The following is a 57,671-nucleotide window of genomic DNA, read 5'->3' as shown; positions in this document are numbered from 1 at the left end:
GAAAAGAGATAAGAAGACCTTCAGATGATCCTTTTAAGGTTGCAAGGAGTATGCAATTAAACAGAGATATAGGGGCTAATACTCAATACAATGAAAATATTAAAGATACAACCAATTGGCTAGAGACTACAGATACGGCATTAGAACAATTAGGAAACAGTCTTCAAAGATTTAGAGAACTTATGGTTTCAGCAGGAAATGCAGCATATGGTAGTGATGAAAAGAAAGCTATAAAAGACGAGATGAATGAAAAAGTAAATGAAATTTCACAAATTCTTAATTCTAGTTTTGATGGTAAGTATATATTTGGGGGAAGCAAGGTAAGCTCTAAGCCGGTAGGAAGTAGCAAGGATATAGAAACAGGGAATAATTATATAAATTTATCAGGAAAAGATGGAGAAGTACTAAAACTAGATAATTTAGATGAGAATGTACAAAATCAGATAAATATGATAAATCAGAAACTAAATGTAGAAGTTTCTCAAGGTGTTACTATGGAATATAGTGTATCAGCAACAGATATACTAATGTTTAAAGATAAGAATGGTGCAAGTGTAAATGCAATGGAGCTGTTAAAAGACATCACTGATAATGTAGACTCTTCAAATACTGATGAAAGTAGCAAAATAACGAATGAGTATTTAAAAACTATGGATGATACTATAACTAATCTTTTGAGAATAAGAGCGGAAGTAGGGGCAAAACAAAACAGAATGGAATCAGCAGAAAATCAGAATGATGAGCAAAATTTCAATTTAAAGGATATTCTATCACAAACAGAAGATATAGATTTTGCAGAAAAAATGATAGAAGCAACAGTAGCGCAAAGTGTATATTCGGCATCACTTCAAGTAAGTGCTAAAATTATTCAGCCTTCGCTATTAGACTTCCTAAGATAGGAGAATATAAATATGGAAATAATATCACCAATACACGGTAAAATTATATATGAAGAAAATGAAATTATTAACTTTAATAAGGGAATTCCAGGATTTCAAGATTTAAAGAAATTTGTAATAAAAGAAGTTGGAGAAGATAGTCCATTTAGTATTCTTCAATCACTAGAAGATAGAGAAATCGGCTTTGTATTAGTATCCCCTTTCCTAGTTTATGATGATTATGAAATAAATCTAAAGGATGAAATAATTAATAACTTAGGAATAAAATCATCAGAAGAGGTGTTACTGTATTCACTAGTTACATTAAACTCAACTGTAAAGGAAATAACAGCAAATTTAAAAGCACCATTAGTTATTAATATTAGAAATAAAAAAGGGCAACAATATATAATAGATAAGGATACATACAAAATAAAAGAAAAAATATTTAGTTAGTAAAACTTTGAAGTATAATTTATTATATAGAGTTGGTTTTAAAGAAAGAAACTCTGAAAGAGTTTCGACAAAAATTATGCATTACGCATTATTAATTATTAATTAAAAGAAGGGGTGTAACTTTGTTAGTTATAACAAGAAAAAAAGGAGAGTCAATTTTAATAGGCGATGATATAGAAATAACAGTATCAAAGGTGGAAGACGGAAGTGTTAAGCTAGCAATAAATGCTCCTAAAGAAATGACTATTCTAAGAAAAGAGCTTTTTGAAGAAGTTCAAAATGAAAATAAAGAAGCAACTAAAGTAAATATAGAATTATTAAAAATGTTAGAAAAAAATAAAGAGGAATGAAATAATGAAAAAATAAAAGAAATTCTTTCATTCTTTCATTTTTCCATTCTAAATAAGGTGGTGTTAAAAATGGATTTAAAGGTTATAAGTCAAGGAGGACAAGCTAACCTAAATACATCATTGGTAAATGACTTAAGGAAGGTTTCAGATAACAGGGACGTAGAAGAAACTGTAACCACTAAAGATAAAAAATATACTGAAGAAAAAATAGCTGAAGCAGTAGATAAATTAAACAAATTATTAAAGGATGAAAATGCTTATGCAGAATACTCTGTACATGAGAAATTTGGAGATATAATGATAAAAATTATCGACAGTAAGACCAAAGAGATTATTGTAGAATATCCTCCTAAGAAAATTCTTGATCTAATAGCTAGGATGTGTGAACTTTCTGGAATAGCTATAGATAAAAAGGCTTAATAGGAGGATGATATGAATTTCTTACTTAATAAAATAGATACGGACATTAGAAAAAAACTATTTGAACAAACTAAAGATGGTAAGATTCATAGAAAATCAGATACAAGAATAATTAAGGATAGTGAAAAGCAAAAGAAAAAATACTTTAATGAATATATAAAAGAGGAAAAAAGAAAAAAGTATAAAGGCAAAATTACTGTTAAAGCTACAAAAATTCAAAAACCAACTATCAGCCTTAAAGGTGAAAAGGAAGAAGATTTAAATTTAACAAGCTATGGAAACTTTTTAGATGTAAAAAAGTAGGAGGAAATAATTAATGTATGGGAATAATGCTTTAAATGTATATAAAAATAATAGCGTAAACTACGCATCAAAGGAACAATTACTATTAATGTTAGTAGATGGAGCAGTAAAATTTGCAAAGATAGCAAGAGAAGCTTTAACAGAAAAAGATATAAGAAAGAGTCATGAGAATTTGGTCAAAGTCCAAGATATCTTTACTGAATTAATGGTCAGCTTAGATCAAAATGCAGGAGATTGGGCAAGACAAATATATAAAGTTTATGATTTTATAAAAACAAGATTATTTGAAATAAACCTAAAAAAGGATGCTAATATGATGGACGAGCTTATGCCAGTTATAGAAAACGTAAGAGATACATGGCATGAAGCATACGAAATCTCTAAAAGAATGAAATAATTAGAAAATGAAAAAATGAAAGAATGATGGATATAATTCAGCTTGGCTGAATTAAAAGAAAATGTTCATTCTAAATTCATCTTTAAGATGAATTTTTACAATAATTCTTCATTCTACATTTTACATTCTTAATTTAAAACGGGGGTGTTTACATGAGAATTACAGGCTTAGCAAGTGGATTGGATATGGATGAAATAGTAAAGAATTCAATGAAGCCATATAGAATTAAGATAGATAAAAAAGGACAAGACAAGGAAATCATTGAAATAAAGCAAAAGCTTTATCGAGAAATTATAAAGGATTCAAGAGAATACTATAATAAGTATTTTGATGTCACGAAAAGTGATAGCTTATTATTAAGTAAAAATTGGTCTTCAGTAAAATTCGAATCTTCAAATAAAAATGTATTAACTGTAAGTGCTAGTAGTGATGCAATACCAGGAAATTATACTGTAACTGGAACTGTTGCAAAGGCGGCTACTCAAACTATAGATAATCTAGGGGATAGTATAATTATAAACGGAAAAACATTTAGAGTTGAAGGAGCTAATAATAAAGAAAAAGCTACTAATTTGAATAGGGCTTTAAGTGAAGCTGGCATTAAGGTTTCAGTTAGATATACTGAATTTGCGGGAGAAGGAAGTGCTAATGCTAGTGGTTTTATCTTTGAATCTAAGGTTTTAGGGAGTGACAGTGTATTTACAATTGGAGGCAGTGAATTTAAAATAATTAACCCTGTGAAGGGAGAAAATGCAATAGCAGCTACTATTACTGGATTTAAAATAGGTGATTTTAATATAAATTCTTTAAATACAATTAAGTTAACCGTAAATGGAGAAGAAAAAAGTATTAATATAGATTGGGATTCTATAAAGAATGATGATAATTCAGATATAGATAAAACAAAATTACAAGAAGTGCTAAACAGCAAATTGAAAGAGTATAACTTTTCAGCAACAATTACTGATACTAATATTGAATTTAAAAGTACAATACTAGGAAAAGATATAAAAGACCCCAAATTAATGGTAAATAATAAAGGCAGTAATAGTAATGAAGAAGATATAAAATTTAACCAAGGAAAAGATGCTACTTTTACTACGAATACTTTGGATTTAAATAGTACAGATATAAGTAGTAAAAAAATATCTGTCAATGGGAATATTATTGATTTGTCTAAAGCAACTCCTGGAAAAGAAAATGAATATGTAAATAAAGTATTAAAACAAAATAATATAAATATCACTGCTACTTTAAGTGGAGACAATTTAATATTAACTTCAAATATAGCAGGAGCAGATTACAATGTAGATTTAAGTATAGTATCAAATGATTCTGAAATCTCATCAAATGGAGCAGATTCAAATATTTTGATAAAAAATGAAAAAGGTGGAGTTTATAAACTTGAAGGGAATTCTAATACAGTAACTTTAGATGGAGTAACCTTTAAGTTGAATGGGGATATACCTATTGGCGAAACCGTTACTATAAATGGCAAGAAAGATGTTAGTGATATTAAAGATAATTTAGTTAAGTTTATTAATGATTATAATACTCTAATAGAAAAATTAAATAAATTAACTACAGAAAAAAGAAATAGAGAGTTTGATCCTTTGACAGCAGAGCAAAAGAAAGAAATGTCAGAAGATGAAATTAAGCTTTGGAATGAAAAAGTAGAAAAGGGACAATTAAGTAGAGATACTGATTTATCAAGAATATCAAATAGCTTAAAGCAAGCTATGAGAACATTAGTAGATGGAACAGGATTGAATTTAGAGAAAATTGGTATAAGCCCAGTTGCAGATTATGCAGGTACAAAAAATGGTACATTTACTATAGATGAAGAGAAACTAACTAAAGCATTAGAAGAGAATTCTCAAGGAGTTATGGATATGTTCATTAAATCAAAACCTAATGATAATAGTATGTCAGACTCTACTAAATATTCTAAAACTGGTATAATGCAGAGGATTAAAGACACTTTATATAATGAAACAGTAACGGTAGCTTCTTCTTTACTTAAGAAAGCTGGTATTGATGGTTCTTCAACAGCTTACAATAATGAATTAACTAAATCTATAGAAAAGTATGAACAGAAGATGAAAGATATGGAGACTGATTTTTCAAGAAGAGAACAAGCGTTATATTCTAAATATGCTAATTTAGAAACTATAATGAATAAATATAATTCTCAGCAAAGTTACTTAACACAACAATTAGGATTAGGTTAATATAATATGATAGACATTATTTTAGAAGAATATAAAAATATAACAGAAAAATTAATTAAATATATAAATAATGATGAAGAAATAATAAAGCTTATGGAAAAAAGACAAGAGTTAATTCAAAATCTTTTTAGTTATGAAAAAAATAGAGAAGAAATAAGAAAACTATACCTAGCTAAAGATTTATTAAGGTTAGATGAAGAATTAAAGTTTTCTATTGAAGAAGAAAGAAATAAGATAAAAGAAGAAATAAAAAATTTACATAAGGTAAAAAATGCAAATAATGCATACGAAAAAAATAGAAAAATAAATAATTTTTTTAATACAAAAATTTAAAAAACTTTATAAAAAGTGTAAAGTATATAAAAATTAAACGATAAATATAATATAAGCTTAAGCACTTAAATCTCTATATAGAGAATTTCTCCACCAAAATGGTAGGAGTTCTAAATAAAAATATAATGACAAGGATGTCAATTAAAATCAAGGAGGAATTTTATTATGATAATTAATCACAATATGAATGCATTAAATGCACACAGAAATATGGGTGTTAACAACACTGCAGCTGGGAAGTCAATGGAAAAGTTATCATCAGGCTTAAGAATAAATAGAGCTGGGGATGATGCAGCAGGACTTTCTATTTCTGAAAAAATGAGAGGACAAATAAGAGGATTAGATCAAGCTTCAAGAAACTCTCAAGATGGTATATCAATGATTCAAACTGCTGAAGGAGCATTACAAGAGACTCAAGCAATCCTTCAAAGAATGAGAGAATTAGCTGTACAAGCATCAAATGATACTAATGTTACAGCAGATAGAACTGCTATTGGAGTAGAATTAACTGAATTAGGTAAGGAAATAACTAGAATTAAAGACAATACTCAATTCAATGAACAAAATATTTTAGATGGTTCTGCTAAGACTGTTAATATTCAAGTTGGAGCTAATAATACACAAAACATGGAATTAGATTTTGCAACAGCTGGAATTGATTTAACAAATATAGAAAATGAAGTTGGAAGTTTAGAAGCTGCTGATATTGAAACTTATGCTAAAGCTACAGCATTAATTGAAACAATTAATGAGCAAGTTACATCAGTATCAACTGGAAGATCAACTTTAGGTGCTTACCAAAATAGATTAGAACATACAATTAAAAACCTTGATAATGCTTCAGAAAACTTAACTGCTGCGGAATCAAGAGTTAGAGATGTTGATATGGCTAAAGAAATGATGAACTTCTCAAAGAATAATATTTTACAACAAGCTGCTCAAGCAATGCTTGCTCAAGCTAATCAACAACCTCAAGGAGTTCTTCAATTATTAAGATAATTATTGAACTTTCTATTATTAAAAAAGTCAGATTTATTCTGGCTTTTTTGTTTTATAAAGTATTTGTTATAAATAACGATAAATAAATATATAAAGAAAAGCAAGATAATATATTTTAAAGGAGAAGTTCCGTGATAAGTTTATGCATGATTGTAAAAAATGAAGGTAAGAATTTAGAAAAAGCTCTTGATAGCATAGCAAAGTATATAGAAGACATAGTTATAGTAGATACAGGCTCAATAGATAATACTAAAGAAATAGCTAAAAAATACACGAATAAAGTTTATGATTTCAAATGGGGTAATGATTTTTCAAAAGCTAGGAATTTTTCTATTTCGAAAGCAACTAATGATTGGGTTTTAATTTTAGATGCTGATGAAGTTATATGCAAATTTGATAAAGAAAAAATAGAGAGTTTTATTAAAAATAATAATAAAACTGTTGGTAGAATTAAGAGAATTAATCCTTTTGAAGATGGAAAAGAAATAAAAAAATATATTGAAAGAGTAAATAGGTTATTTAATAAAAAGTACTTTTATTATGAAGGTACTATTCATGAACAAGTAGTATGTAAAGATAAGAACCAATACAAAATGAGACCTATAGAAATTGAGGCTTATCATATTGGATACTTAAATGAAGTTATGAATAAAACAAATAAATTGGAGAGAAATGTAAAGCTATTAATTGAGGCTATCAAAAATAGTCCAGATGATCCATATTTATATTATCAAATAGGAAAATCTTATTATACAAAAAAAGATTATAAAAAAGCATATGATAATTTTAAAAAGTCCATAGAAATATGTACTGATTTTAAATATGAATATACTGAAGATTTAGTTGAAAGTTATGGATATGCATTACTAAAATGTGGGAATTATAAAGAAGCAATGGAATTAATTAATTATAAAAATTATTATGGAAATTTACCAGATTTTAATTTTGTAATGGGATTAATATATATGAATAATGGAGAATTCCAAAAAGCAATAGAGAGTTTTGAAAAATGTATAGGAGAAAAAGAAGGGAAATTTGAGGGGATAAATTCATATCAGCCTAATTATAACATAGGAGTTATTTATGAAATTTTAGGTTTAAAAGAAATAGCTATTGAGTATTATCAAATATGTGGAGAATATATACCAGCAAAGAAAAGGATAGAAATAATGCTAGAAGAGAATAAGTATAATATTGAAGAAATAAAAAGTTCTATTTCAAGATGTATTCAAAGTCAAGATTTAGAAGGTGCGAAGAAATTAATAAAAGATTATTTTGAAATTACAGATAAAGACATAGAAGTATATTCAATGAAAGCTGTAGTTGAAATAATGGAAAATAGGTTAGAAGATGCAGAAATAACATTGAAAAATTCTTTAAAATTTGATGGTAAAAATTTTGATATATTATATAATTTAGGTTATTTATTTGAACTTAAAGAGGAATATAAATTCTCTGTAGATTTTTATACAAAAGCAATGATTTTAAGTGAAAGTACAGAGATGAAAAGTCAGCTTAAAGATTACATAAAAAATATTAAAATAAACAATTTTAAAACTAGTATTATAATACTAACATATAACAATTTGGATTATAACAAGATTTGTATTGAGAGTATAAAAAAATATACTAATAGTGACTATGAAATTATAGTAGTAGATAACAATTCTACAGATGGAACAGTAGAGTGGTTGGAATCACAAAAAGATATCAAGGTTATTTATAATAAAGAAAATCTTGGATTTCCCAAAGGATGTAATCAAGGCATAAGAATAGTAACTGGAGAAGAAATACTATTATTAAATAATGATACTATTGTCACCCCCAATTGGCTTGAAAACTTAAAAGAATGTTTATATAGTTCAGAAGAAATTGCAGCTGTAGGACCTGTTACAAATTCATGCCCTAATTATCAAACAGTTCCAATTGATTATACAAGTGTAGAGGAAATGATAATATTTGCAGAAGAGTATAATAAAAGTGAGCCTAAAAAATGGGAAGAAAAGTTACGCTTAATTGGATACTGTATGTTAACTAAAAAAGATGTTATAGATAAGATTGGTTTATTAGATGAGGAGTTTACCCCAGGAAATTTTGAAGATGATGATTATTCTTTTAGAATAAGGAACGCTGGGTATAAATTAATGCTATGTAAAAATAGTTTTATTCATCATTTTGGTAGTTTATCATTTGGAGAAGTTTCTACTAAGTATAGTGAGCTACTTAGAAGAAATAGAAGGAAATTCATAAATAAGTGGGGGATAGACCCATATGATATTATACATATTGAAAAAGAAATTTCAGATATTATTATTGAAAAGTCAAAATTAGATAACTTAGAACCTAATATACTTCACATAGGGTGTTTAGGTGGAGCTACATTATTGAAAATAAAAAATGAAATTCCTAAAGCTAGTCTTTATGGAATAGAAAAATCTAAAAAGGTAGCAATAGGTATAGAAAGTTATGCTAATGTATCATTTGGAGATTTTCAGGAGATTAAAGGTTATAATAAAAATTATTTTGATAATATTATTATAACTTTTAATAGTGACATGGATAGTGAGCTTAATAAAATAATATTAATGACCATTAAATATATTAAGAGCGAGGGATATATATATATTTCAATACCATATAGATATTATAATATAGATAATTTAATAAATAATCTTGATGGTATTATAGAAAAATTAAATCTAAAATATAAAATAATGAAAAATGATGACAAAATAATTTTAGTGTTAAATAATAAAGATATAAATATTAATTCAGAAAATCCTTTAGTTAGTATATTAATTCCAGCTTTTAATAGACCAAAATATTTAGAATTAGCTTTAAAAAGTGTGATAAATCAAACCTATGATAATATTGAAATAATAATTTGTGATGATAGTACTACAGATGATGTATACAAGATGATGCAAAAGTATATAACAAAATATGATAATATAAGATATTACAGAAATGAAGTTAATTTAGGACAGTTCGAGAATGATATTAAATTATTTAAATTAGCTAATGGAGAATATGTTAATTATTTAATGGATGATGATTTATTTGAAAAAACTAAAATAGAAAAAATGATGAGATATTATTTAAAAGATAAAAATAAAGAAATAAAACTAATTACATCATACAGAAAACTAATTGATGAAGAGGGTTTATTATTAGATGATAATGTAATTAATAGTTCTTTATTTAATGAAGATACAATAATAGATGGAATTACTCTTGGAAATTATATAATTAAGCTAAATCATAATATCATTGGAGAACCTACAACGGTACTTTTTAGAAAAGCTGATTTAACAGAAGCTTTTGGTAGCTTTGATAATAGAAAATATGGGTGTAATGTAGATATTGCATCATGGTTGCATCTTTTATCTAAAGGTAAAGCTATATATATTTCTGAACCTTTAAGTTATTTTAGAATTCATAGTGGACAACAACTTCAGTCAAAAAAGATGAGGTTTTTAGGAAGCATAGATTATGGATATGAAATACTTTCAGGATATAAACATGGATATTTAAAAGACAGAAATAGTTTAAATAAAGCAATAAAATATTTTTATAAGTATATATATAATATTTTAAAAGAAGCTAGAGAAGAGAAGGTTTATTATGAGTACTATAACGAGATTATATATTTAATTGATGAATTATATAAGCTATTTAATATGAATAACAAGAAAAATAATTGCAAAAACTTAAAGTTTTTACTAAGGCGAATTGAAGTTTTCAATGATATAGATTATTCCATGAAGAAAATAGAAAGGTGCATACTAAATAGTGAAATAGAGGATATAGATATAATTTTCAATATTATCAAGCATATATTCGAGACGGAAGATATAACGCAAATTGTTGCAGCGTGGTTATTACAGAATAATGAATATGATATGGCAATTGAATTATTTAGTTTTGCATTAGATATTGACCCTTATAATGTTAACAATATATATAATTACTTACAAGCTTTAGTAAAAGCAAATAAGAAGGAAGAGGCTGTAAATTTTTTGAATGATTCGAGTTATGATAAAGAGATAATTAAAGTATTAAAAAAAGAAATAATGGATGGTGAATAATGAATAATAAAAAGATATGTTTTATAACATGTGTGATGGATTTGGAAACTTATAGTGAAAATCTATTATATATTAATAATCTAATAGTGCCGGAAGGATATCAAATAGAGACTATTAATATTAGAGAAGTAGATTCTATTGCAAAAGCATATAATGAAGCAATGAAATTATCAGATGCTAGGTATAAAGTATATTTACAGGAAAATATTTTTATAATTAATAATACATTTATAAAAGATATAATAGAAGTTTTTGAGAGTAATGAAAAAATAGGCTTAATAGGTATGATTGGGACGAAAATCTTATCTAAAGACTTTGATTTATATAAATCTAATGATATATATGGAAAAATATACACAAATAAAAGTGGAATAATGGACTTAGAAGAATTTCAAAGAGTGGAAAATGCTTATGAAGAAGTGCAGTTAATTGATGGAATATTAATGGCTACTCAATATGATGTTACATGGAGAGAGGATATTTTTGATGGATTTGAATATTATGATCTATCTCAGAGTGTTGAGTTTCTAAAAAAACAATATAAGGTTGTTGTTTTAAATCAAAGTAAACCTTGGTGTATAGAGGATATAGAAAAAAAATCCTATTTAAAAAAAGAGATATATAAAGAAAGATTTATTGAAGAATATATAAATTTTTTATATCCATTAGTAAGTATTTTAATACCTACATATAATCAAACAGTATATTTAAAGGAAGCTTTAGAGAGTGCAATTAATCAAACATATCCAAATATTGAAATTATAATAGGAGATGACAGCACAACTGATGAAGTAAGAAATTTCCTAGAACCATATTTACATGAACATAATAATATTAGTTATTTTAAGAATGAAAGAGATTATATGGATTATGGATATAAAAACGTAAATGAATTGTTAAATAGAAGTAAAGGTGAATATATAAATTATTTAAATCATGATGATATTTTTCATCCTCAGAAAATTGAAAGAATGATGAGATTTTTCCTTGAAAATCCAAATTTAACTCTAGTTACATCATTAAGACAACCTATTGATGAAATGGGTAATGAGTTAAGATTAAATGGAGCTTTTAGGCAACTATTCAAACATAATAGACTTATTAGTGGACGTGAAATTAGTAAGTATGCAATCACTAATACTATTAATTGTATAGGGGAACCTACAACTGCACTATTTAAAAAGAAATATATCAGCAAGAATAGATACGGATATTTAAACAATGAAAGAATAAAGGGAGTATCGGATTTAGCTAATTGGATTAATATTCTACAATATGGAGACTTGGTTTATATACCAGATACATTAAGTTATTTTAGGTTTAATAGTAATCAGAATTCTAACAATATAAGTGTAATGATGATGTCAATAATAGGCTGGTTTAAACTAATAAAAAATAGCTATGAAATAGGTATTATTAATTATAAGGAATACAAATTAGCACTAAACAAATGCTGCACTATAGCTATAGGAGTAATGAATACATATATATATAGCGATAATAAAGTTGATAATAATATTAATGAAGAAATAATGACTGTATATAAAAATGCAATAGATATTATGTTATCTGAAGCTACAAATAAAGAGTGTAAATGTCCTGTCTGTAATAATGAAATTGAAAGATTTTTACCTTATCAATATAAAAAGCATGAACTAGATGAAATAAGTAAATACAATACTATTGGAAGTGATGTAGAGAACTTTTTATGTCCAGAGTGTTATTGCCATGATAGGGAAAGACATCTTATTAAATATTTTGATAAGTTAAAAATATGGGACAAGTATATAAGAGGCAAAAGAGTACTTCATATTGCTCCTGAAGATAATATATATAAAATTATACATAATTTGGACACAAAAGAATATGTTTGTGGAGATTTGTATCCTAAAAATAATAGTATTATTAATATAGATATTACAAATATGCAGTTTGAAAATAATTATTTTGACTTTATTATTTGCAATCATGTTTTAGAACATATTCATGATGACTTAATAGCAATGAAGGAGTTAAAAAGGGTTTTAAGGAATGGTGGATATGTGGTTTTACAAACACCATATTCAAATGAGATACATAAGTCCTTTGAAGATGAAAAAATAAATACTCCGGAAATGAGGAAAAAATATTATGGGCAATCTAATCATGTAAGGATATATGGAACAGATTTATTTGAAAGATTAGAAAACGCAGGATTTTCTTTAGAGATTATTAAAAATGATGATTTATTTACAAGAGAAGAATGTAAGAAGTATGGATTTAATTATAGAGAAGATTTAATTTTGGTTAGGAAGTAGTATTGAGATAAAGTGCAATAGGATTAAATAAGTTAGTTAAAGAATTAATATAATATATAAAATATACCATCTAAATATATAAAGGCTATAATTTAAAATAAAGCTGAAATAATAGCATAAATGTATGGATAAATTAACCTAGCAATAGCTTTGAAATTGTACAGGATGTATTAGATTGTACAAATATATTTATATAATAAGTATAAATATATAAAACGAAAAACTTATAGTTAAAAATGATAGGAGGATAAGTGCTAATATGATTGATACTGATAGAAAATGTATTATTGTTTTTTCAGGATTTAATCAAAGAGCTGTAATAGCCTTTCTAAGAACTTTAGAACTCAATAATATAAATTATGCAATTATTGCAAAATCGAGAAATGATGATATTTTTGCTACTGAATATAAAAACAAAGTAGTTGCAATACGTGAATCAGAAACTATTGTAGAAAATGATATACTTATATCAATTGAAAAAGTCAAGGAGTATTGCAAGGCGAAAGAATATCTTATTGCACCAACAACGGAAGCTTTAAATAGATTTTTAATAGATAAAAGAAGGGTGTTTGAAGAGCTTGGCTGTATAATTCCATTAGTAAAAAAAAATCTATATGAATTAATATCTGATAAATTAAGTTTTAGTCAATTATGTGAAAAAAACGAAATTATAGTACCTAAGAATTATGAATTTTCATTGGATATGAAATTACCGATAGTTGCTAAGCCTAAAAAATATTTTTCAATATCCAATAAAGAAATATTATCACCTATTATTTTAAAAGATTTAGAGGAACTTCAAGAGTTTTATAAAAAATATGAAATTAATGATTTCTATTATCAAGAGTTTATAAAGGGAATAAGTTATTATTTACTTTATTATTTCCATAGAAATGGAGATGTTTATAAATTTTCACAACAAAACTTAGTTCAACAACCACAAGGAAAATCTATGATAGCTGCAATTACAACTGATTTTCACAATTCACAAGAAAGTAATAAATATGAAAAATTATTTCGATCTATAGGATTTAATGGGTTAGTGATGGTGGAAGTAATAGAAAAGGATAATTTACATTATATGATAGAAGCAAATCCAAGATTTTGGGGTCCATCTCAACTTTTTGTTGATGCAGAAGCAAATCTTTTTGAAGTCTTTTTACATGACTATGGTTTTATAGAGTGGGCACCTGATTTCAATTATTCTAATTATTCAGCAAAGTATTTTTGGTTTGGTGGTATATTCCTATCTTTGAAAAATAAATTGAATTTAAATTTTTATAATACGTCAAAAAATGAGTTTTTAAATTTATTACCAGATTGGCTAGAGAGTGATGTATATAAAAGAGATGATACATTAGAAATTTTTAAAAAGGAGCTATTAAATGAATAACAATATTTTAAAACTTAAGAATATGTATTTAGAAAAAAGTAAACATTCAAATTATCAGATTATTCCTAAAAGATTAAGGGGAGAATTGGGAAATTTACATGCTAAAGTTAAAGAAACTTATGAAGAAGAACGTTTAAATTATATTTTAAGTAAAATTGACTTAAAATATAAAACTATTTTAGATATTGGTGGTAATATTGGTTTCTTTACTTTTGAAATGATTGATAATGGAGTAAAAACTGTCCATTACTTTGAAGGAAACAAAAATCATTCAGAATTTGTTAAATTAGCAACTAAAGTTGCAGAATTAGAAGACAAAATAAAAGTAACAAATAAATATTATTTATTTGATAACATACATAATATTAATGAAGAGAAATATGATATTACCTTGCTATTAAATGTAGTACATCATATTGGAGAAGATTATGGAGATAATAATATTTCAATAAATAATGCAAAGAAAAATATTTTGCAACAAATTAATAATCTTAGTTTAATAACAGAAACATTAATATTTCAACTTGGATTTAACTGGAAGGGGAATGTGGGGATGAATTTATTTTGTAATGGTACTAAAAAAGAAATGATTAATTATATAGTAGAAGGAACCAAAGATTATTGGGAAGTTATTCATATTGGAATACCTGAATTTATAGAAGAAAAAATTAAGTACTGTGATTTAAATAATAAGAATATTGAGCGTAATAATGAATTAGGAGAATTTTTAAATAGGCCAATATTTATAATGAAGTCAAGTAAATGCTTATAAATAAAAAATTTCATTATAAATAGTAAAAGTAAATGAAAGGCAAATATTATGGGGAAAAAAATTGAAGTAACACGCGCGGCAATGCCAGATTTTGAAGAATATGTAGAAGAAATTAAGCAATTATGGGAAAGCCATTGGATTACTAATATGGGGATTAAACATAAAAAATTAGAAAATGATTTATTAAACTACTTAAATGCTTATAACTTAACTCTTTTTACCAATGGACATTCTGCATTGGAATGTGCTATAGAAGCTTTAAAAATTACAGGGGAAGTTATAACTACTCCATATACTTTTGCATCTACAACACATGCTATAGTAAGGAAAGGACTAGAGCCTATATTTTGTGATATAAATGAAGATGACTATACAATTGATGGGAATAAGATAGAGGAACTTATAACAGATAAAACATCTGCAATTTTACCTGTTCATGTATATGGAAATGTTTGTGATGTTAAAAAAATTGAAAATATAGCAAAGAAATATAATCTAAAAGTAATTTATGATGCAGCTCATGCTTTTGGAGTTTCAATAAATGGAGAAGGGATTGCAAATTTTGGTGATATATCAATGTTTAGCTTCCATGCAACAAAAGTTTTTAATACTATTGAAGGGGGAGCATTAACATATAGAGATGAAGGAATAAGAAAGTATCTTAATGAGCTTAAAAATTTTGGAATAACAGGACCAGAATCTGTAGAATATGTTGGGGGAAATGCTAAAATGAATGAATTTCAAGCGGCTATGGGTATTTGTAATCTTCGACATATAGATAATGATATTATAAAAAGAAAGTTATTGACAGAACGATATATAGAAAATCTTGATAATATAAAAGGAATTAAATTATTAAAATCAAAAGATGGAATTAAAAGTAATTATGCATATTTTCCGATAGTATTTGATGGATATAAATTAAATAGAAATGAAGTACATCAATATTTACAAAAACACGGAATTGGGACAAGAAAATATTTCTATCCTTTAACAAATAACTTTGAATGTTATAAAAATAGATTTAATGTAGATAAAACACCAGTTGCAAAATATATATCAGATAGGGTTTTATGTTTGCCACTTTATTCTGATTTGGAATTAGAAGAGGTAGATAGAATCTGCAATATTATTTTGAATAGATACTTTGAAATATAAGATATTTTATAAGAATTTATAGTATATAAAAATTGATACGACTGTTTCAAGTTTATAGTAATAAAAAATATTTAATTTGTAGATTTGAATTTTTAAAAATTAAAATCTAGAAAAATAATAGCATAAATACATAAAGTTTTATTAATATTATATATTATTTTAAATTAGGAGAATGGATAATGAGTTTTTATGAATTAGAAATAGAGTTCTTAAATAGAGTTGCAGATAAATATAAAACAGAGAAACAGCATATTTCTAAATTTGCTATTGAGAGTTATATTGATATATTTAAAAGTTATTTATTAAATAATAAAAAAGCTCTTGAGTTAGGATGTTCAAGTGGGTATTCAACAAAATTAATATATAATTTAATTAAAGATTTAACCGTTGTAGACGGAAGTTATAAAATGATAGAGAAAGCTAAGAAAACTTTGGGGAATAAAGAAATTGTTTTTAGATGTGAGCTTTTTGAAAATATGGACGAAAATATAAAATATGATTACGTTTTTGCAAATTATATTTTTGAACCTATTAAAGAGCCAGAAGTATTAATTAATAAAATATATAATATCCTAAAAAATGATGGATTATGTTTTATAACTGTGCCAAATGCAAAAGCATTATCAAGACAGATGGCGAAAGAAATGGGTTTAATAAATGATATTTACAGTTTAACAGAGAATGATATAAATCACGGTCATAGAAGAGTTTATGATATGGAACTGTTAATTAATTCCTTTAAAAGCAGTAGATTTGAAGCTGTAGATAAAGGAGGAGTATTTATAAAACAATTTGCTGATTTTCAATTAGAGAAAATGATAGAGCAACAGATTATAGGTGATGAGCAGTTAATAGCTATGAGAAAGATAGCTAAAATATATCCTGAAATTTCAGGATCAATATATATTATTTTAAAAAAGATTTAAGTTTTGGTAATATAGCATCATATATTAATAAGACAGATATTGAAGTGTTGATATATTATTAATAGAAAATATCATTTTTAATATAAGCTTAAATGTAAAGAAAATATTAAACAATCGATAATAAGAATATATTAAATAAATTAATTTAGCTTTAGGAGAGAATATTATGAGATTAAATCAAAATATGCAATCTTTAAATGTATATAGAAACTACAAAAAGAACTTAGGTACTCAATCGGTTGCCTTAGATAGAATTACTACTGGTTCAAAAATTAATTCTGCAAAAGATAATCCTAATAAGCTGGGGGTTAGTGAAGGTCTTAGATTACAAATTAGAAGTCTTCAAATGGCGGAAAGAAATATTCAAGATGGTGTTTCTATGATGCAAACAGTGGATGGAGCTTTATCAGGTATTAGTGAATCTTTAAATAGAATTAAAGAATTAACTGTACAAGCAGGTGGCGTAAATAATGATGATGACTTAAAAGTTATTCAAGGTGAAATTAATCAGTTAAAACAACATATTGATTATACAGTTAATAACTCAGAGTTTAATGGTGTAAAATTATTGAATTCAGAAAAAGTTACTAACAATGATTATCCGAAGTATTTAAATCATGTAGTAGGAGCTAATGTAAAAGAAGAAATAAATATACCTGTAGTTAATGTTACAACGGATATGCTTATTGATTCAGAAGGTAATTCATTGAAAAGTATAGATGTAACTAAACCAAATGAATTAGATAGAAATTTAGAAATTGTTGATTCAGCAATAGAAACTATAAATTCTGTTAGAAGCAGATATGGAGCAATTCAAAATAGGATGGATACTTCAGCTCAAAATTTAAGTGGAAGTTCTTTAAATTTAGAAAATGCGGAAAGTAGAATAAGAGATTCGGATTTAGCTTTAGAGATGGCAGAGTATGCAAGAACATCGATATTAAATGAAACATCAATGGCTTTAATGCAACAAACTAACAAATTTCCACAGGAAATTTTAAGAATATTAGAAAATATAAAATAATTTATCGACAGGGAAGCTTTAAAAGCTTCTTTTTTTTATGTATTTTTTTAATATAATATAAAATGATTTAATATTTATAGAAAAATTATGTAGCAAAATATATAATTGGATAAAAATGTTAAGAATGTTAAAGAATTTGCGAGAATTGTTGAATTAGGATAAATATTTACAGAAAAATTATTATAGAAAAATAATTTATATTAAATTATAATATAAACATAAGATATTTTTATTATATGTGTATAGGATTATTATCCTTTTTTTAGTGCTTTTAAAAATATGCATGTAAAATAAGGTTATAAATTGTTGGTTAGGGGAGAATGGTATGAATGTTAATAATGATAGTGCAATGCAACTAATTAAATATGGATTAGATGCTTCAGCATTACGAGGAAAAGTAATAGCTAATAATATGGCAAATATTAATACTGAAAATTTTAAAAAATCTTATGTGTCTTTTGAAGAAAACTTAGCTAAAGCGACTAATGAATTTTCTTTAAAAAGAACAAAAAATGTGCATTTAAATGGAGAATTAAATGATTCCTTAATATCAATTAAGGAAGATAATAGTACAAGCATGAGGACAGATGGTAATAATGTAGATATGGATTTGGAAAAGGTTAATCAAGCGTCAAACACATTGATGTATAATGCACTAATAACTCAAGCAAATTCAAAACTAAGTATGACTAAAAATGTTATATCGGGAGGCAATGCTTAATTATGGGATTATTTAATACGATGAGAATAAGTGCTAGTGGTTTGTCTGCTGAAAGGCTTAGGATGGATACAATAACATCAAACATAACAAATGCAACTACTACTAGAGGGGAAGATGGTAAGCCTTATGTAAGAAAAATTGCTGTTTTCCAAGAAAATTTGGACAAGGAAAAAGGATTAAATGGAGTAAAAGCTGTTGGGGTAGTAAATGATAAGTCAGAGTTAAAGAAAGTTTATGATCCAACTCACCCAGATGCAGATGATAATGGATATGTGGATATGCCAAATGTAAATTTATTAAATGAAATGGCAGATATGATTTCAGCATCTAGGTCTTATGAAGCTAATATTGATACATTGAATGCAACAAAAAGTATGTTTACAAAAACATTAGAATTGGGGAGGTAGATCATAATGATAATTAACAATTTTGTTCCTTCTGAAAAGATTTTTGAAAATAGTAATATATCTAATATTAGTAATAGTAAGACTTCAAATACATTTCAAAACGTTTTAAGGGAAAGCTTGGATAAATTAAATGAAAAGCAAGTAGCAGCAGATAGTATAACTAGTGATTTTATAGCTGGGAAAGATGTAGAAGTTCATGAAATGGTTCTTGGAATGGAAGAAGCAAAGATGTCACTTCAGCTAGCTATTCAAGTTAGAAATAAAGTTGTGGAGGCGGTTCAAGAACTATCAAGAATGCAATTGTAATATGAAGGAGTGCTATTATTAATGGATAAACTTAAAGAGAACCTTAGTAAGTTATGGGTGAGGTTTAAGACCTTTAATAAGGGGATAAGAATAGCGATAATTGCAGCTATAATTACATTTATTATTGCGGTTGGATCATTATTTTTTTATAACTCAGCTACTAAGTATAAAGTTTTATTTTCAAGCTTAGAGGCAACAGATGCACAAGTTGTTATTACTAAGTTAAATGAAAAGAAAGTTGATATGAAAATAGAAGGAGATACGATACTAGTACCTAAAGATCAAGTTGATCAGTTAAGATTAGAATTAGCTCCAGAACTTACTGATGGAAGTAGTGGATATGAACTTATGGATTCGGGAAGCTCTTTTGGAATGACTGATGAAGAATTTAAACTTAAAAAATTAAGAATGCAGCAAGGGGAATTAGAAAAGACTATTAAGTTTTTTCCTCAAGTAGAAACTGCAAGAGTACATATAACTCCATCCAAGGATTCAGTTTTTGTAGAAGACAAGGAACCAGGAAAGGCAGCTGTTTATTTAAAATTAGTTGCAGGAAATGAACTAAATAAAGAACAAGTTAAGTCAATCGTAGCTCTTGTTTCTAGAAGTACAGAAAATGTACCAGAAGAAAATATTGAAGTAGTAGATGATAAAATGAATCTATTAACAGAAGGATTGTTTGAGGAAAATAGTTCTGTAGTGAGCTCTGATGCTATAGAGCAACAGCTTTCATTAAAGAAAAAATATGAAGAAGAGTTGCAAAAATCAATTGTGGCATTATTAGAGCCTGTTGTGGGAAGGGATAAGGTCGAAAGCTCAGTAAATGTTGATTTGGATTTTGATTCAAAGCAAAAAACTGAAACTATAGTAGATCCTAATAAGGTAATAGTAAGTCAACAAGTAACTAAAGAAACAAATGGAAGCAATGATGGTGAAAATAGCGGGAGTCCTGTTGATAATAATATGGGGAACACAATAGATGATGAGACAAGTAATAATACATCTTATAGGGAAGAAGTAAATACAAATTATGAAGTTGGCAAGACTGAAACTACTACAATAAGCGCACCAGGTGAAGTAAAAAGATTAACAGCTTCAGTATTTGTAGATGGTAATATTGATGGAAATGTTCAAGCTGCTATAGAAAAATCAGTTGCCAATGCTATTGGAATTAACACAGAAAGAGGAGATAGTATTTCTGTTGTTGGAATGACTTTTGATCCAATAACAAAGGAAGAAGCTCAAAATGAATTTGATGCAATTAATGAAGATTTAGCTAAAGAAAGTAGAAATAAGATTATTTTATATTCTGTATTGGGACTAATAGGAATTATTTTAGTTATAGTAATTTTAATAATAATTAGAAGAAAGAATAAAAATGAAGAAGAAGCTAAAAATTTATTAGATGTAGTAATTGATGATAGAACAGCTAAAGAAGAAGCTGTAGAAATGCCTAGTATTAATTTTGAAAGTATTAATCCTAAGGCACATATTGAAAATGAAATAAAAAAATATGCTAGTGACAAACCAGATCAAGTAGTAGATATAATTAAATCTTGGTTGGTTGAAAATGAGAGGTGATAATATGGCAAGAGATTTAGGAAAGTTAAGTGGAGTGAAAAAAGCTGCTATATTATTTATAACTCTAGGTCCTGAGGCGTCCTCTGGAATTTTGAAAAAACTACCAGAATCTGAGATTCAAAAAATTACTTATGAAATAGCAAATATTTCAACGGTATCACCAGAGCAAAGAGAAGCAATTTTAGATGAATTTTTGGAAATTAATAAAGCTAGAGATTATATTATTGAAGGTGGTATTGATTATGCTAGAACCTTATTATCAAAAGCTTTAGGAACTCAAAGAGCAAATGAAATATTAAGTAAGGTTACTGAAGCAACTCAGCAGTATAGGCCTTTTTCTATTGCACGAAAAGCAGATGCACATCAATTATTAAATGTTATAAGTTATGAGCATCCACAAACAATTGCATTAATTCTTTGTTATCTACAGGCTGATAAAGCAGCACAAGTTCTTGCAGAACTTCCAGAAGATACTCAAAGTGAAGTGGCATATAGAATAGCAACTATGAGCAATACTTCTCCTATGGTAATTAAAGAAATAGAAAAGGTGCTTGAAAGTAAACTAAGTTCAGTTGTTAGAAGTGAAATGACTTCATTGGGTGGTGTTGAAGCATTAGTCGATATTTTAAATCAAGTAGATAGAACTACTGAGAAAAATATTACAGAAAGCTTAGAAAGAGAAGATGCAGAACTTGCAGATATTGTTAAGAGTTCAATGTTTGTATTTGAAGATGTTATCACTCTTGATGATGTATCTATTCAAAGAATTCTTAGAGAAGTTGATGGTAAAGAGCTTGCTCTTGCACTTAAAGGAAGTTCTGATGAAGTTGCTACAGCAATTTATAGAAATCAATCTAAGAGAGCAGCTGCATCACTAAAGGAAGATATAGAATTCTTAGGACCTGTAAGGCTTATGGATGTTGAAAAAGCTCAACAAAAAATTGTTGCTATCATTAGAAGGTTAGATGATGCTCAAGAAATTATAATTTCAAGAGGTGGAGAAGATGCAATCATCATGTAATTTAATTAAAAATTCTTCAGCTTTAAAATCTTCTAAAAAAATTATAGAAACAAATTATAGGACTAATAGTGAAGTAGAAGAAATAGAAGATGAACAGTGTCGAATTGAATATGAGATTAAGAAAAATTATGAAACTTTAGGAGCTAATATAATAAAAAAGGCTAAGTTAGAAGCAGAAGAGATTATGATTAAATCTAGGAAAATGGCATCTGAAGTAGAAAAAATAGCCTATGAAGAAGGATATAAGCAGGGAAAATCAAATGGCTTTGAAGATGGATATAATGAAGGTCTTGAAAAAGTAAGGCGAGATACTGAACAAGAGATAAGAATAAATATAGAAAAATCCGAAGAGATTTTGAAAAAAGCAAATGAAGAATACAAGGAATATTTGCTTACTAAAGAAAAAGAAATTATTAAGCTTGCATTTAATATGGCAAGTATAATTGCTAAAAGAGAATTAGAAGCTTCTGAAGGTATAATTACATTAATAGAAAATATTCTAGAAGAGGCTAAAGGAGAAGAAAATATAATTATTAGATGCAATAATGTGCATGTAAAAGATATAAATGAAAAAATAAATTATTATAAAAAAGCTTATGCAATAAAGGGAGAGATCTTTATATTAGAAGATACTTTAATGGAACCTGGAAATGCAGTGATTGATAAGGGGACAGGTAAAGCCTTTGTTGGCTTAGATGTAGCCTTAGAAAAACTTGAAAATGAATTATTTAAGTAATAGGTGTTGATATGATGAAGATGGATTTTGACTTAGTTAACAAAAGAATAAGAGAGGTTAACACTTATCATTTAGAAGGGTCTGTTAAAGAAGTAATAGGTTTGACTATAGAAGTACAAGGTGTTAAAGCATTTGTTGGAGAATTATGTACTATTTATAATCAAGATGGAAATCCAATAAAATGTGAAGTAGTTGGATTCAGGGAAGATGCTGTACTATTAATGCCTTTAGGAGAACTTGTTGGGATAGCACCTGGCTGCAGAGTTGTTCCAGAAAGAAGACCTCTTGAAGTTAAGTGTTCTGAAGATTTGTTAGGGAAGATTTTAGATGGACTTGGAAATCCCTTAGATGAAGATGTTCTAATTAAAGGAGAAAGCTATCCTATAGAAAATCAACCACCAGACCCTCTTAAGAGAAAGAGAATTACAGAAATATTACCTACTGGAGTAAGAGCTATAGATGGTTTTTTAACAGTTGGTGAAGGGCAAAGAATTGGAATATTCGCAGGTTCAGGAGTAGGAAAAAGTACCACTTTAGGAATGATAGCAAGAGAAGCAGAAGCAGATATTAATGTTATTTCTCTTATTGGAGAAAGAGGAAGAGAAGTTTTAGAGTTCATTGAAAAGGACTTAGGACCAGAAGGAATGAAAAGGTCAGTAGTAGTTTGCGCTACTTCTGATAAACCTGCATTAATAAGAATAAAAGGAGCATTGACTGCAACTGCAATAGCGGAATACTTTAGAGATAAAGGCAAAAAAGTTATTTTGATGATGGATTCTGTAACTAGGTTTGCTATGGCACAGAGAGAAGTTGGATTAGCTATTGGTGAGCCACCTGCTCAGAAAGGTTATACACCTTCAGTTTTTGCAAAACTGCCTAAACTTATGGAAAGATCAGGGACTTCAGATAGAGGATCTATCACTGCTTTTTATACTGTTTTGGTAGATGGAGATGACTTCAATGAGCCTATAGCAGATGCTGTTAGGGGTATCCTAGATGGACATATTGTCTTATCTAGGCAATTGGCCCATAAAAATCATTACCCAGCAATAGATATTTTAAATAGTATTAGTAGACTTATGCCTAATATTGCAACAGATAATCACAAGGAAGTCGCTTCTTTTGCCAGAGATTTAATAGCTACATATAAGGATGCAGAAGATTTAATTAATTTAGGTGCATACGTTAAAGGTAGTAATAAAAAAATAGATTTATCTATTCAATATAATGACAGACTAAATGGTTATCTAAAGCAGTCTATTAATGAAAAATCAGATTTTAATACAGCTTTAAATGGATTGTTATCTATGTTTAGAGGTTAAAGGATGAGTAAGTATGGCAACAAAATTTAAATTTGGTTTAGAGAAGCTTCTAGAAATTAGAATAGAAAAAGAAGATGAAAGTAAAAGGAATTTTACAAGGACCCAGAGAGAAAAACAAGAAACTGAAAGAAAACTTATAGGACTTAAAGAAAATTATGAGAAGTATAGTGGAATTAAAGAAGGAGAATCTGTAGTATATCAAAAAATTAAACGTAATTATTTATTTGCTTTAGATAAGGGGATTTCTGAGACGGAAAAAAATCTAGCAATTAAAAAAAAGGAGTTAGAAATACGAAGAGAAGATCTTATAAAAAAGCAAATAGATAGAAAGACAGTAGATATATTAAAGGAAAGAAAACATATAGAATACATTAAAGAGGAAGATAGAAAAGAACAAATTTTACTTGATGAACTTGCCTTGTATTCATATATTAGAAGTCATTGAGGGGAGGTGATATAGGTGAATGATATATCTACAGTTATTAATTTAAGTAATAAGCTTAATGATTTAAATTCTAAAAATAAAGCTAATAATGACAAAACTGATGATAAATCTGATTTTAAAAGTTATTTATCTAAGGAAGTAAAAAATAATAAATCTGAAACAAAGGCAAACAGTACTAAGAATATTGCTGAAGATGATGTCGACAAAGCTAATTGTGAAGAAATTAAGGTTATAAATGAAGAGATAATTTCTGAAATTTCGGAAAAGATTGAAAAAATCATAAGCAGTGAGTTTTTAAATACTAGTGAAGATTTAAAGTCTGAGTCTATTGATGAAGAATTACAAGAAATAATTTTTTTGTTGGTAAATCTTATTGAAGTAAATTTTAATAATTTTAGTATAAGTCCTTCAGAAAAATTAGATTCTAGTAAGTCAGAAGGGTTAGAAGAAGTAATGAATTTAAATTTTCAGGATGATAGTAAAATTACGCTATTTAATGAAGATATTAATGTAATTGATCAGCTTAGTGATAACAATGTTTTGCCAGATACTAAAGAATTATTTAATAGTATAAATACTTTATTAGTAGATAATTTGGAGAATATAAATTCTAATAAATCTAGTTCAGATATCTCTTTTAATAATCTAGAAACTGATTTATTAGAAGCTGTTAAAGATTTGGTTAGCATTCTTCCAGAAAAGGTTATTAAAGAAGTAGAGAATAATTTAGATACTGATATTAGTAAAGAAATCTTTAATTCATTAATATTGAAAATAAAAAATGAAAATAACGAGATTGAATTAAATGATGAAAATCAAGATAGTTTAATTGATATTGATACTGGTATAAATAATAATAAGGCTGATGTTAAGTTAATTGATGACTTTAAAGGAAATAATTTTATTGGTAACAATACTTTAAAGAATAATTCTACTAATAAGGAAGAAGAAGTACTTTTAAAAATCATAGGTGATGATAGTAATCAAAGTTATGCTAATAATTTTAATTACTATGATAAGTTAAATAAAGAAAATCCCTTTGTAGAAGTAATAAAGGAACCAGTATTTATTAATAAAGATAATATAAACTTAGATTTTATTAAGAATATTAAATATATGGTTAAAAATTCAGTAGAAGAATTAAAGGTTAAGATATATCCAAAAGAACTTGGTGAAATGACTATAAAACTTATTTCTGAAGAAGGAATAATGAAGGCTGATATAAAGGCAACATCTAAAGAAACATACAATTTATTAAATTCTAATTTAAATGAAATAAAGAAGACATTAGAAAATCAAAATATTAGAATTCAAGAGGTTAATATAGGAATATATAATGAAGATACTACTTTCTTTAGTGGAAGGGATAGCTCAAAGGAATCTTTTGAAAATCAAAAAATAGATAAAATAAAGACTATGTCTATAGAGGAAGAAGAAAAAATTGAAGCTTTACTTAATGAAAGCAATGTAAATTTATTAGCTTAGGAGGTGTATAAATGGCAAATGCAATAAATACTTATACTGGAGCTAGAGCAACTGATAGAGGAACCCGAATTGTAAAATCAGGAGAAGATATGGATAAAAATGCTTTTTTAACAATATTATCAGCAGAATTATCTAATATGGATCCAATGGGTAATAATGATTCAACTCAATATGTTACTCAAATGGCACAATTTGCTTCTATGGAGCAAATGACTAATTTAAATAATACAATGAGTGGGTATGCAAATAATTCAATGGTAGGAAAGGGAGTAACCTTAAAGAGCGTTAATAGCGAAGGAGTAAATTATACAGGTATAGTAAAATCTGTAACGACAAATTCATCTAAAACTACTATTTCAGTAGAGATTAATGAGAATGGAACAAATACTTACAAGGATTTCGATTTAAAGGATGTTCTTACTGTCTTAGATGTACCTGATTACTCAATACCTGCTATAAATAATATTAATGGAAATATGTCATTCCTAGTTGCATCATCATTTATAGGCAAACATATTGAATTAAATCAAAAGGATGCAACTGATAAAAATATTACTGGTGAAGTTCTAGGTGTAGTTAAGGATCAAGGCATAGTAAAAGTAAGGGTTAAATTACATGATAGTGATGAGATACAAGAATTTACTTATGATAAGATTATTAAAGCTTCTAATAGCAAAGAAGAAATAAAGCCTGAACAAACTGATGTTTAATAGTTAAAGAAGGTGATATTTTGGGCTTTAGAGTAGTAAATGGACAGGCTTATCCAATAGGCAATTTTCAATTACCTAATGAAAGCATAAGTGAAAGGTCTACCAATAATAAAATCAATTTTAATGATGTATTAAAAGATGAAATTAAAAAAGGTAATAATCAGTACACCTTATCTAAACATGCTGCAGATAGGCTAAGAGATATAGATTTTACTGAAGCAGATATGAAGGAAATTGGAAAGGGCTTTAAAATAGCAGAAGAAAAAGGTTCGAAAAATTCTGTAATGATTTATAAGGACGTAGCTTTAATTGCTAGTATTGAGAATAAAACTGTAATTACAGCTATAGAGAAAGATAGAGCAAAGGATAATATTTATACAAATATTGATAGTGTAGTAATTTTATAAGCTGGACCTAATATAGGAGGCTTAATTCTTGTTGAATGATAGATACAAGAAAATAATGGATTGGAGGTCAATTAATGTTAAGATCAATGTATTCCGGTATAAGCGGTATGAAAGTAAATCAAACAAAATTAGATGTTATAGGTAATAATATTTCCAATGTAGGAACAACATCTTTTAAATCATCTAGAGCAAGATTCAGCGATATGCTTAGTCAAAATGTTTCAGATGCAATGGCACCATCTAATAACCAAGGAGGAGTTAATGCTAGTCAAGTTGGATTAGGAGTACAACTAGCGAGTATCGATTCTGTTATGACTCAAGGTATGATGCAACCTACAGGAAGACAATTGGATGTTGCAATAGATGGGGATGGATTCTTTATGGTAAGTAAAGGTCCTGCAATATATGATGGAGTATTAGAAGTGAATCATAGAGCAGGGGCGCATAATATTACAGAACAATCACTTAGTAATTCTGGAAGTGAAATAATGTATAGTAGAGATGGTTCATTTATACTGGATGAACAAGGGAATTTATTAACTGGTGATGGATTTAGGGTTATGGGATATTCATTAACTAATGATGATAGTGCACAAGATGCTACAGGAAAATCTTCCAATGCAGTTAGTACAGCAGGATTAGATTTTAGATTTGGGCCTGGCTCTCAATTAAACGGATTTAAAGTTGTTCTTGGAGCTATTGGACCAGGAACAGTAACATCAGCAGAAGTTAATAAATCAGAAAAGCAAATTATAGTAAACGGTGATTTTTCTAGTACAGGGGCATTAACTCCTGCACAGGTGGAATCAGCTATAAATAAAGGATTATCTTCAGCAGGTATATCTCAACAAATATTTGTAAGCGGAAAACCTATAAGTTTTGATGGTTTAGCTTCATCATCTGTTATAGGTGGTACAGATGCATTAGCACCTAAAGCTATATCTATAGCTGGATTTACTATTCAACTTAATGAAGGTAGCGATTTAAATGGATATAGCTTTGAAATTGGGGAAATATCAGCAGATCCATTAGAAGTAAATGTAGAAAAAGGTAGGAAGAAGATTGTTATTAATGCAGATTTCTTAAATAAAACATTTAATGCATCAGATTTACAAGATGAGATAAATGGTAAGCTTGAAGAGGCTGGAATTACACAAGAAGCAAAGGTTACAGGAGCTCCTGCCACATTTAGTAATATAAGTGGTGCATCAGATGATTCAGGTAAAGAAAATGCTGAAGCGAGAATTGTAGATGCAAAGGATGGAAGTGCGGCTAAAGCTGTTGGTGGATTTACTTTTTCTGTGCCAGCTAATGGAGAACTTAATGATTATACAATATCAATTGGAGAAAGTTCAGTTGGTACTCCATTAACAGTTGTTGTTGAAAATGGAAATATAATTATTAATGGAGATTTTAATTCAACTCCAGCAAAGTTTACTGATGCAGAATTGGAAACTAAATTAAATAGTGCATTAAAGGCAAATGGACTTAAAACTCAATTAGAGGTTGACGGAGGGATAGATTCAATACAAATAACTAATAAAGTTAAATTCCAAGAAGGTGTTACTGAATCTTCACCAAAGCCATTAAATATAGGAGGATTAGTTGTAGAACTACCGCCAGGAATATTATTAAATAATTTAGAATTTGAAATTACAGATATTAATGAGCCAGGGTTAAATGTAGCTTACACAGAGTCAACAGGAACAAATCCACCTAAATTAGTTATAATAGGTGATTTTACTAAGAAATTAGCTGCAAGAGATTTAGAAGATAAAATAAATCAAGCTTTAGCTGATGCTCACGGAGCTAATTCACCTGAAGTAAAAGTATCTGGAACATCTAAACCTTATACAGGATTAACTTCAGATAATATTGAAGGTGGGGATTCATATAAAGCACCAGGAAAGATTATAGTTGGAGGAGTTGAAATAACTTTTGATGCTGGTGCAGCACTTAATGGGTACAAATTCCAATTAGGAACTATAACTCCTGGAACTAAAACTTCAGCTAATGTTGATGAAAAAAGCAAAACTATAACTATTAATGGTGATTTTGTTACTCCAAATGCTATTACAGCTAAGAATATACAGGATGCTTTAACTAGGGCATTAGAAGGAAAAGGAATAGACCAAGGTGTAAGTGCAACAGGAAAACCAATGGAAATTGGAGGAGTAGTTTCAGAAGAAACATATGGGGGAACTCCTGTAGAAAGTATGAATACTGATGGTAGTATCAACTTTGTAGATGGGACAAAAGATTTAAAGTCATATGATGGAGAGTTAAAAACTCTTAAGATTCCAGATAAGGTTAAGATACCTGGAACAGATACAGAATTAAGAGTTAAGACATATACAATAGATAAAAACGGAATTATCAATGGGGTATTGGAAGATGGTAGAGTAGCTGCACTTGGACAAATTGCTATGGCTAGCTTTAAAAATCCTGAAGGCTTAACGAAACTTGGTGGAAATCTTTATAGTTCTTCAGTTAACTCAGGAGATGCAGTTATTAAGAGTGGTGTTGGAACATTGAATGATGATAACTCTAATGGATATGGGGATAACCTTCAAGGTATGCTTGAAATGTCTAATGTAGATTTATCAGAACAATTTACTGATATGATAGTTTCAAGTAGGGCATTTCAAGCTGCAGGAAAGATGATTACAACTGGCGATGAAATACTACAAGATATTATTAATCTAAAAAGATAATATGCTATTTTAAATTAGGAGCTGCTTAGATAGCTCCTAATATTAAATAACTTATAGTCTTTATTTTAAATATTATAAAAAAGTGGGTAGAGATAATGATAGATTTAATAGCTATGAATAATAAAGAGTTTATTTTAAACGCAGATCATATAGAAAAAATTGAAGAAGTTCCTGAAACCTTGATAACATTAACTAATGGTAAAAAGTATATAGTTCTTGAAAGTGTAGAAGAGGTAGTAGAAAAAGTAATTAAATATAAAAATAAGATTTTTACTTATAGATTGTAATGGGAGGCAATATTATATGAAAAAGTCAGACATATTAACCTCAATTGGTTTGGTATTAAGCATAGTACTTATGATTTATGGGATGTTAATTGGAAGTAGTCTTATAATATTTTGGGACGTAGCATCTGTAATAATAACAGTTGGAGGGTCATTATCAGCTTTATTAATTACATATTCATTAGATGAAGTTAAAAATATGGGAAAGCTTTTTATGCAAGCTTTTAAGGAAAATAGTTCATCTGGAAGAGATATAATTGAAAAGTTTGGCAACCTTTCAAAAAAGGCTAGAAGAGAAGGACTATTATCTTTAGAAGATGATATTTCTGAAATGGAAGATCCTTTTATGAAGAAAGGTCTACAAATGGTCGTTGATGGTATTGAACCAGAAACTATAAGGGAAATATTAGAACTTGAAATTGGAGAAATGGAAAATAGACATGAAAGGGGAGCAGGTATTTACGCAGCCTGGGGAGCTTATGCACCTGCATTTGGTATGCTTGGTACATTAATTGGACTAATTCAAATGCTTGCAAATTTAACAGATGTAGCTAATATTGCATCTGGTATGGGTAAGGCTTTGATAACTACATTTTATGGATCACTTTTAGCTAATATTTTCTGTAATCCTATCGCTTCTAATTTAAGGCAAAAGAGCGCTAAGGAAGCTAGTGAAAGGGAAATGATTTTAGAAGGAATACTTGCAATACAATCAGGTGTAAATCCAAGAATTGTAGAAGAAAAGCTAATAACATATTTACCTCCTAAGGAGAAATTAGAATATTTGAATAACAGCATTGAGAATGGTGAAGGAGTTATTATTTAATGGCTAGAAAGAAAAAGAATAAAAGTGAGGGCTTAAGAGGCGATGAGTGGATGGCAACTTATGCTGATACTGTAACTTTACTACTTACTTTTTTTGTTTTGTTATATTCTATGGCTACTGTTGATTCAGAAAAAACAAAGAGCATATCTAATGCTTTCACATCTATGATGAGTGGAGATAGTGGAGATAGTATAATGCAATATAATTTATATAACGGTGAAGTTCCATTAATAGGTGGAGAAAATGAGGAAGCTATTGATGGTGGAAAGGAATTAACTGAAGGAGAAAAATTATATAATAGCATTAAAAGTTTTGTAGTTCAAAATGATTTACAAGATGTAGTGGAAATTATAGATGATGAAAGAGGAGTTGCAATGCAATTAAGAGACAATATATTATTTGAAACTTCAAGTTCAGATCTAAGAGAAGAAAGCAAAGACATACTAAGAAAATTATCAACTATAATTTCAAAAATGGATAACCCTGTATTAATAGAGGGACATACAGATAATAGAGCTATAAAAACTTCAAGGTTCCCTTCAAATTGGGAATTATCAGCTGACAGAGCTGTTAATGTAGTAAGATATTTTGTTGAAATCATGGGACAAGATCCTAGAAGATTTTCTGCTATAGGTTATGGAGAGTTCAAGCCTGTAGCATCTAATGATACTTATGAAGATATGGCTAAGAATAGAAGAGTTGATATATTGATAGTTACAGCTGATAAGGAGGAAAACTAAAATGGCTGCAGAAAATAAAAAAAATAAAAAACCAATCTTAATTATTTTAATTTTACTAATTTTTATAGGAGCAGGTGCCTTTGGAGGATTTTATTTTTATCTCAGTAAGAATAATGCTTCAGCACCAATAATTATGCAAGAAGGCTTTGTTGAAATTGGAGAAATTTTCGTGAATTTAAGTGATGAAGGTTCTAAGAGGTATGTGAAGCTTAATATGTCTGTAAGCTATGATAAAGCAAATGAAGATATAGCTAGTGAAATCGAAGATAAAAAAATAGTTATTAGGGATGTAGCTAATTTTTATATAAAATCTTGCAAGGCTAAAGATTTTGAGCCTGCAAATGAAGTGGTTTTAAAGGGAGATTTAATTTCTAGAATAAATCAAAAGCTTACTAGTGGACTATTAAAAGATATATACATAAGTGAAATAATAGTACAGTAATGAGAAGGTCGGTTAAGAGATGGAGTTATTAGTTTTAATTTTTAAATTAATATTTGCTTTAGCTACTGTTTTAGGCCTTATGTATCTAACATTTAAGCTAAGTGGAGATAGGCTTAATAAGATGAATAATGGTAAGTATATTAAAGTTTTAGAAAGTACTCAAATATCAAAGGAATCATCTATAACAGTAGTTAAAGTTGGAACTAAGGGATATGTACTAGGTATATGCAATAGTAATATTGAAAAGTTAGAGGAATTATCTGATAAAGATATATTAATGATAGAAGAAAATAAACTTAAAGAAAAAGAAAAATTGAATCAGCAATATTATAAAGCTGTATCAGAATTTAAATCAAAAATTAATAGATTTAAGAGGAAAAATAACTTAAAGGAAGATTTTCATGAAGAAGAATAAATATTTATTCATAATGTTTTTAGTAATAGGACTAATATTTACAATTAGAACAAGCGTAAATGCTGAGCCTATTAATATACCAGATGTTAACATATCAGTAGGCGGAGAAAGTACATCACCTCAAAATTATGTAGATAATATAAAGTTATTAATTGTATTAACAATATTAACTCTACTACCATCTATCATAATTATGATGACCTCTTTTACAAGGATAATAGTAGTATTTTCATTTTTAAAAAATGCATTAGGAGCACAACAATCAATTCCTAACCAGATTCTTATTGGACTTGCTTTATTTTTAACTATTTTTATAATGCAACCAGTATATTCAGAAATAAATGATAATGCTTTTAAACCATTTATGAATAATGAAATCACTCAAGAAGAGGCGATGGCATCTGGGAGTAAGCCCATAAGAGAATTTATGTTAAGGCAAACTAGACAGAAAGACTTAGAATTGTTTATTGAAGCTTCAAAAATGGATGCACAGGAAATAACTAAAGAGAATATTCCACTAACTGTTGTAATACCTGCTTTTGCAATTAGTGAATTAAAGACAGCATTTCAAATAGGTTTCTTACTTTTCCTACCATTCCTAATAATAGATATGGTAGTAGCAAGTATACTTATGGCTATGGGTATGTTTATGGTACCTCCTGCTATGGTATCATTGCCATTTAAACTTCTTCTATTTGTTATGGTAGATGGATGGTACCTAATGGTGAAATCCTTAATTATGAGCTTTGGAGGTTAAGTTGAAAAATGAGTGAGAATTTAGTAGTGGGAATAGTAAAAGATTCTTTATTTACAGCTTTAAAGGTAGCAGGACCAATACTAATTGTGTCCATAGTTATTGGACTAATAATTAGTATATTCCAGGCAACTACTCAAATCCAGGAACAGACACTAACATTTGTTCCAAAGCTTATTGGTATAGCAGCAGTAGGATTATTATTAGGGAGTTTTATGCTACATACATTAGTAAGCTTTACTGAAAGAATATTTGAATTAATTATAAAAATATCTACTTAGGGAGGTAGGTAAAGTATGATAAATACAGCCTACTTTTTGGCACTATTTTTAATATTTTTAAGAGTAACTTCATTTTTTGCCATAACTAATGTATTTTTTCCAAGTGGAACTCCAAAAACATTAAAAGCCATGTTTTCTTTAATTTTTTCCTTTTCTTTGTTAGGAGGAATAGATTATTCAAGTATTGGAGAAATAACTAGCAATTATTATTTGATAATTTATATGTTCTTTGAAGTTACAAATGGACTAATACTTGGATTGATTTCTAATATAGCTTTTCAAGTATTACTTATGGCAGGAAGTTTAATAGATGTAAATATAGGTCTTAGTATGTTAAATACTATTGATCCTAATAGTAAAGCAAATACAACTATAACAGGAAACTTACTTCATTATATATCACTAGTAATTTTCTTTATAGTAGATGGTCATCATATGTTGATTAAATGTCTTATAGAGAATTTTGTAATATTACCTATGGGTAATGGGTTACTATATGGAGATACAATGACGACTATGATTGAGATTATCGCAAATTATTTTGTAATAGGATTGAAAATAGCAATACCAATAGTATTGATAATAATATTAGTAGATTTTTCTATGGGATTGATATCAAGGGCAGTACCTCAAATAAATGTAATGATATTAGGAATGCCAGTAAAGATGTTAATTGGAATTATAGCAATTTCAGTATCTTTACCAATCATAATTAAGCTATTTGTAAATAACATTAGTTATTTACCAGATATATTTAGAAAAATTATATCTACAGTTCCTTTAATATTTTTAATTGGGGCAGATGAAAAGACAGAAGAAGCAACGCCCAAGAAGAAAAGTGATTCAAGGAAAAAAGGTCAAGTTCCTAGAAGTAAAGATGTAGGATTAGCTATAACTTTGGTAGCTACTACTCTTGTAATAGTTGTTTTGAGTGGTTTTATTGTATCTACATTAAGAGATGGGGTAATTTATTTCCTGGGTGATATGGGAACTATGGAGATTACAGAAAAAAGTTTAAATAAAATAAGTATATTAGTATTGAGTAGGGCAGCCATGGCTATGATGCCTGTAATACTCCCAATTATGATTGCTGGAGTTGCAGCAAGTTTAGTTCAATCAGGCTTTTTGATTGTCAAAGATGCTATAAAACCTTCTTTCGGAAAGTTGAATCCAATTAATGGATTTAAGAATATGTTTTCAAAAAAATCTTTAGTAGAATTAGTGAAAAATTTAATTTTAATATCCATTATTTTTTTCATGGCTTATAACTATATAAAAGATAATTTTAATAAGATAATGCAAATTAGTAATATTTATTTACCTTCACTAGGTGGAGAAGTTAAATCCTTATTGGTAGGGATATTTGTTAAGATATGTGTATTACTAGTAGTTGTGGCTATATTAGATTATGTAATTCAATATATACTTTTCCAAAAAGAGATAAGAATGAGTAAACAAGAAATTAAAGAAGAATACAAACAAATGGAGGGAGATCCTCAAATTAAATCTAAGATAAAACAAAGACAAAGAGAAATGTCACAACGAAGGATGATGCAATCAGTTGGCGAGGCCACTGTAGTAATCACTAACCCGACTCATTTAGCTGTTGCTATTAAATATGAGGAAGGAAAGATGGGAGCACCTATGCTTGTAGCTAAGGGAGCAGATGCTATAGCTATTAAGATTAAAGAAAAAGCTATTGAATCTAAAGTTCCTATAATAGAAAATAAGCCATTAGCAAGAATGATATATCAATCAGTAGAAATTGATAAAGAGATTCCACAAGATATGTATCAAGCGGTAGCAGAAGTCTTAGCCATGGTATATAAATTAGATAAGAAAAAAAGAAGTACTAGATAATAAAGGATGGGATAAGGTTGCTTATAAATAATAAGTTTGATTTAAAGAAAAATACAGATGTATTAGTAGCCTTCGGTGTATTAGGTATTGTACTTATGATAATAATACCTCTGCCACCACTAATATTAGATATTTTATTAGCATTTAATATTACACTTTCAGCTGTAATCATAATGATAACTATGTTTACTACAAATGTATTACAATTATCAGTTTTTCCAACACTTTTACTTGTAACTACACTATTAAGACTAGGCCTTAATATATCATCTACAAGACTTATATTAAGCGAAGGTGATGCAGGAAGTATAATTGAAGCTTTTGGAGAATTTGTTATAGGCGGAAATTATGTTGTTGGAATAATAATATTCTTAATTATAATAATTATACAATTTGTCGTAATTACAAACGGGGCAGGAAGAGTTTCAGAAGTATCAGCAAGATTTACTTTAGATGCTATGCCAGGTAAACAAATGAGTATAGATGCTGATTTGAATGCTGGCATAATCGACGAAGTAACTGCAAGAAAAAGAAGACAAGATTTACAATCAGAAGCAGATTTTTATGGTTCTATGGATGGAGCATCTAAATTCGTAAAAGGAGATGCTATAGCTGGAATTATAATAACTATAATAAATATAATAGCAGGTATAATTATTGGGGTAATGGGAGGAATGAGCATTGCACAAGCTGGAGAGTTATATGTAAAACTTACTATTGGTGATGGATTAGTTAGCCAAATACCAGCCTTATTAATATCTACAGCATCAGGTATTTTAGTAACTAGATCAGGCTCAGCCGATAACTTTGGTAAGACATTTAGCAAGCAGCTTACTAATTTTCCTATTGCTTTAGGTATTGTATCTGCAGTAATGTTCTTTTTAGCTTTAATACCAGGTATGCCTAAATTTCCATTTTTATTAGCTGCAGTAACAGGAAGTATTGCTACATATCTTTTAATAAAAGAAGAACAAAAAACTCAAGAGCAAGAAATTGCAAGAGAAGAAGAAGAATATACAGAAATGGAAAGAAAAGAACCAGAGAATGTTATGAGCCTGATTTCTGTAGAGCCGATGGAAGTAGAGATAGGCTATGGGCTAATACCATTAGCAGACGAATCTACAGGTGGAGATTTACTACAAAGAATTGCTTCTGTCAGAAGGCAATGTGCAATTGAAATGGGGATAGTTGTTCAACCTATTAGAATTAGGGATAATCTTCAATTAAAAACAAATGAATATGTAATAAAGATAAGAGGAACTGTTATTGCATCAGCGGAGCTTATGGCAAATATGTTACTATGTATGGATCCATCTGGTGATAATTCACAAATAGCAGGAATAAGGACTATTGAGCCTACATTTAACCTACCAGCAGTATGGATAAATAAAGATCAAAGGGAAGAAGCTGAAATTAAAGGACTAACAGTTGTAGATCCAACTACAGTTATGGTAACTCATTTAACTGAAACAATAAAAGCACATTCCTATGAATTATTAGGAAGGCAAGAGGTTCAGTTAATAGTTGAAAATACTAAGGAAAAGTATAGTGCTGTTGTAGAGGAATTAATTCCTGATCTTATTACAATAGGTGAGCTTCAAAAAGTATTACAAAATTTATTAAGGGAAAAGGTTCCTATAAAAGATATGGTTACTATTCTTGAATCACTAGCAGACAATTCAAGGTTGACAAAGGATTTAGAATTACTGACAGAATATGTGAGATTTTCACTTGCTAGAACGATATGCAATCAAATTGTAGATGAAGATAGAAGAATAACAGTAGTTACTTTATCATCACAAATTGAAGAAATAGTAGCTACAAATACACAAAAATCAATACAAGGTTCATTCCCAGCAGTAGATCCAGATACAACTACTAAGATATTTAATTGTGTAAGAGATACGTTAGATAGAGTTTATTTCTATAATAATCAACCTATAATACTAGTATCTCCAAATATAAGACCAGTATTTAGAAAGCTAATAGAAATGGTATTCCAACATGTTATGGTAATATCATTAAATGAAATTCCTAATGATGTAGAAATAAGGACAGAAGGAGTAATATCACTATAATGGTTATAAAGAAGTATGTTGTAAAAAATATGAATGAGGCGTTGACTAGAATTAGATATGAACTTGGAAAGGACGCTATAATAATTAGTCAAAGAAAAATAAGAGATTCTGGATTTATGGGTTATTTTAAGCCAAAGCTGATTGAAGTAACAGCTGCATTAGAAAATACTAAATTAGAAAGAAAAAATAAAAGTATTAGCATTAATAAAGATAATGATATTGATGACTTCAAATCTTCTCTAAATGATATAAAGAACATTATGGAAAAGGATGATAATAAGTCTAAGGAACCTAAAGATAATTTAAATGAAGAAGTAAGGGAAATCAAAGATTTATTAAATAAGGTTATTAAAAATACTAACAAAGAAAAAGAAGATAATTTAGTAGAGAATTATTTAAATGAAATAGATGTAGATAAATTTTTAATAGATGGATTAGATTTTGACTCTTATGATAAAATAGAAGATTTTAAAGACGATTTCTATAAACAAATATATAAGGATATTAATGTTTATGATAAGAATTTAAGTGGAAAGATAGCATTAATTGGTCCAACAGGGGTAGGAAAGACCACAACTATAGCAAAACTTGCAGGAAGACTTTCTTTAATTGAAAAAAAGAAGGTCGGATTAATAACTATAGATACATATAGAATAGGTGCAGTAGAACAATTAAAAACCTATGCAGAAATTATGAATATTCCTTTTAAAGTAGTAATTACTTTAAAGGAAATGGAACAGGCTATTAAAGAACTACATGCTTGTGAAGTGATATTAATTGATACTACAGGTAGAAGTAGTAAAAATACAATGCAAATATCAGAATTAAGAGCGTTTATTCAGAAAATAGATGCAGATAATATTTCCTTGGTAATAAGTGGAACTACTAAAAATAAAGATATAGAGACAATCTTAAATGGGTATGGGGAAATAAATTATGAAAATATAATAATTACCAAGTTAGATGAAACAAATTCTTATGGATGTATCTACAATATTATAAAAAAATCAAAGAAAGATATAGCATTTATATCAACTGGGCAAAATGTTCCAGACGATATAAAAACTCCATCTAAAGAAGAGTTATGTAAACTAATCCTTGGGGAGGATAGTATATGTTAGATCAAGCAGAAAGTTTAAGGATGCTAGCTAATAGAGGAGATTTTGGAAGTAAAAAGAGTAAAATTATAACTATTACATCTGGTAAAGGTGGGGTAGGAAAAAGTAATTTTGTAGTTAACATAGCAATTAATTTGGTTAAAAAGGGAAAAAAGGTTTTGATATTTGATGCTGACATAGGCATGGGTAACGATGATGTATTGATGGGGATATATCCAAAGAATAGTGTATTGGATTTAATTAACGGAAGTCTTGAAATAGACGATATTATCGTAGATGGACCAGAAGGAGTTAAATTACTTCCAGGAGGAAGTGGACTTAATAATATAGAAGATTTACAGCAAAATCAAAGGGATTTATTTTTAAAAAAAATTGAAATGCTTGAAGGTTTTGATTATATATTTATTGACACAGGTGCAGGAATAAGCAGAAGTGTATTAGCCTTTATTGCATGTTCTGATGAAGTTATTTTAGTAACAACTCCAGAGCCCACTTCTTTAACAGATGGATATAGCCTTCTAAAAGCAGTGAATCATTTTAAAATAAAGAGTAAAGCTAGTATTGTAGTCAATAAAGTTTTAGAAAAAAAAGAGGGAGAGAGGACTTTCTTTAAATTGAGAAGTGTAGTTGAGAAATACCTATCTCTAGATATAAATTATTTAGGATATATTTTTGATGATAGAAAAATTACTATGTCAGTTAGAAATCAATTGCCTTTTATTTTAGGTTACCCTTATTCAGATGCATCAAAATGTATTGAAGAAATAACCATGAAAATATTAGGAAATAATCAAAAAGTTGATGGGAGTGGAGCTCAAGGATTGTTTAAAAGGATATTTAGTATTTTTTCTTAGGGGGTAAATATGGTGGATTTAAATATAACAATTAACTCTAGGGTTACTATTTTATGGGAAGAAAGTATGTATAAATCAAATATTCAGGATATTAATGAGAAGGAAATTTTAATTACTATTCCTGTTTATGACGGAATTTACTTAACTTTAAGTAAAGGGGATGAAATAGAGCAAATTTTTTATGATAAAAAGGGTAATTTATTTACATATAAAACCAAGGTATTAGGAAGATATATAGAAAAAAAAATACCTTTTTATAGATTAAATAAGCCTTATGATATTAAAAGAGTTCAAAGAAGAGATTATGTCAGAGTAAATATAGTACAAATTATTAGTTATTTAAAGGAAACAGATTTAGAAATAGACATTAAAGGAAAAGATAACTGTGAGAATGCTTTGCTTTTAGATCTAAGTGGTGGGGGAATGAAAATCAAAGTTAAGGAAGAGTTATCGGTTAATGATACTATTATTTCTAATTTAACATATGATAGTGAAAAAATATCTGTTAAGGGCAGAGTTGTAAGAATTGAAAAGACTGAAGATAGAAAATATATTTATGGAATAAATTTTGATGATATAGATAATTCAACTAGAGAAAAAATAATAAAAACTGTTTTTAAAATAATGCGTAAGCAAAGGGAACTAGTTTAGGAGGTATAGTAAATGGAATGTGAAAGCCCTGTAATTCATAAGGAAAAAATAGTTGAAAAGTACATACCATTAGTTAAATATTTAGCCTCAAGAATACTGCTAGGTAAAACTAAGTATATAGAATATGAAGATCTAGTCAGTTACGGGGTTGTTGGGCTTTTAGATGCAATCAATAGATATGATTCGTCTAAAGGAATGAAATTTTCATCCTATGCAACTCTAAGAATAAAGGGAGCTATGATAGATGAAATAAGAAAAAATAGACCAATATCTAAGGGCGCTATGGATAAGTTAGCTAAGTACAATGAATCAGTTGAGAGGTTGCAAAATACATTTATGAGAGAACCATCTCTAAGAGAAATTGCTATAGATTTAAATGTAACAGAATCCGAAGTATCCAAAGTAGAAAATTATATTAATTATATGTCCATAATTTCTTTAGAATCAGTAATTTACTCTGATGATGATGATGTAACTATAATAGAAACTATAGAAGATAAGGCTCTAATTTCTCCTGAAGAATCATTAGAGTATAAGGAACAAATTGAAATTTTATCAGGAGCTATAGAAAAGCTAAAGGAAAAAGACAAATTAATATTAAAGTTATATTATTATGAAAGATTCACCTTAAAAGAAATTGGACAAGTTTTAGAAGTATCAGAGTCAAGAGTATGTCAATTACATAGTAGAGCTATAAGAAATTTAAGAGAAATTATGCAAAGAAATCATTATATGTAGTAAAAAGAGGGATGAGAATGCTTCCTATATTTATTTTTATATTAGGAATTTTATTAATATTATTGAATTTTAGAGCCATAAAAAAAGAGGATAAATCTTTTGAAAAAACACTAGAGCGGGAAGAAAATAATAATAGCAGAGATTACGATGTTGAAATTATTACGATAAGGAAGGATATGGCTGAAACTGTGTTAGAGCTTCAAAGAGAAATTGAAGATTTAAGATTATCAGTAAATTCCCTAAAGAAAAGCTATATTGAAGTCGATAATAAGAATTGTATAAATGATTTTAACGGAAACCAAATAAATGTAAAAGAAGATGTTATATCTAGTATAAATTTTTCAAATAAAATAGAGGGTTCTAAAGAAGACGCAACACAAAGTGAAAAACAAAAGAAGGTTAAAAAACTTTTAGATAAAGGTTTATCAGATGATGAAATATGTAAAAAACTATCTATTGGTAAGGGGGAGATCTTATTAATAAAAAGTTTATTGAGAAAATAATCAATTTATTTAACTTCCTGGCAGATAGAAAAATACTTTTAGGAATAGGAATTGGATTGGTTATAAGTACTATAATTATGTTTAGCTATAGTTATAATATTCAATTATCAAACGATAAAATAGAAGAAAAAGCAAGAGGTCTTGGGATGCATTATAACGATGAATGTAAAGCATTATTTGGAGAGGATGATATAAGTGATTAGGAGTTTATATACTGCTGTATCAGGTTTAGTAACTTTAGAAAATAGACAAAATACTATAACTAATAATATGACTAATGCAAATACTACAGGTTTTAAAGGTGATAATTTATCAGTGAAGAGCTTTGATGAGGTTATGTTACAAAATAAAGATAAGATAGTGAATGGAAGAAATGTAACTCAAAAATTAGGAGCTATTAGTTTAGGTTCTGAGATTGATACAGTAGAAACTACATTTACTCAAGGTGTATTAAAGAATACTGATAAGAAGACAGATTTTGCTATTGATGGAAGAGGTTTTTTTGCTATAGAAAGACAAGGGAATAATGGGAGTGAAGTTATTTATACTAGAGATGGGAACTTCAAAGTAGGGAACAATGGGTATTTAATGACTACAAATGGTGATAGAGTATTAGGAATAAATAAAAATACCGGAAGCCTAGAACCTATATTTGTGGGAGCAGATAATATTCTTCTTGATAAAAATAATAATCTTTTTGTTGGTGATGTAGCCACTTATACAATAGCAACAGCGGATTTTCAAGATTATAGTTCAATAGAAAAAATAGGGGATAACTCTTATCGTGGAGACAATCCTATTTTTAATGCTGAAGTATATATTGCACAAGGGGCTTTAGAAAGTTCTAATGTAAGTATTAGTAATGAGATGGTAAATATGATTACAACAATGAGAAGTTTTGAAACTAATCAAAAAATTGTGCAGACCATTGATGAAACTTTAGGAAAAGCCGCAAATGAAATAGGATCAGTTAGGTAATAGGAGGAAGGATCTATGTTAAGAACTATATGGACAGCAAAGACTGGTATGAATGCTAATCAAGATAAATTAGATGCTATATCAAATAATATTGCAAATTCTAATACCATGGGATATAAAAAGATTGAAGTAGGATTTAAGGATCTTTTATCTGAGTCTTTAGATAGAGCTGGAAATCCTATTAATGATAAAGATTCTGTTATAGGAACTGGTACAAAAACTTCAGAATGGTATAGGGATAATACTCAAGGTTCTCTGCAAGAGACTATGTTAAGCACCGATTTATCAATAGATGGGCAAGGTTATTTTAAAATAACTACTTCAGATGGAAATGAATTATATACAAGGGACGGTTCTTTTGCAATAGATGGTAGTGGGAAGTTAGTTGATAAAAGAGGTAATAAAGTAGAATTAAAATATTTAAATGGATACTCTGAAAATAATGTTGTTTTTAATAAAAATAACTTTTTAGTTGATAAAAAAGGACAAATATATATAAAAGATGGTGGAAATTTTACTCAGGTTGCTGAAATTCCAATATATTCAGCAGTAGGTGATAGAGCTTTTATTTCAGTTGGAGATAATTTATTTAGCCCAGCTACTGGAGTTCAGGTTCAGAGAACTAATAACTTTGATATATATCAAGGTGCACTAGAAGGTTCTAATGTAGATATAGCTACAGAGTTTTCAGATATGATACTAACGCAAAGAGCGTTTGAATTAAGCTCAAGAGGAATATCAACAGCTGATGAAATGTGGGGAATGATTAATAATATGAGAGCTAGATAGAAACGGGAAGAATGAAAAAATGAAAAAATGAAAGAATGAAAAAATGAAAAAATGAAAGAATGAAGGAATTAATGTGATAATTCAGATAAACTGAATTATTCAATGAATAAAGTCTGAGCTCACACTCAGCCTTTTTTAATTTAGAAATTCCTTAGGAATTTTATCTATAATTTTTTCATTATTTCATTTGAATCTGTGATAACAGATTCTTTTCATTTTTTCATTCTTTAATTAATAATTTAGATACTAAATTATTATCCTTCTATGGCTGCAGTTATTGGTGGTACTACTTGTTTCTTTCTTGAAAGTACACCATCTAAGAATGCAGTACTATCTTTTAAAGTAACATTAAATGCTTTTTCAGCTATTTCTGGCTTATCTCCAGCTACTAATATTTGAGATCCTTCATTAAGAATATCAGTTAATAATAGTAATGTCATATCTAAACCAGCTTCTTTAGCTTTAGTACTCATATATGTAAGCATTTCATCCTTTAAAGGCATAAATCCTTCTATATCCATTGTATTAACTTGAGCTATACCAACTTTAGTATCTCCAATTGCAAATGGTTTAAAATCTTGATTAAATATTTCTTCAACTGTTTTTCCTTTTAGTGAAGTTCCAGCTTTAAACATTTCTTTAGCAAATTCTTCAACATTTATTCCAGCAATTTCAGCAAGTCTTAAGCAAGTATGCTTATCTACTGGAGTACAAGTTGGACTTCTAAATAATAATGTGTCAGAAATAATTGCCCCACATAAAAGTCCAGCCGCTTGTCTTGATGGTCTTATTCCATTTTCAAAGAAGCATTTACCAACTATAGTAGAAGTACTTCCAATAGGTTCGCTTCTAAAGTATAGTGGACCGCTAGTTTGAATATCAGCAACTCTATGATGGTCAATGATTTCTAGAATATCAGCATCTTCTAATCCATCTACTGATTGACTTCTTTCATTATGGTCTACTTGTATTATTTTCTTTCTATAGTCTGAAATTAAATGATATCTTGACATAGTACCAAGAACTTTTCCATTTTCATCTATAACAGGATAGCTTCTGTATCTAGTTTCAACCATTACAGGTTTAATGTCATCAACTAAATCTTCTGTTGAGAATGTAACTAATTTATCCTTTATCATAACATATCCTACAGGGATACTTTGAATTATAAGTCTAGATGCTGTAAAGGAATCATGAGGTGTACTAATAACACTTACATTAGCCTTTTTAGCCTTTTCAATTATATTTGCAGTTGGAGTATGAGATCCAGTTATTATCATAAGAGAAATATTTAAGTCTAAAAGAGCATTTTGAACTTCTTCTCTATCTCCAACTATTGCAATATCTCCTTCTTCAATATGATCCTTCATGCTTTCAGGTTTCATAGCAGTTACTACTATTTTACCAGGGAAGTGATTTGTATTAGGGTTTGCAAATATTTCTTTTGCAGATAAAGTATCTACTATATTTTCAAAAGTAGTATTACTCTTTGCTAAAATTCTATTATCCCATATATCCATATAGCAAGAAGTTAAGTTTGATATTGCTAAAACACCTAATAAATGATTATTCTCATCGGCTACAGGAAGAGTTTTTATATTTTTATTTCTCATTATGTTCCAAGCCATTTTTAAAGATATTTCAGGTGATACAGGAGTAATTCTATCAAAATTAAGGTCTCCTACAGTTAACTTTACTGTTTTTAATAATTGAGGAGCTTCAACTCCAAAATAATCTAAAATATATTGAGTTTCTCTATTTACATTTCCAAGTCTAACTGGAATTGCAGGTAGATTGCCTGTCTTATTTTTAAATTCAGCATATGCATAGGCTGCACATATCGAATCTGAATCTGGATTTTTATGTCCAGTTACGTATACTACATCTTTCAAGTTATTACCCTCCTTAGTTTATAAATCATCTATTCATATTCTATATTTATATTTTAATTTTGTAAAGATACCTAATAAAAGTATATGTAGAATTTCACTTGTCTAAACTATACATTTTTAAAAGCACTAATAAAATATTAGCTAAAATTTATAAAAAAATCATATCTATAGATTTACTAAATATAATATATAGAAACTATTATAAGGAGGACACCGGTGATACAGGAACGAGAAATATCAATGGGCCTATCTACAAAAGAAGCAGAGAGAAGACAAAAAAACTATGGGTTAAATGAGATATCCCATAAGAAAAAGTCATCACCTATAGTAATATTTTTATCTCAATTTAATGACTTTATAGTTTGGGTATTAATAGCAGCAACTGCTATATCTGCACTAATGGGAGATACAGCAGATGCCATAACAATACTTATTATAGTTGTAGTAAATGCAATTATGGGCTTTGTACAAGAGTACAGAACAGAAAAATCCCTTGAAGCGTTAAAAGAGCTTGCAGCACCTACATGTAAGGTTATTAGAGATGGAGTTTTAAAAGTAATAAATTCAGTAGAAGTTACTTTAGGTGATTTAATAATTTTAGAGGCTGGAGATAGAATACCAGCTGACGGCACTTTTATTGAATCATCAGGAATGATGGTAGATGAATCGCTTTTAACAGGTGAATCGGTCGGAGTTTCAAAAGATTCAAAAAAAGGGAAAAACCAAGGATTTATGGGAACTACTATATTAAAAGGAAGAGGAGCCTTACTTATTGATAGTATTGGAATGAATACTGAAATGGGCAAAATTGCTAATCTTTTAGATAATATTGAAGAAGAGAAGTCTCCATTAAGAGAAAGACTAGATTCATTAGGAAAAATTCTTGTAGCACTTTGTTTAGCAATATGTGCTGTTGTAACTGTTCTTGGAATAATTAGAGGTAATGAAATTACCGAAATGTTTTTACTTGGAGTTTCGTTAGCAGTTGCAGCTATACCAGAAGGACTCGCAGCTATAGTAACAGTTGCACTTGCATTAGGTGTATCTAGAATGCTAAAGAAGAATGCTTTAGTTAGGAAATTACCAGCTGTAGAGACTTTGGGGTGTACATCTGTAATATGTTCTGATAAAACAGGTACTTTAACACAAAATAAAATGACTGTAAAGGAAGTTTACATCAATGGAAGAATATATAACTTAGATAATGAAGAACTTAAGGATAATATTAACTTAGTAAAGGCATTTGTTTATTGTAATGATTGTAATTATGATTTTACTAAGAAAAGTATAGATAAGGCTCTTATGGGAGATCCGACTGAAACAGCTTTAGTAAAAGCCTTTTTTAATGATAAAAATGTTTTAAAAGATTTTATATCAAAAGCTAATAGAATTTTTGATATTCCTTTTGATTCAAATAGAAAGATGATGAGCGTTATAGTAAGAGAAGGCAACAAAGAAGTATGTTACATGAAAGGGGCTCCAGAAAGAGTAATAGAAAGATGTACACATATATTAGAAAATGGAATTATTAAACCATTAACGGCTCAGAAGAAAAGACAAGTTGCTTCATATATAGAAGCTATGTCAAATAGAGCACTTAGATGTATTGCAGCTGCTTATAAAGAAACAGGATTGGTAAAAAGTGATGAATTAGAAAGAAATTTAATTTTCTTAGGTGTTGCAGGTAGTATTGACCCTCCGAGGATTGAAGTTAGGGATGCAGTATTAAAATGTAAACTTGCAGGAATACAGCCTGTAATGATAACAGGAGATCATAAAAATACAGCATTAGCAATTGCTAAGTCAATAAATATTTGCAATACAGATGATCAAGCAGTTACTGGTGAAGAAATAGAAAGAATGAGTGATGAGGATTTAAATAAAAAAGTAAAGAATATTAGAGTTTTTGCTAGAGTATCTCCACATCATAAGCTTAGAATTGTCAAGGCTTTTAAAAATCAAAATAATATAGTTGCAATGACTGGGGATGGTGTAAATGATGCACCTGCAATTAAGGAAGCTGATATTGGAATAGCTATGGGAATATCAGGTACAGATGTAACAAAAGAAGCTGCATCAATGGTATTAATGGATGATAATTTTGCAACTATAGTATCAGCTGTAGAAGAAGGAAGAATAATATATGATAATATAAGAAAGTTTATTAGATACTTATTATCTTGTAATTTAGGTGAAGTTCTAACTATGTTTTTAGCTTCTATTTTTTACTTACCAAATCCATTAACTCCAATTCAAATATTATTTGTAAATTTAGCTACAGATGGCCTTCCAGCTATAGCACTTGGTGTAGATCCACCTGATAAAGATATAATGATGCAACAGCCAAGAGAAAAAGGAGAAAGTATATTTGCAAGAGGATTATGGTGGAAAATAGTAGTTAGAGGATGTTTAATTGGGATATGTACATTAATGGCATTTATGACTGGAAGACTTTATGGAATGGATCTAGCTACATGTAGAACTCTTGCTTTAATTACATTAGTTATGTCTCAACTTTTACATGTTTTTGAATGTAGATCTGAAAGACATTCTATTTTTGAAATAAAAGTGTTTAGCAATCCATATTTATTAGGTGCTGTTTTAGTTTCAATATCTATGGTACTTTCGATTTTATACTTACCATTCCTATCTGATGTATTTAATACTGTACCATTAAATCTTGGTCAATGGGGTATAGTGTTATTTTATTCAGGGGTAATTTTCTTAATAAATAGTATATATTTATTTATTAAGTCAAGATAGAAAATAGTATTTAATGGTGCTAGAGCACAATGTAAAATGAATAATTCTATATTTTTAATTAAGGAGCTGCAAAGGTAGCTCCTTTATTTTTATGTATTCTATACATAAACACTTGTACATCTATAAAAAACATGGTAATATAAAAAAAGGGTAGTAATCCAATATTTGGGGGTGGAATCATGAGGTTTATTAGTACAAGGGGTGGAGAAATAGATATATTATCTGCTCAAGCAACTATAAATGGTATTGCTAGTGATGGTGGACTATATGTTCCTAAAAGTTTTCCAAATTTGTATAGGAAAATTAAAGATGAATTAAATATAAGTTATGAAAAATTAGCCTTAGAAATAATAAAGGAATATTTCACTGATTTTACAGAAAATGAACTAAAACAAGCTATAAGTAATGCTTATAAAGACCGCTTTAAAGTAGTTGAAAGAAATAATTTCTTAGAATTATACCATGGGCCAACTTCAGCTTTTAAAGATGCAGCATTATTATTTCTTCCTCAAATTATGAGTTTAGCAAAGAAAAAGCTTAATGTGGATGAAGAAATAATTATATTAGCTGCAACATCTGGAGATACAGGAAAAGCTGCATTAGAAGGTTTTAAAAATGTTGGGGGCTTTAAAGTAATTGTATATTATCCTAAAGAGGGAGTAAGTCCTATACAAGAGATGCAAATGATAACACAAGAAGGAAATAATGTTAGGGTAGTAAGAATAAAGGGAAATTTTGATGATGCTCAAAGGGGCGTAAAAGAATTATTTGGGGATAATGGGTTTAAAGAAGAATTAAGTAAAAAGAATTATATACTATCTTCTGCTAATTCAATAAATATTGGAAGATTAATACCTCAAATTGTGTATTATTTTTATGGGTATCAACAATTAGTAAATAAGCAAAAAATAAAACAAGGGGATAAAATAAATATAGTAGTGCCTACTGGGAATTTCGGAAATATACTTGCTGCATATTATGCAAGGGAAATGGGGCTTCCTATTGCAAAGTTCATATGTGCATCTAATGAAAATAATGTACTTTCTGATTTCTTTAGAGATGGAGTTTATGATAAAAGAAGAGAGCTTATTTTGACAGAATCTCCTTCTATGGATATATTAGTTTCATCAAATTTAGAAAGATTATTATTTGAAGCAAGTGGTAGGGACTATAATGAAATAAAGAATTTAATGGAAGAATTAAATTCTAATGGCATATATACTATTAATGAAAAGCTAAAAGACAATTTAAAAGATTTCTATGGCAATTATGCAAGTAGTGATGAAGTATGTGAAGCAATAAATAATTTATATAATAAAGAGGGCTATTTGATAGATACACATACTGCAGTTGCATATGTAGTTTTAAATAAGTATGTAAGTGATACTAAGGATAAAACTCCATATTTAATTGTTTCAACGGCAAGTCCATATAAATTTCCAAGAAGCATAGCAAATTCATTGGGATTAGAAATTGAAGAGTGTGATGATTTTAAAGTAATAGATAAGATATATGATTATTCAAAGGTTGATGTTCCAAATAATTTAGAGGGACTAGATAAAAAAGAAATTATTCATAAATACTCTTCAGAAATCAATGAATTAAAAGCTACTCTCTTAAATTTCTTAGGAGTTAATAATGATTAGGGTTAGGGTCCCAGCTACATCAGCGAATATTGGACCAGGATTTGATACATTAGGAATAGCTTTTAATCTATATAACGAATTTGAATTTTCAGAAGAGCATGAAGGAAAGAAATTTTATGGATTTAAAGAAGAATATTCTAATGAAGAAAATATGGTATATAAAGCAATGATGATTTGTTTTCAAAAGTGTAATTATATTCCTTCAGGATTAAAAATAAGTTTAGTAAAAGAAGATATTCCTATATCTAGGGGGCTTGGTTCAAGCTCTACCTGTATAGTAGCTGGACTTTTAGGTGCTAATTATATTATGGGAAATCCATTAAGCATTGATGAATTATTCAAAATTGGAGTTAATATAGAGGGACATCCAGACAACATAGCACCAGCTTTCTTTGGGGGAATGGTTGTATCGGTATTAGAAGATGAAGAGGTTTTATATAACAAAATAGAGGTAAAAGATGGAGTTAAGTTTATATCTATAATTCCTGCTTTTGAATTATCTACAGCTATTTCAAGAAAGGTATTGCCTAAAGAGGTTAGTTTTAGAGATGCTGTATATAATATAAGTAGAGTATCTTTGATGATTTCAGCCTTTGCAAATGGTAAATATGATTTATTGAAATATGGGTGTAAAGATGTTATTCATGAAAAATATAGAAGTCCATTAATAAAAAACTATGATTTAGTTTATAATAAGTGTATATCTTTAGGTGCTTTAAGTTGTTTTTTAAGTGGGGCAGGACCAACTATAATGGTTATTATAAAAGACAATGAAAAGGAATTTGTTAATAGCATAAAAAACTTTTTAAAATGCGAAGATATTTTATGGAAGGTTCAAGAACTTGAAATAGATAATTTGGGGGCAATTGTATATAAAGGTGGTACTAATGAAGAGTAAATTTTTAATTGTTGATAAAAGAGCCTTACCAGATGTTTACGAAAAAGTAGTAGATGCTAAAAGATTACTTAAAGAAGGCAAAGCAAAAGATGTTACTGAAGCTACTAAGACTGTTAATATTAGTAGGAGTGTATATTATAAGTATAAGGATACAGTTTTCGAACTAGTAGAAACAGATCAAGGTCAAAAGGTAACAATAAATTTAATTATTAATGATAATAAGGGTGTACTATCAGGAATATTAAATTATATTTCTGAAGAGGGTGGTAGTATAATAACTATCAATCAAGGTATACCAATGAATAAAAAAGCTAATTTAAGCTTGACTATTAATATTTCAACTATTAAAGGTGATTTGGCTACATTAATGGAAGGCTTATCTAAAATTAATGATGTTGAAAAAGTTGAGTTTATAGCAATGGAGTAAATCTCCTTAAAAATTTTAATATCGCGCGCAAAAAAAGGCTATTGAAAAATAGCCTTTTTTTACTCTTAAGCTTTATTTATTATTAGAAATTTGTTATATTAAGTGTAAATCTATTGTAAAATTCTAAAGGAGGGATAAAGTTTGGAAATTTATTTTGACAATAGTTCAACTACGAAACCTTTTAAAGAAGTTATAGCAGAAACAGCAAAAGCCATGGAGGAATATTTCGGCAATCCATCATCTCTCCATAAAATAGGAATAAAAGCTGAAAAAAGAATAACTGAAGCAAGGGAATTTATAGGTAAAAGTTTAAATGCATCAAAAGATGAAATATTATTTACATCTGGAGGAAGTGAAGGGAATAATCTAATAATAAAAGGGTTAGTAAAGCCTGGACATCATGTTATTACTACTGCTTTTGAACATCACTCAGTATTAACAACTTATGGAGAACTTGAAAAGAATGGTGTAAGAGTTACATATTTAAATGTCGATAAAGATGGGAAAATATCACTAGAGGAATTAGTGAATTCCATTTCAAAGGATACTGTTTTAGTTTCCATAATGCATGTAAATAACGAAATGGGATCTATACAGGATATTGAGAACATAGGTAAGCTAATAAAAGAAAAGAGTTCTAGAGCAAGATTTCATGTAGATGCAGTTCAGTCTTATGGAAAACTAAATATTGATGTGAAAAAAATGAATATTGATTTATTAACAGCAGCAGGACATAAGATACATGGGCCTAAGGGAGTTGGGTTTACTTTTATTAAAAAAGGTATAGTATTAAATCCGTTAATAAGTGGTGGAAGTCAAGAAAGTGGAATAAGAGGTGGAACACATAATGTGCCAGGAATAATTGGCTTACATAAAGCTGCTGAGATAACTATGGAGAATATAAATTCAAGTTTTCAATATGTGAAAAGTCTTAAAGAGTATATGATAGATAGACTTGGAGGAATCAATAATATAAGAATAAATAGTCCATTGAGGAATGATTTTACACCGTATATCTTAAATGTATCTTTCATTGGGATTAGGGCAGAGGTATTACTACATTTATTAGAAGAAAATGATATTTATGTTGCAACAGGTTCTGCTTGCACTTCTAAAACAAGTGCAATTCAGGGAAGTTATGTAATAAAGGCTTTAGGACTAAATAAAGAAGAAGTTGAAAGTGCAATTAGATTTTCATTTTCTAAAAATAATACCAAGGAAGAAGTAGATAAAGTTATAGAAGTACTAAAAAATTCACTAACATTTTTGAGGAGAGTAAAAAGATGAATAAGTTAATATTAGTAAAATATGCATCAGAAATATTTTTAAAAGGCTTAAATAGAAATAAGTTTGAAAAGAAATTAAGAGATAATATAAAGAAAAAGTTAAAGGGAATAGAATATTCTTTAATTTCAGACCAAGGAAGATATTTCATTAAGGCAGATAATATTGAAGAAGCTGCTGAAAGAGTTAGAAAAGTATTCGGAGTAGCAGAAGTATGTATCGTTACTGAAGTTCCTAGAGATATGGATGCAATAAAAGAAGAAGCACTAAGAAAAGTTAAAGAAGCGAATCCAAAGAATTTTAAGATTGAAACAAATAGAGCTAATAAAGCATTTCCTAAGAATTCTTTAGAGACTTCAAAAGAAGTAGGTGCTTATGTAGTTTATAACATGAATGGACTAGAAGTTAAAGTTAAAAATCCAGATTGTTTAGTTAATATTGAAATTAGAGAAAATGCATATATCTATACAACAAAAGACAAGATTAAAGGTGCTGGAGGTCTTCCATATGGAATGAATGGAAGTACTATGCTTATGTTATCTGGAGGTATAGATTCACCAGTTGCTGGTTATTTAATGGCTAGAAGAGGGGTTGAGTTGCATTGTGTATATTATCATAGTCACCCATACACTTCTGAGAGAGCAAAAGATAAGGTTAAGGATTTAGCTAAGATATTATCTAATTACACCGAGAGAGTTAATTTGCATATAGTTCCTTTTACAGAAATACAAGTGGCTATAATAAATGGTTGTAGAGAAGATGAATTGACTATAATAATGAGAAGATTTATGATGAGAGTGGCTTGCTCATTAGCTGAAAAGTATGGAATTCAATCAGTAGCTACAGGAGAAAGTATTGGTCAAGTTGCGAGTCAAACTATGGAAGGTTTAATTGTAAGTAATGATTGTGCTGATAGACCTGTATTTAGACCTTTAATAGCTATGGATAAGACAGATATTATGGATATAGCAAGAGATATAGATACTTATGAAACATCAATATTACCATATGAAGATTGCTGTACAATATTTGTTCCAAAACATCCAAAAACTAAACCAAGACTAGAATTAATAAGAAAGTCAGAAGAAGTTCTAAATATTGAAGAATTAGTTAATAAGGCAATTGAAGAAACAGAAGTTGTAGTGTTTAGCTAATATTTTTTAAAATAATGCTTGTTGATTTTTAAAAATTTAAATTGAATAATAAAAAATAAAAGGGCGTTTTTATACGCCCTTATTAATTACTTTAAATTATATTAATTCTTTTATTATCTTGTTCTCATTCTTGTAGCTTGTTGTCTAGCTTTCTTTAATTGACCATGATCAAATGGTTGTAAATCTTTTTTAGTAGTTAAATTAGCTATATTAGAAATAGTAATTACTTCTGAATCAGCTTTTCCTTTTTCACCTTCGATTCCCATTATTATTACCTTATGACCTTGCTTAACATCAATAAAAGTAGGCTTTTTAAACCATTTTCTAACTTTGTATTGAGTTTTAACTACACCTTTACCCATATCTGGCTTAATTAAAATATGAGCAGTCAACTTTCTTATAATTCCTAATATGTTTTTTTCTTCGATTTTTACAGATAATACAGTTCCTGCTACGCTAGTCATCCTATCACCGTATTTTTCCATATATGCATCTGTAAAATATTTACTCATTTTATCTTTAAAACCCATAATTAAAACTCCTTTTTATTTAAGAAATATTGTTAAATAAACAAATATAATATCAAGGTCATTATAACATAATTAATCTATTAATAAAACAAAAAATTAAATTAAATCTTATTAGATTTCATTTTTGTAAATAATATTAAATGTTTTAATGTGAAGTTCTTCATCTAATATTATTCTATTAAGAATAGTAATTATGTTTTCATTATCTATTATAGAGGTAATATTTCTATATTCTTTTATTATAGCCATCTCATTATTTATGTTATTTATAAGGATATTCTTTAATGAAGTGTCATTGTGTATATATTTAGTACTCCAATTGAAAATTTTATTCCTCTTTGTAATTGAAAAAGAAGGATCTCCTCCTAAAGCAATAATTAAATTTCCAAGTATATTTAAATGTTCTTCTTCTACCATTGCAATTTTTTTAAATATTTCTTTTAAATAGGAATTCATTAATAATTGCTGATATGTGTATTGATTTACTAAAGTTAACTCTGAGCATAGTCCACAATAGCACTTTTTTATCAGCTTTGCATATTCTAAATTTTTTTCTTTTATATCAATTTCAGGATAAGGTAGCATTATAGAATAGCTTCCATGGATATCTAGATAATCTCCTTTCAACATATCATCTCCTTAAAATAATAATTACGATATTATATGAAAGACTATATTCTAGTGATATAATTTTAGAATAATATGAATTAGTTTTAGAAAGGAAGATAAAATTGAATATATTATTTAGCGAAGAAACGAAATCAGCTTTATTAGAAATATTAGAAAAAAGTGAAAATAATAATATAAGAGTAAAAGTAGCTCGAATAGGATGTGGAAAGCCTGCATATGATATTTATGCAGATTATGCATCTAATGAAGATATTCAATTAGTAATAAATGATATAAGCTTTGTTATTGCAAAAAAAGATGAGAAGTTTTGTAATGGAATTGAAATTAAATATGATAAAGAAATTTATAATAACGGTTTTTATATAAGAAGTTTATAAAAGAGTATTTAACAATGTCATATTAACGAATATTAAAAATGTATATATTCCAATTTGGAGCTGCCTAAGCAGCTCCTTTTCATAATATTAAGAGGATACTAATGATCGTATCCTTTTAAATTTTTAACAAGTTTAGTTAATATTATTCAAATAAAATTTATTTTAGTGAAACAATAGGTTTCTTAGACATATTATGTACTATCTATACAATAAGATAAAAGGAGATAATATACAAATGAAAATATGTTTAAAGAAGACTAATAATATGCTGTCAAGTAACGAATACAATCTAATTATTTGTGCAGATGGAGGCACTGGAAGAGAAATAAGAAGAAATTTGCCCAAATGTATATGTGGTGATGGAATAAAAATAAATATTATAGTAACTGGATGCGACGGAGTTTTAGAAGCACGAGCAATACCATGCAATAATTTATTCACTATTTCAAGTCCTATTAAGATTATAAGAAGAAATCCTTGTTGTAGAAATCAATCTAAATCTTGCTGTGATGATTTTGACAGTAATAATTTGAATTTTGAAATAGAGGATAATTATATTGATAATTGCAAAGCAGATAAAGAGAGATTCATTGAAAGTGTTAATCAACAAGAGTATGCAATAATAGTTAGATCATTTAATCCTGTTATATCAAAATGTCTATGTAAATTCCCTCAAATATATATAGAGGATTGTGAGAAGACTGTAAAATTAATAATAATATTTGATAAGAAAGGCAGCGTATTTGAAGAAGAGTCTTCAAATAATTGTGCTTGTGGCTTTGGAGGAAACTGTGGTTTTGGTGGATGCGGATTTAATGGAGGCTGTGGATTCGGAGGAGGATGTGGCTGTGGTTGTGGAGGGTTATTTGGTATAGCTGCTCTTGCTTTATTATTCTGTTGTTAAGTTAGGAAACAAAGGATAAAATTTATTGCCAAGATAAGATAATCTTACCTTGGCTAATTTATTGTTATTTTAAAATTGTTATTATTTGTTATGAAAATGACACAATATTTATAGTATAATAAGCTTGGGGAATTAAATATTCTTAAGTAAAGTGAGGGAGTATTGAATGGAGAAACTTCTTAGAGACAGAATTTATATGACGATTGATAATTATAGAAGCGCTAAGATGAATTTAAGAAATGATGGAGATTTAATTAATCATTTTGCCTCTTTAGTTTTTACGCATTATGAAAAAGAAATACCTTTCGAAAGGGTAAAAGAAATTAGGAGATATATTAAGGAATCATCTTCTAGAATATCTCCTTTTAGAGGAGAGATACTTTATATCTTATCATTATTAATAGCAATAGAAGAGGAGAATGAAAAAAAGTTAATTAGTGATATATATGAGGCTGAAGAAATATTAATAGCTGAAGGGTTTAATGAATGTGATTATTTAGTTTTAACATCATTTGTTATTGCTAAGTATGGTAAAAATAAAGACAAGTATAAAATAGCTAATAAAATGAAGTTAGTATTTAAATTGTTAAAAGAGAAATACTATAATATTACTGGAGAAGATGATTATTTAGTTTGTGCTTTATGGGCATTAAATGATATCGATATAAGTACAATAGATGATTTTATTGAAACTATTTATAATTATATGACAAACTTAAATATAAAATCTAAAAATGGAATTCAGAGTTTAACCAATGCTATAATGCTAAATGGATCATCTGGGCATATGTATAAGACTATCGAATTCATATTACAGATGGAAAAGCAAGACATAAAGATAGCGCAACAATTTTTACCTCTTTTAGGTGTATTATCAAATAGGGATGTTAGAAAAGCTATTAATTTAATAGAAGGTGTAATAGATATTTTATGCGATGAGGAAAGCGAATATGAATACTACATGGATAAAGGATTCAGAACTATTATTGCAATAACTATAATATCTTTCACTACAATTAATGAAGAAAGAAGCTATATAGATGAATTATTAGCTCAAGGAGTATATTGCTTTATTAAATCTAAGAATAAAGGAATGTTTGAAGAAGCTTTAGCCTAAAGGAGTTATAATGGATAGGTTAATATTACATGTAGATATGGATGCATTCTTTGCATCAGTAGAACAACTTGATAACAAGGAGCTTAAAGGGAAACCTGTAATTGTTGGTGGAATAAGTGAAAGGGGAGTGGTATCCACATGCTCATATGAAGCAAGAAAATATGGAATACACTCTGCTATGCCAATATTTATCGCAAGGAAATTATGTCCTCATGGAGTTTATGTGAGAACTAGGATGTATAGATATAAACAAGTTTCAATGAAAGTATTTAATATATTAAGAGATGTAACTCAGATAATAGAGCCTCTTTCAATTGATGAAGCTTATTTAGATATTACTGATAGTAGATTTAAAACTGGAATTGAGGCTGCAAATTATATAAAAAATAGAGTTCTTAGGGAAATTGGACTAACAATTTCAGTTGGAATATCTTATAATAAGTTCTTAGCAAAATTAGCATCTGATTGGAATAAACCTAATGGAATAAAGGTAATAACAAAGGATATGATGCCAGAAATACTATTACCATTTCCAGTATCTAGAATTCATGGGTTAGGAAAAAGATCAGTTGAAAAATTAAATAATATGGGAATATTTACAGTTAAGGATTTGTACGAGATGCCACAGAATTTTTATATTGAATATTTAGGGAAATATGGATTAGAAATCTATGATAGAATTAGAGGAATTGACAAGAGAGAAGTAAGGGTTGAAAGAGATAGAAAATCCTATGGAAGAGAAAGAACATTAAAAGTAGATACAAAAGAGAAAGAGGATTTATTAGAATATTTATCTGAATTTTCAAAAGAAATTAGTAATCAACTAATAAGAGAAAATATTGAGGGCAAAACTATAAC

The 57,671-nt window shown here is 28.2% G+C and carries 58 protein-coding genes and 1 pseudogene (2 of these 59 cut by a window edge); 56 read left to right on the top strand and 3 right to left on the bottom strand.

Features of this window, described 5'->3' with window-relative positions; translation table 11 throughout:
- From flgL to QK892_RS02430, 46 genes and pseudogenes are all read left to right on the top strand, one after another.
- Window positions 1-899, top strand: the 3' portion of a protein-coding gene (flgL, locus tag QK892_RS02655; protein ID WP_317271975.1) for a flagellar hook-associated protein FlgL. Its footprint begins 97 nt before the window's first position; the window shows 899 of its 996 coding nt (coding positions 98-996); its start codon lies off the left edge, out of view; the stop codon is at window positions 897-899.
- A 12-nt stretch (window positions 900-911) separates the two neighbouring features.
- Window positions 912-1,334 (top strand): flagellar assembly protein FliW, encoded by a 423-nt coding sequence (fliW, locus tag QK892_RS02650; protein WP_317271974.1) that lies wholly within the window; start codon window positions 912-914, stop codon window positions 1,332-1,334.
- A 122-nt stretch (window positions 1,335-1,456) separates the two neighbouring features.
- On the top strand, window positions 1,457-1,684 hold the full coding sequence (gene csrA, locus QK892_RS02645) for a carbon storage regulator CsrA (RefSeq protein ID WP_317271973.1): 228 nt from the start codon (window positions 1,457-1,459) through the stop codon (window positions 1,682-1,684).
- A gap of 69 nt (window positions 1,685-1,753) precedes the next feature.
- Window positions 1,754-2,104: a flagellar protein FlaG gene (locus QK892_RS02640; RefSeq protein WP_317271972.1), complete on the top strand. Its 351-nt coding sequence runs from the start codon at window positions 1,754-1,756 to the stop codon at window positions 2,102-2,104.
- 12 nt (window positions 2,105-2,116) lie between these two features.
- Entirely contained in the window at window positions 2,117-2,407 is a 291-nt protein-coding gene (locus tag QK892_RS02635; RefSeq protein WP_317271971.1) for a hypothetical protein, read from the top strand.
- Between the two features lie 13 nt (window positions 2,408-2,420).
- Window positions 2,421-2,804, top strand: a complete 384-nt coding sequence (gene fliS / locus QK892_RS02630; protein WP_317271970.1) for a flagellar export chaperone FliS — start codon at window positions 2,421-2,423, stop codon at window positions 2,802-2,804.
- A gap of 152 nt (window positions 2,805-2,956) precedes the next feature.
- The gene (gene fliD / locus QK892_RS02625) at window positions 2,957-5,035 is read left to right on the top strand and encodes a flagellar filament capping protein FliD (protein WP_317271969.1); all 2,079 of its coding nucleotides are present in this window, start codon (window positions 2,957-2,959) and stop codon (window positions 5,033-5,035) included.
- A 6-nt stretch (window positions 5,036-5,041) separates the two neighbouring features.
- Window positions 5,042-5,368 (top strand): flagellar protein FliT, encoded by a 327-nt coding sequence (locus tag QK892_RS02620; protein WP_317271968.1) that lies wholly within the window; start codon window positions 5,042-5,044, stop codon window positions 5,366-5,368.
- Window positions 5,369-5,533: 165 nt separating this feature from the next.
- Window positions 5,534-6,367 carry a flagellin N-terminal helical domain-containing protein gene (locus QK892_RS02615; RefSeq protein ID WP_317271967.1) on the top strand — a complete coding sequence of 278 codons (834 nt, stop codon included), beginning with the start codon at window positions 5,534-5,536 and terminating at the stop codon, window positions 6,365-6,367.
- A gap of 131 nt (window positions 6,368-6,498) precedes the next feature.
- A complete protein-coding gene (locus QK892_RS02610; RefSeq protein ID WP_317271966.1) occupies window positions 6,499-10,455 on the top strand; it encodes a glycosyltransferase in 3,957 nt (1,318 codons plus the stop codon).
- A complete protein-coding gene (locus QK892_RS02605; protein ID WP_317271965.1) occupies window positions 10,455-12,752 on the top strand; it encodes a glycosyltransferase in 2,298 nt (765 codons plus the stop codon). The genes QK892_RS02610 and QK892_RS02605 overlap by 1 nt, the downstream gene beginning before the upstream one ends.
- A gap of 259 nt (window positions 12,753-13,011) precedes the next feature.
- Window positions 13,012-14,145, top strand: coding sequence for an ATP-grasp domain-containing protein (locus QK892_RS02600; protein ID WP_317271964.1), 1,134 nt, complete (start codon window positions 13,012-13,014; stop codon window positions 14,143-14,145).
- Window positions 14,138-14,917, top strand: coding sequence for a methyltransferase domain-containing protein (locus QK892_RS02595; protein ID WP_317271963.1), 780 nt, complete (start codon window positions 14,138-14,140; stop codon window positions 14,915-14,917). Before QK892_RS02600 ends, QK892_RS02595 begins: the two co-directional genes overlap by 8 nt.
- Window positions 14,918-14,965: 48 nt before the next feature.
- The gene (locus QK892_RS02590; protein ID WP_317271962.1) at window positions 14,966-16,075 is read left to right on the top strand and encodes a DegT/DnrJ/EryC1/StrS family aminotransferase; all 1,110 of its coding nucleotides are present in this window, start codon (window positions 14,966-14,968) and stop codon (window positions 16,073-16,075) included.
- A 179-nt stretch (window positions 16,076-16,254) separates the two neighbouring features.
- Entirely contained in the window at window positions 16,255-17,001 is a 747-nt protein-coding gene (locus QK892_RS02585) for a class I SAM-dependent methyltransferase (RefSeq protein ID WP_317271961.1), read from the top strand.
- Window positions 17,002-17,167: 166 nt separating this feature from the next.
- Complete coding sequence (locus QK892_RS02580) at window positions 17,168-18,025, top strand: flagellin N-terminal helical domain-containing protein (protein ID WP_317271960.1); 858 nt, start codon at window positions 17,168-17,170, stop codon at window positions 18,023-18,025.
- A gap of 325 nt (window positions 18,026-18,350) precedes the next feature.
- Window positions 18,351-18,746: a flagellar basal body rod protein FlgB gene (gene flgB / locus QK892_RS02575; RefSeq protein WP_317271959.1), complete on the top strand. Its 396-nt coding sequence runs from the start codon at window positions 18,351-18,353 to the stop codon at window positions 18,744-18,746.
- 2 nt (window positions 18,747-18,748) lie between these two features.
- The gene (gene flgC / locus QK892_RS02570; protein ID WP_317271958.1) at window positions 18,749-19,153 is read left to right on the top strand and encodes a flagellar basal body rod protein FlgC; all 405 of its coding nucleotides are present in this window, start codon (window positions 18,749-18,751) and stop codon (window positions 19,151-19,153) included.
- Between the two features lie 6 nt (window positions 19,154-19,159).
- A complete protein-coding gene (gene fliE / locus QK892_RS02565) occupies window positions 19,160-19,459 on the top strand; it encodes a flagellar hook-basal body complex protein FliE (RefSeq protein WP_317271957.1) in 300 nt (99 codons plus the stop codon).
- 21 nt (window positions 19,460-19,480) lie between these two features.
- Window positions 19,481-21,040, top strand: coding sequence for a flagellar basal-body MS-ring/collar protein FliF (gene fliF, locus QK892_RS02560; RefSeq protein WP_317271956.1), 1,560 nt, complete (start codon window positions 19,481-19,483; stop codon window positions 21,038-21,040).
- A 4-nt stretch (window positions 21,041-21,044) separates the two neighbouring features.
- The gene (gene fliG / locus QK892_RS02555; protein WP_317271955.1) at window positions 21,045-22,061 is read left to right on the top strand and encodes a flagellar motor switch protein FliG; all 1,017 of its coding nucleotides are present in this window, start codon (window positions 21,045-21,047) and stop codon (window positions 22,059-22,061) included.
- Window positions 22,045-22,797: a FliH/SctL family protein gene (locus QK892_RS02550; protein WP_317271954.1), complete on the top strand. Its 753-nt coding sequence runs from the start codon at window positions 22,045-22,047 to the stop codon at window positions 22,795-22,797. Before fliG ends, QK892_RS02550 begins: the two co-directional genes overlap by 17 nt.
- 11 nt (window positions 22,798-22,808) lie before the next feature.
- Window positions 22,809-24,119, top strand: a complete 1,311-nt coding sequence (gene fliI, locus QK892_RS02545; RefSeq protein ID WP_317271953.1) for a flagellar protein export ATPase FliI — start codon at window positions 22,809-22,811, stop codon at window positions 24,117-24,119.
- 13 nt (window positions 24,120-24,132) lie between these two features.
- Window positions 24,133-24,564 (top strand): flagellar export protein FliJ, encoded by a 432-nt coding sequence (fliJ, locus tag QK892_RS02540; protein ID WP_317271952.1) that lies wholly within the window; start codon window positions 24,133-24,135, stop codon window positions 24,562-24,564.
- A gap of 15 nt (window positions 24,565-24,579) precedes the next feature.
- The gene (locus QK892_RS02535) at window positions 24,580-26,049 is read left to right on the top strand and encodes a flagellar hook-length control protein FliK (protein ID WP_317271951.1); all 1,470 of its coding nucleotides are present in this window, start codon (window positions 24,580-24,582) and stop codon (window positions 26,047-26,049) included.
- A gap of 11 nt (window positions 26,050-26,060) precedes the next feature.
- Window positions 26,061-26,759, top strand: coding sequence for a flagellar hook capping FlgD N-terminal domain-containing protein (locus tag QK892_RS02530; protein WP_317271950.1), 699 nt, complete (start codon window positions 26,061-26,063; stop codon window positions 26,757-26,759).
- Between the two features lie 20 nt (window positions 26,760-26,779).
- Window positions 26,780-27,166, top strand: coding sequence for a TIGR02530 family flagellar biosynthesis protein (locus QK892_RS02525; protein ID WP_317271949.1), 387 nt, complete (start codon window positions 26,780-26,782; stop codon window positions 27,164-27,166).
- Between the two features lie 74 nt (window positions 27,167-27,240).
- A pseudogene (locus QK892_RS02520) lies at window positions 27,241-27,744 on the top strand (flagellar hook-basal body complex protein); the annotation flags it as partial.
- Entirely contained in the window at window positions 27,727-29,880 is a 2,154-nt protein-coding gene (locus tag QK892_RS02515) for a flagellar hook-basal body complex protein (RefSeq protein WP_394854999.1), read from the top strand. The pseudogene QK892_RS02520 and the gene QK892_RS02515, both read left to right, overlap by 18 nt.
- 95 nt (window positions 29,881-29,975) lie before the next feature.
- Entirely contained in the window at window positions 29,976-30,167 is a 192-nt protein-coding gene (locus QK892_RS02510; RefSeq protein ID WP_317271948.1) for a flagellar FlbD family protein, read from the top strand.
- Window positions 30,168-30,183: 16 nt separating this feature from the next.
- Window positions 30,184-30,990 (top strand): motility protein A, encoded by an 807-nt coding sequence (locus tag QK892_RS02505; protein WP_317271947.1) that lies wholly within the window; start codon window positions 30,184-30,186, stop codon window positions 30,988-30,990.
- Window positions 30,990-31,730 carry an OmpA/MotB family protein gene (locus tag QK892_RS02500; RefSeq protein ID WP_317271946.1) on the top strand — a complete coding sequence of 247 codons (741 nt, stop codon included), beginning with the start codon at window positions 30,990-30,992 and terminating at the stop codon, window positions 31,728-31,730. The genes QK892_RS02505 and QK892_RS02500 overlap by 1 nt, the downstream gene beginning before the upstream one ends.
- A gap of 1 nt (window position 31,731) precedes the next feature.
- Window positions 31,732-32,172, top strand: coding sequence for a flagellar basal body-associated FliL family protein (locus tag QK892_RS02495; protein WP_317271945.1), 441 nt, complete (start codon window positions 31,732-31,734; stop codon window positions 32,170-32,172).
- Window positions 32,173-32,191: 19 nt separating this feature from the next.
- On the top strand, window positions 32,192-32,587 hold the full coding sequence (fliO, locus tag QK892_RS02490) for a flagellar biosynthetic protein FliO (protein WP_317271944.1): 396 nt from the start codon (window positions 32,192-32,194) through the stop codon (window positions 32,585-32,587).
- Entirely contained in the window at window positions 32,574-33,344 is a 771-nt protein-coding gene (gene fliP, locus QK892_RS02485) for a flagellar type III secretion system pore protein FliP (protein ID WP_317271943.1), read from the top strand. The genes fliO and fliP overlap by 14 nt, the downstream gene beginning before the upstream one ends.
- Before the next feature lie 8 nt (window positions 33,345-33,352).
- Complete coding sequence (fliQ, locus tag QK892_RS02480; RefSeq protein ID WP_317271942.1) at window positions 33,353-33,622, top strand: flagellar biosynthesis protein FliQ; 270 nt, start codon at window positions 33,353-33,355, stop codon at window positions 33,620-33,622.
- A gap of 15 nt (window positions 33,623-33,637) precedes the next feature.
- A complete protein-coding gene (locus tag QK892_RS02475; protein WP_317271941.1) occupies window positions 33,638-35,482 on the top strand; it encodes a fused FliR family export protein/FlhB family type III secretion system protein in 1,845 nt (614 codons plus the stop codon).
- Between the two features lie 17 nt (window positions 35,483-35,499).
- The gene (flhA, locus tag QK892_RS02470) at window positions 35,500-37,560 is read left to right on the top strand and encodes a flagellar biosynthesis protein FlhA (RefSeq protein WP_317271940.1); all 2,061 of its coding nucleotides are present in this window, start codon (window positions 35,500-35,502) and stop codon (window positions 37,558-37,560) included.
- Entirely contained in the window at window positions 37,560-38,681 is a 1,122-nt protein-coding gene (gene flhF / locus QK892_RS02465; protein ID WP_317271939.1) for a flagellar biosynthesis protein FlhF, read from the top strand. The genes flhA and flhF overlap by 1 nt, the downstream gene beginning before the upstream one ends.
- A complete protein-coding gene (locus QK892_RS02460; protein ID WP_317271938.1) occupies window positions 38,675-39,532 on the top strand; it encodes a MinD/ParA family protein in 858 nt (285 codons plus the stop codon). Before flhF ends, QK892_RS02460 begins: the two co-directional genes overlap by 7 nt.
- 9 nt (window positions 39,533-39,541) lie before the next feature.
- Window positions 39,542-40,183 (top strand): flagellar brake protein, encoded by a 642-nt coding sequence (locus tag QK892_RS02455; RefSeq protein ID WP_317271937.1) that lies wholly within the window; start codon window positions 39,542-39,544, stop codon window positions 40,181-40,183.
- A 12-nt stretch (window positions 40,184-40,195) separates the two neighbouring features.
- Complete coding sequence (locus QK892_RS02450; RefSeq protein WP_317271936.1) at window positions 40,196-40,921, top strand: FliA/WhiG family RNA polymerase sigma factor; 726 nt, start codon at window positions 40,196-40,198, stop codon at window positions 40,919-40,921.
- Window positions 40,922-40,938: 17 nt separating this feature from the next.
- Entirely contained in the window at window positions 40,939-41,424 is a 486-nt protein-coding gene (locus tag QK892_RS02445) for a hypothetical protein (protein ID WP_317271935.1), read from the top strand.
- A gap of 56 nt (window positions 41,425-41,480) precedes the next feature.
- On the top strand, window positions 41,481-41,627 hold the full coding sequence (locus tag QK892_RS02440) for a hypothetical protein (RefSeq protein ID WP_317271934.1): 147 nt from the start codon (window positions 41,481-41,483) through the stop codon (window positions 41,625-41,627).
- A complete protein-coding gene (locus tag QK892_RS02435; protein ID WP_317271933.1) occupies window positions 41,620-42,402 on the top strand; it encodes a flagellar hook-basal body complex protein in 783 nt (260 codons plus the stop codon). The genes QK892_RS02440 and QK892_RS02435 overlap by 8 nt, the downstream gene beginning before the upstream one ends.
- Before the next feature lie 15 nt (window positions 42,403-42,417).
- Window positions 42,418-43,191, top strand: coding sequence for a flagellar hook-basal body complex protein (locus QK892_RS02430; RefSeq protein ID WP_317271932.1), 774 nt, complete (start codon window positions 42,418-42,420; stop codon window positions 43,189-43,191).
- 254 nt (window positions 43,192-43,445) lie between these two features.
- Here QK892_RS02430 and QK892_RS02425 read toward each other — a convergent pair whose 3' ends face one another.
- Window positions 43,446-45,083 (bottom strand): putative manganese-dependent inorganic diphosphatase, encoded by a 1,638-nt coding sequence (locus tag QK892_RS02425; RefSeq protein WP_317271931.1) that lies wholly within the window; start codon window positions 45,081-45,083, stop codon window positions 43,446-43,448.
- 216 nt (window positions 45,084-45,299) lie between these two features.
- On the opposite strand from QK892_RS02425, the gene QK892_RS02420 reads away from it, so the two are divergent.
- The 6 genes from QK892_RS02420 (at window position 45,300) to thiI (ending at window position 53,255) form a co-directional block, all read left to right on the top strand.
- Window positions 45,300-47,846 (top strand): calcium-translocating P-type ATPase, SERCA-type, encoded by a 2,547-nt coding sequence (locus QK892_RS02420; protein ID WP_317271930.1) that lies wholly within the window; start codon window positions 45,300-45,302, stop codon window positions 47,844-47,846.
- A 179-nt stretch (window positions 47,847-48,025) separates the two neighbouring features.
- Window positions 48,026-49,492, top strand: a complete 1,467-nt coding sequence (thrC, locus tag QK892_RS02415) for a threonine synthase (RefSeq protein WP_317271929.1) — start codon at window positions 48,026-48,028, stop codon at window positions 49,490-49,492.
- A complete protein-coding gene (gene thrB / locus QK892_RS02410) occupies window positions 49,485-50,390 on the top strand; it encodes a homoserine kinase (protein ID WP_317271928.1) in 906 nt (301 codons plus the stop codon). Before thrC ends, thrB begins: the two co-directional genes overlap by 8 nt.
- Window positions 50,380-50,817 carry an ACT domain-containing protein gene (locus QK892_RS02405; protein ID WP_317271927.1) on the top strand — a complete coding sequence of 146 codons (438 nt, stop codon included), beginning with the start codon at window positions 50,380-50,382 and terminating at the stop codon, window positions 50,815-50,817. The genes thrB and QK892_RS02405 overlap by 11 nt, the downstream gene beginning before the upstream one ends.
- 141 nt (window positions 50,818-50,958) lie before the next feature.
- Entirely contained in the window at window positions 50,959-52,104 is a 1,146-nt protein-coding gene (locus QK892_RS02400; RefSeq protein ID WP_317271926.1) for a cysteine desulfurase family protein, read from the top strand.
- Window positions 52,101-53,255, top strand: a complete 1,155-nt coding sequence (thiI, locus tag QK892_RS02395) for a tRNA uracil 4-sulfurtransferase ThiI (protein WP_317271925.1) — start codon at window positions 52,101-52,103, stop codon at window positions 53,253-53,255. The genes QK892_RS02400 and thiI overlap by 4 nt, the downstream gene beginning before the upstream one ends.
- 113 nt (window positions 53,256-53,368) lie before the next feature.
- Here the strand turns inward: thiI and QK892_RS02390 are convergent, their stop codons facing one another.
- Both QK892_RS02390 and QK892_RS02385 read right to left on the bottom strand, forming a co-directional pair.
- Complete coding sequence (locus QK892_RS02390; RefSeq protein ID WP_317271924.1) at window positions 53,369-53,785, bottom strand: hypothetical protein; 417 nt, start codon at window positions 53,783-53,785, stop codon at window positions 53,369-53,371.
- Between the two features lie 111 nt (window positions 53,786-53,896).
- Window positions 53,897-54,415 (bottom strand): ferritin-like domain-containing protein, encoded by a 519-nt coding sequence (locus QK892_RS02385; RefSeq protein ID WP_317271923.1) that lies wholly within the window; start codon window positions 54,413-54,415, stop codon window positions 53,897-53,899.
- A 101-nt stretch (window positions 54,416-54,516) separates the two neighbouring features.
- On the opposite strand from QK892_RS02385, the gene QK892_RS02380 reads away from it, so the two are divergent.
- The 4 genes from QK892_RS02380 to QK892_RS02365 all read left to right on the top strand — a co-directional run.
- Window positions 54,517-54,792, top strand: a complete 276-nt coding sequence (locus QK892_RS02380; RefSeq protein ID WP_317271922.1) for an iron-sulfur cluster assembly accessory protein — start codon at window positions 54,517-54,519, stop codon at window positions 54,790-54,792.
- A 235-nt stretch (window positions 54,793-55,027) separates the two neighbouring features.
- Window positions 55,028-55,696, top strand: a complete 669-nt coding sequence (locus QK892_RS02375) for a hypothetical protein (protein ID WP_317271921.1) — start codon at window positions 55,028-55,030, stop codon at window positions 55,694-55,696.
- A 166-nt stretch (window positions 55,697-55,862) separates the two neighbouring features.
- Window positions 55,863-56,813 (top strand): DUF4003 family protein, encoded by a 951-nt coding sequence (locus tag QK892_RS02370; RefSeq protein WP_317271920.1) that lies wholly within the window; start codon window positions 55,863-55,865, stop codon window positions 56,811-56,813.
- Between the two features lie 10 nt (window positions 56,814-56,823).
- Window positions 56,824-57,671, top strand: partial view of a DNA polymerase IV gene (locus tag QK892_RS02365; protein WP_317271919.1) — the 5' portion only. It continues 199 nt past the right edge of the window; only the first 848 of its 1,047 coding nucleotides appear in the window; its start codon is at window positions 56,824-56,826; its stop codon lies off the right edge, out of view.

The sequence above is a fragment of the Clostridium lamae genome (genome assembly GCF_033043255.1).
GTDB classification, from domain to species: Bacteria; Bacillota; Clostridia; order Clostridiales; family Clostridiaceae; genus Clostridium; species Clostridium lamae.
Note: the sequence above shows the minus strand (reverse complement) of the source record. Positions and strands in the feature narration are given on the sequence as shown.

What these genes read in the sequence shown, in the direction of transcription:
- flgB (WP_317271959.1), top strand. Translation starts at nt 18,351, where the DNA reads ATGAATGTTAATAATGATAGTGCAATGCAACTAATTAAATATGGATTA.
- QK892_RS02510 (WP_317271948.1), top strand. Translation starts at nt 29,976, where the DNA reads ATGATAGATTTAATAGCTATGAATAATAAAGAGTTTATTTTAAACGCA.
- QK892_RS02475 (WP_317271941.1), top strand. Translation starts at nt 33,638, where the DNA reads ATGATAAATACAGCCTACTTTTTGGCACTATTTTTAATATTTTTAAGA.
- fliQ (WP_317271942.1), top strand. Translation starts at nt 33,353, where the DNA reads ATGAGTGAGAATTTAGTAGTGGGAATAGTAAAAGATTCTTTATTTACA.
- QK892_RS02515 (WP_394854999.1), top strand. Translation starts at nt 27,727, where the DNA reads ATGGGATATTCATTAACTAATGATGATAGTGCACAAGATGCTACAGGA.
- QK892_RS02390 (WP_317271924.1), bottom strand. Translation starts at nt 53,785, where the DNA reads ATGGGTTTTAAAGATAAAATGAGTAAATATTTTACAGATGCATATATG.
- QK892_RS02585 (WP_317271961.1), top strand. Translation starts at nt 16,255, where the DNA reads ATGAGTTTTTATGAATTAGAAATAGAGTTCTTAAATAGAGTTGCAGAT.
- QK892_RS02385 (WP_317271923.1), bottom strand. Translation starts at nt 54,415, where the DNA reads ATGTTGAAAGGAGATTATCTAGATATCCATGGAAGCTATTCTATAATG.
- QK892_RS02505 (WP_317271947.1), top strand. Translation starts at nt 30,184, where the DNA reads ATGAAAAAGTCAGACATATTAACCTCAATTGGTTTGGTATTAAGCATA.
- QK892_RS02455 (WP_317271937.1), top strand. Translation starts at nt 39,542, where the DNA reads ATGGTGGATTTAAATATAACAATTAACTCTAGGGTTACTATTTTATGG.
- QK892_RS02495 (WP_317271945.1), top strand. Translation starts at nt 31,732, where the DNA reads ATGGCTGCAGAAAATAAAAAAAATAAAAAACCAATCTTAATTATTTTA.
- QK892_RS02370 (WP_317271920.1), top strand. Translation starts at nt 55,863, where the DNA reads ATGGAGAAACTTCTTAGAGACAGAATTTATATGACGATTGATAATTAT.
- QK892_RS02635 (WP_317271971.1), top strand. Translation starts at nt 2,117, where the DNA reads ATGAATTTCTTACTTAATAAAATAGATACGGACATTAGAAAAAAACTA.
- QK892_RS02640 (WP_317271972.1), top strand. Translation starts at nt 1,754, where the DNA reads ATGGATTTAAAGGTTATAAGTCAAGGAGGACAAGCTAACCTAAATACA.
- QK892_RS02500 (WP_317271946.1), top strand. Translation starts at nt 30,990, where the DNA reads ATGGCTAGAAAGAAAAAGAATAAAAGTGAGGGCTTAAGAGGCGATGAG.
- fliF (WP_317271956.1), top strand. Translation starts at nt 19,481, where the DNA reads ATGGATAAACTTAAAGAGAACCTTAGTAAGTTATGGGTGAGGTTTAAG.
- QK892_RS02615 (WP_317271967.1), top strand. Translation starts at nt 5,534, where the DNA reads ATGATAATTAATCACAATATGAATGCATTAAATGCACACAGAAATATG.
- fliP (WP_317271943.1), top strand. Translation starts at nt 32,574, where the DNA reads ATGAAGAAGAATAAATATTTATTCATAATGTTTTTAGTAATAGGACTA.
- fliS (WP_317271970.1), top strand. Translation starts at nt 2,421, where the DNA reads ATGTATGGGAATAATGCTTTAAATGTATATAAAAATAATAGCGTAAAC.
- fliW (WP_317271974.1), top strand. Translation starts at nt 912, where the DNA reads ATGGAAATAATATCACCAATACACGGTAAAATTATATATGAAGAAAAT.
- flhF (WP_317271939.1), top strand. Translation starts at nt 37,560, where the DNA reads ATGGTTATAAAGAAGTATGTTGTAAAAAATATGAATGAGGCGTTGACT.
- thrB (WP_317271928.1), top strand. Translation starts at nt 49,485, where the DNA reads ATGATTAGGGTTAGGGTCCCAGCTACATCAGCGAATATTGGACCAGGA.
- QK892_RS02590 (WP_317271962.1), top strand. Translation starts at nt 14,966, where the DNA reads ATGGGGAAAAAAATTGAAGTAACACGCGCGGCAATGCCAGATTTTGAA.
- QK892_RS02595 (WP_317271963.1), top strand. Translation starts at nt 14,138, where the DNA reads ATGAATAACAATATTTTAAAACTTAAGAATATGTATTTAGAAAAAAGT.
- fliD (WP_317271969.1), top strand. Translation starts at nt 2,957, where the DNA reads ATGAGAATTACAGGCTTAGCAAGTGGATTGGATATGGATGAAATAGTA.
- thiI (WP_317271925.1), top strand. Translation starts at nt 52,101, where the DNA reads ATGAATAAGTTAATATTAGTAAAATATGCATCAGAAATATTTTTAAAA.
- fliI (WP_317271953.1), top strand. Translation starts at nt 22,809, where the DNA reads ATGATGAAGATGGATTTTGACTTAGTTAACAAAAGAATAAGAGAGGTT.
- fliE (WP_317271957.1), top strand. Translation starts at nt 19,160, where the DNA reads ATGATAATTAACAATTTTGTTCCTTCTGAAAAGATTTTTGAAAATAGT.
- QK892_RS02600 (WP_317271964.1), top strand. Translation starts at nt 13,012, where the DNA reads ATGATTGATACTGATAGAAAATGTATTATTGTTTTTTCAGGATTTAAT.
- QK892_RS02550 (WP_317271954.1), top strand. Translation starts at nt 22,045, where the DNA reads ATGCAATCATCATGTAATTTAATTAAAAATTCTTCAGCTTTAAAATCT.
- QK892_RS02430 (WP_317271932.1), top strand. Translation starts at nt 42,418, where the DNA reads ATGTTAAGAACTATATGGACAGCAAAGACTGGTATGAATGCTAATCAA.
- QK892_RS02460 (WP_317271938.1), top strand. Translation starts at nt 38,675, where the DNA reads ATGTTAGATCAAGCAGAAAGTTTAAGGATGCTAGCTAATAGAGGAGAT.
- QK892_RS02375 (WP_317271921.1), top strand. Translation starts at nt 55,028, where the DNA reads ATGAAAATATGTTTAAAGAAGACTAATAATATGCTGTCAAGTAACGAA.
- fliJ (WP_317271952.1), top strand. Translation starts at nt 24,133, where the DNA reads ATGGCAACAAAATTTAAATTTGGTTTAGAGAAGCTTCTAGAAATTAGA.
- QK892_RS02605 (WP_317271965.1), top strand. Translation starts at nt 10,455, where the DNA reads ATGAATAATAAAAAGATATGTTTTATAACATGTGTGATGGATTTGGAA.
- QK892_RS02445 (WP_317271935.1), top strand. Translation starts at nt 40,939, where the DNA reads ATGCTTCCTATATTTATTTTTATATTAGGAATTTTATTAATATTATTG.
- QK892_RS02405 (WP_317271927.1), top strand. Translation starts at nt 50,380, where the DNA reads ATGAAGAGTAAATTTTTAATTGTTGATAAAAGAGCCTTACCAGATGTT.
- QK892_RS02580 (WP_317271960.1), top strand. Translation starts at nt 17,168, where the DNA reads ATGAGATTAAATCAAAATATGCAATCTTTAAATGTATATAGAAACTAC.
- fliG (WP_317271955.1), top strand. Translation starts at nt 21,045, where the DNA reads ATGGCAAGAGATTTAGGAAAGTTAAGTGGAGTGAAAAAAGCTGCTATA.
- QK892_RS02530 (WP_317271950.1), top strand. Translation starts at nt 26,061, where the DNA reads ATGGCAAATGCAATAAATACTTATACTGGAGCTAGAGCAACTGATAGA.
- QK892_RS02450 (WP_317271936.1), top strand. Translation starts at nt 40,196, where the DNA reads ATGGAATGTGAAAGCCCTGTAATTCATAAGGAAAAAATAGTTGAAAAG.
- flgC (WP_317271958.1), top strand. Translation starts at nt 18,749, where the DNA reads ATGGGATTATTTAATACGATGAGAATAAGTGCTAGTGGTTTGTCTGCT.
- fliO (WP_317271944.1), top strand. Translation starts at nt 32,192, where the DNA reads ATGGAGTTATTAGTTTTAATTTTTAAATTAATATTTGCTTTAGCTACT.
- thrC (WP_317271929.1), top strand. Translation starts at nt 48,026, where the DNA reads ATGAGGTTTATTAGTACAAGGGGTGGAGAAATAGATATATTATCTGCT.
- QK892_RS02620 (WP_317271968.1), top strand. Translation starts at nt 5,042, where the DNA reads ATGATAGACATTATTTTAGAAGAATATAAAAATATAACAGAAAAATTA.